Annotated in this window: 48 protein-coding genes and 2 pseudogenes (2 of these 50 only partly in view); 32 read left to right on the top strand and 18 right to left on the bottom strand. The window is 71.6% G+C overall.

Translation table 11 applies throughout. From position 1 onward, the window contains the following. Positions 1-873: the 5' portion of an 8-amino-7-oxononanoate synthase gene (locus RKD20_RS37590; protein ID WP_424881588.1), read on the bottom strand. 255 nt of this gene lie to the left of the window's left edge; only the first 873 of its 1,128 coding nucleotides appear in the window; it begins with the start codon at positions 871-873; the stop codon falls past the left edge of the window. A gap of 148 nt (positions 874-1,021) precedes the next feature. Here RKD20_RS37590 and bioB point away from each other — a divergent pair, with 148 nt between their 5' ends. The 3 genes and pseudogenes from bioB (at position 1,022) to bioD (ending at position 4,219) form a co-directional block, all read left to right on the top strand. Next, complete coding sequence (gene bioB / locus RKD20_RS37585; RefSeq protein ID WP_424881587.1) at positions 1,022-2,221, top strand: biotin synthase BioB; 1,200 nt, start codon at positions 1,022-1,024, stop codon at positions 2,219-2,221. Then, entirely contained in the window at positions 2,214-3,500 is a 1,287-nt protein-coding gene (locus RKD20_RS37580) for an adenosylmethionine--8-amino-7-oxononanoate transaminase (RefSeq protein WP_424881586.1), read from the top strand. Before bioB ends, RKD20_RS37580 begins: the two co-directional genes overlap by 8 nt. Before the next feature lies 1 nt (position 3,501). Continuing rightward, positions 3,502-4,219: pseudogene (gene bioD / locus RKD20_RS37575) on the top strand (dethiobiotin synthase). 52 nt (positions 4,220-4,271) lie between these two features. Here bioD and RKD20_RS37570 read toward each other — a convergent pair. Then, positions 4,272-5,261: a helix-turn-helix transcriptional regulator gene (locus tag RKD20_RS37570; protein WP_424881585.1), complete on the bottom strand. Its 990-nt coding sequence runs from the start codon at positions 5,259-5,261 to the stop codon at positions 4,272-4,274. Between the two features lie 93 nt (positions 5,262-5,354). Here RKD20_RS37570 and RKD20_RS37565 point away from each other — a divergent pair, with 93 nt between their 5' ends. Continuing rightward, positions 5,355-5,753, top strand: a complete 399-nt coding sequence (locus tag RKD20_RS37565) for a VOC family protein (protein ID WP_424881584.1) — start codon at positions 5,355-5,357, stop codon at positions 5,751-5,753. Between the two features lie 16 nt (positions 5,754-5,769). On the opposite strand, the gene RKD20_RS37560 is transcribed toward RKD20_RS37565, so the two are convergent. After that, entirely contained in the window at positions 5,770-8,001 is a 2,232-nt protein-coding gene (locus tag RKD20_RS37560; protein ID WP_424883410.1) for a LuxR C-terminal-related transcriptional regulator, read from the bottom strand. 117 nt (positions 8,002-8,118) lie between these two features. On the opposite strand from RKD20_RS37560, the gene RKD20_RS37555 reads away from it, so the two are divergent. Together RKD20_RS37555 and RKD20_RS37550 are read left to right on the top strand one after the other, a co-directional pair. Then, positions 8,119-8,805 carry an esterase/lipase family protein gene (locus RKD20_RS37555; RefSeq protein WP_424881583.1) on the top strand — a complete coding sequence of 229 codons (687 nt, stop codon included), beginning with the start codon at positions 8,119-8,121 and terminating at the stop codon, positions 8,803-8,805. Positions 8,806-8,882: 77 nt separating this feature from the next. Continuing rightward, positions 8,883-9,572 (top strand): class I SAM-dependent methyltransferase, encoded by a 690-nt coding sequence (locus tag RKD20_RS37550; RefSeq protein WP_424881582.1) that lies wholly within the window; start codon positions 8,883-8,885, stop codon positions 9,570-9,572. Here RKD20_RS37550 and RKD20_RS37545 read toward each other — a convergent pair whose 3' ends face one another. After that, positions 9,573-9,947: a hypothetical protein gene (locus RKD20_RS37545; RefSeq protein ID WP_020122368.1), complete on the bottom strand. Its 375-nt coding sequence runs from the start codon at positions 9,945-9,947 to the stop codon at positions 9,573-9,575. Beyond that, entirely contained in the window at positions 9,944-10,168 is a 225-nt protein-coding gene (locus RKD20_RS37540) for a hypothetical protein (RefSeq protein ID WP_007380443.1), read from the bottom strand. Before RKD20_RS37540 ends, RKD20_RS37545 begins: the two co-directional genes overlap by 4 nt. A gap of 159 nt (positions 10,169-10,327) precedes the next feature. Between RKD20_RS37540 and RKD20_RS37535 the strand changes: the two genes are divergently transcribed. Genes RKD20_RS37535 through mug form a run of 10 tightly spaced genes read left to right on the top strand, consistent with a single transcriptional unit; the run spans position 10,328 to position 20,789 of the window. Continuing rightward, a complete protein-coding gene (locus RKD20_RS37535) occupies positions 10,328-11,131 on the top strand; it encodes an ABC transporter ATP-binding protein (RefSeq protein ID WP_424881581.1) in 804 nt (267 codons plus the stop codon). 4 nt (positions 11,132-11,135) lie between these two features. Further along, the gene (locus tag RKD20_RS37530) at positions 11,136-13,703 is read left to right on the top strand and encodes an FtsX-like permease family protein (RefSeq protein ID WP_424881580.1); all 2,568 of its coding nucleotides are present in this window, start codon (positions 11,136-11,138) and stop codon (positions 13,701-13,703) included. 49 nt (positions 13,704-13,752) lie between these two features. Then, on the top strand, positions 13,753-14,658 hold the full coding sequence (locus tag RKD20_RS37525; RefSeq protein WP_424881579.1) for an LLM class F420-dependent oxidoreductase: 906 nt from the start codon (positions 13,753-13,755) through the stop codon (positions 14,656-14,658). 56 nt (positions 14,659-14,714) lie between these two features. Further along, a complete protein-coding gene (locus RKD20_RS37520) occupies positions 14,715-15,140 on the top strand; it encodes a GNAT family N-acetyltransferase (RefSeq protein ID WP_424881578.1) in 426 nt (141 codons plus the stop codon). Between the two features lie 49 nt (positions 15,141-15,189). Continuing rightward, complete coding sequence (locus tag RKD20_RS37515) at positions 15,190-16,515, top strand: hemolysin family protein (protein WP_424881577.1); 1,326 nt, start codon at positions 15,190-15,192, stop codon at positions 16,513-16,515. 37 nt (positions 16,516-16,552) lie between these two features. Further along, a complete protein-coding gene (locus RKD20_RS37510; protein WP_424881576.1) occupies positions 16,553-17,590 on the top strand; it encodes a hemolysin family protein in 1,038 nt (345 codons plus the stop codon). Positions 17,591-17,620: 30 nt separating this feature from the next. Then, on the top strand, positions 17,621-18,394 hold the full coding sequence (locus RKD20_RS37505; protein ID WP_424881575.1) for an SGNH/GDSL hydrolase family protein: 774 nt from the start codon (positions 17,621-17,623) through the stop codon (positions 18,392-18,394). 6 nt (positions 18,395-18,400) lie between these two features. Beyond that, entirely contained in the window at positions 18,401-18,742 is a 342-nt protein-coding gene (locus RKD20_RS37500; RefSeq protein WP_424881574.1) for a DUF4326 domain-containing protein, read from the top strand. Between the two features lie 59 nt (positions 18,743-18,801). Next, positions 18,802-20,244, top strand: coding sequence for an adenylosuccinate lyase (gene purB, locus RKD20_RS37495; protein WP_424881573.1), 1,443 nt, complete (start codon positions 18,802-18,804; stop codon positions 20,242-20,244). Next, positions 20,241-20,789 carry a G/U mismatch-specific DNA glycosylase gene (gene mug / locus RKD20_RS37490; protein ID WP_424883409.1) on the top strand — a complete coding sequence of 183 codons (549 nt, stop codon included), beginning with the start codon at positions 20,241-20,243 and terminating at the stop codon, positions 20,787-20,789. Before purB ends, mug begins: the two co-directional genes overlap by 4 nt. Positions 20,790-20,793: 4 nt before the next feature. Here mug and RKD20_RS37485 read toward each other — a convergent pair whose 3' ends face one another. Genes RKD20_RS37485 through RKD20_RS37475 form a run of 3 tightly spaced genes read right to left on the bottom strand, consistent with a single transcriptional unit; the run spans position 20,794 to position 22,946 of the window. Then, complete coding sequence (locus RKD20_RS37485) at positions 20,794-21,240, bottom strand: hypothetical protein (RefSeq protein ID WP_020122356.1); 447 nt, start codon at positions 21,238-21,240, stop codon at positions 20,794-20,796. Between the two features lie 58 nt (positions 21,241-21,298). Further along, the gene (locus RKD20_RS37480) at positions 21,299-22,024 is read right to left on the bottom strand and encodes an ABC transporter permease (RefSeq protein ID WP_424881572.1); all 726 of its coding nucleotides are present in this window, start codon (positions 22,022-22,024) and stop codon (positions 21,299-21,301) included. A 1-nt stretch (position 22,025) separates the two neighbouring features. Then, positions 22,026-22,946: an ABC transporter ATP-binding protein gene (locus RKD20_RS37475; RefSeq protein ID WP_424881571.1), complete on the bottom strand. Its 921-nt coding sequence runs from the start codon at positions 22,944-22,946 to the stop codon at positions 22,026-22,028. A 109-nt stretch (positions 22,947-23,055) separates the two neighbouring features. Between RKD20_RS37475 and RKD20_RS37470 the strand changes: the two genes are divergently transcribed. The 3 genes from RKD20_RS37470 (at position 23,056) to RKD20_RS37460 (ending at position 26,170) form a co-directional block, all read left to right on the top strand. After that, positions 23,056-24,225, top strand: coding sequence for a sensor histidine kinase (locus RKD20_RS37470; RefSeq protein ID WP_424881570.1), 1,170 nt, complete (start codon positions 23,056-23,058; stop codon positions 24,223-24,225). A 14-nt stretch (positions 24,226-24,239) separates the two neighbouring features. Further along, positions 24,240-24,902, top strand: a complete 663-nt coding sequence (locus RKD20_RS37465; protein ID WP_424881569.1) for a response regulator — start codon at positions 24,240-24,242, stop codon at positions 24,900-24,902. 110 nt (positions 24,903-25,012) lie between these two features. Further along, the gene (locus RKD20_RS37460) at positions 25,013-26,170 is read left to right on the top strand and encodes an ROK family transcriptional regulator (RefSeq protein WP_424881568.1); all 1,158 of its coding nucleotides are present in this window, start codon (positions 25,013-25,015) and stop codon (positions 26,168-26,170) included. 50 nt (positions 26,171-26,220) lie between these two features. Here RKD20_RS37460 and RKD20_RS37455 read toward each other — a convergent pair whose 3' ends face one another. After that, positions 26,221-26,982 (bottom strand): GntR family transcriptional regulator, encoded by a 762-nt coding sequence (locus tag RKD20_RS37455; RefSeq protein ID WP_424881567.1) that lies wholly within the window; start codon positions 26,980-26,982, stop codon positions 26,221-26,223. A 167-nt stretch (positions 26,983-27,149) separates the two neighbouring features. Next, positions 27,150-28,034: an RNA polymerase sigma-70 factor gene (locus RKD20_RS37450; RefSeq protein ID WP_359428337.1), complete on the bottom strand. Its 885-nt coding sequence runs from the start codon at positions 28,032-28,034 to the stop codon at positions 27,150-27,152. 165 nt (positions 28,035-28,199) lie between these two features. On the opposite strand from RKD20_RS37450, the gene RKD20_RS37445 reads away from it, so the two are divergent. Next, positions 28,200-29,030, top strand: coding sequence for an alpha/beta fold hydrolase (locus tag RKD20_RS37445; protein ID WP_424881566.1), 831 nt, complete (start codon positions 28,200-28,202; stop codon positions 29,028-29,030). A gap of 93 nt (positions 29,031-29,123) precedes the next feature. Here the strand turns inward: RKD20_RS37445 and RKD20_RS37440 are convergent. Then, positions 29,124-29,912: pseudogene (locus tag RKD20_RS37440) on the bottom strand (EamA family transporter); the annotation flags it as partial. A gap of 47 nt (positions 29,913-29,959) precedes the next feature. Between RKD20_RS37440 and RKD20_RS37435 the strand changes: the two are divergent. From RKD20_RS37435 to RKD20_RS37425, 3 genes are all read left to right on the top strand, one after another. Further along, a complete protein-coding gene (locus tag RKD20_RS37435) occupies positions 29,960-31,414 on the top strand; it encodes a PLP-dependent aminotransferase family protein (protein ID WP_424881565.1) in 1,455 nt (484 codons plus the stop codon). Positions 31,415-31,546: 132 nt separating this feature from the next. Further along, a complete protein-coding gene (locus RKD20_RS37430; protein WP_424881564.1) occupies positions 31,547-33,133 on the top strand; it encodes an alkaline phosphatase D family protein in 1,587 nt (528 codons plus the stop codon). A gap of 205 nt (positions 33,134-33,338) precedes the next feature. After that, complete coding sequence (locus tag RKD20_RS37425) at positions 33,339-34,724, top strand: GNAT family N-acetyltransferase (protein ID WP_424883408.1); 1,386 nt, start codon at positions 33,339-33,341, stop codon at positions 34,722-34,724. On the opposite strand, the gene RKD20_RS37420 is transcribed toward RKD20_RS37425, so the two are convergent. Next, entirely contained in the window at positions 34,702-35,886 is a 1,185-nt protein-coding gene (locus RKD20_RS37420) for a trans-sulfuration enzyme family protein (RefSeq protein WP_424881563.1), read from the bottom strand. The genes RKD20_RS37425 and RKD20_RS37420 overlap by 23 nt on opposite strands. A 60-nt stretch (positions 35,887-35,946) precedes the next feature. Between RKD20_RS37420 and RKD20_RS37415 the strand changes: the two genes are divergently transcribed. Then, complete coding sequence (locus RKD20_RS37415; protein ID WP_359428327.1) at positions 35,947-36,441, top strand: Lrp/AsnC family transcriptional regulator; 495 nt, start codon at positions 35,947-35,949, stop codon at positions 36,439-36,441. A gap of 33 nt (positions 36,442-36,474) precedes the next feature. Further along, the gene (locus RKD20_RS37410; protein WP_424881562.1) at positions 36,475-38,166 is read left to right on the top strand and encodes a DUF885 domain-containing protein; all 1,692 of its coding nucleotides are present in this window, start codon (positions 36,475-36,477) and stop codon (positions 38,164-38,166) included. 72 nt (positions 38,167-38,238) lie between these two features. Here RKD20_RS37410 and RKD20_RS37405 read toward each other — a convergent pair whose 3' ends face one another. The 4 genes from RKD20_RS37405 to RKD20_RS37390 all read right to left on the bottom strand — a co-directional run bounded on the left by RKD20_RS37405 (position 38,239) and on the right by RKD20_RS37390 (position 44,949). After that, positions 38,239-38,754 carry an immunity 21 family protein gene (locus RKD20_RS37405; protein WP_424881561.1) on the bottom strand — a complete coding sequence of 172 codons (516 nt, stop codon included), beginning with the start codon at positions 38,752-38,754 and terminating at the stop codon, positions 38,239-38,241. Between the two features lie 325 nt (positions 38,755-39,079). After that, positions 39,080-41,977, bottom strand: a complete 2,898-nt coding sequence (locus RKD20_RS37400; RefSeq protein ID WP_424881560.1) for a glycosyl hydrolase family 95 catalytic domain-containing protein — start codon at positions 41,975-41,977, stop codon at positions 39,080-39,082. A 175-nt stretch (positions 41,978-42,152) separates the two neighbouring features. Beyond that, positions 42,153-42,782 carry a DNRLRE domain-containing protein gene (locus tag RKD20_RS37395; RefSeq protein ID WP_424881559.1) on the bottom strand — a complete coding sequence of 210 codons (630 nt, stop codon included), beginning with the start codon at positions 42,780-42,782 and terminating at the stop codon, positions 42,153-42,155. After that, on the bottom strand, positions 42,739-44,949 hold the full coding sequence (locus RKD20_RS37390; protein WP_424881558.1) for a hypothetical protein: 2,211 nt from the start codon (positions 44,947-44,949) through the stop codon (positions 42,739-42,741). Before RKD20_RS37390 ends, RKD20_RS37395 begins: the two co-directional genes overlap by 44 nt. Positions 44,950-45,392: 443 nt before the next feature. Here RKD20_RS37390 and RKD20_RS37385 point away from each other — a divergent pair, with 443 nt between their 5' ends. From RKD20_RS37385 to RKD20_RS37360, 6 genes are all read left to right on the top strand, one after another. Beyond that, a complete protein-coding gene (locus RKD20_RS37385) occupies positions 45,393-46,391 on the top strand; it encodes a LacI family DNA-binding transcriptional regulator (RefSeq protein ID WP_424883407.1) in 999 nt (332 codons plus the stop codon). Between the two features lie 108 nt (positions 46,392-46,499). Further along, positions 46,500-49,466, top strand: a complete 2,967-nt coding sequence (locus RKD20_RS37380) for a glycoside hydrolase family 2 TIM barrel-domain containing protein (protein WP_424881557.1) — start codon at positions 46,500-46,502, stop codon at positions 49,464-49,466. A gap of 67 nt (positions 49,467-49,533) precedes the next feature. Further along, entirely contained in the window at positions 49,534-50,844 is a 1,311-nt protein-coding gene (locus tag RKD20_RS37375) for an ABC transporter substrate-binding protein (RefSeq protein ID WP_020134918.1), read from the top strand. 99 nt (positions 50,845-50,943) lie between these two features. Then, a complete protein-coding gene (locus RKD20_RS37370) occupies positions 50,944-51,924 on the top strand; it encodes a carbohydrate ABC transporter permease (protein WP_424881556.1) in 981 nt (326 codons plus the stop codon). Next, complete coding sequence (locus RKD20_RS37365; RefSeq protein WP_424881555.1) at positions 51,921-52,799, top strand: carbohydrate ABC transporter permease; 879 nt, start codon at positions 51,921-51,923, stop codon at positions 52,797-52,799. The genes RKD20_RS37370 and RKD20_RS37365 overlap by 4 nt, the downstream gene beginning before the upstream one ends. A 47-nt stretch (positions 52,800-52,846) precedes the next feature. Beyond that, positions 52,847-54,346, top strand: a complete 1,500-nt coding sequence (locus tag RKD20_RS37360) for an alpha-N-arabinofuranosidase (RefSeq protein ID WP_424881554.1) — start codon at positions 52,847-52,849, stop codon at positions 54,344-54,346. 648 nt (positions 54,347-54,994) lie between these two features. On the opposite strand, the gene RKD20_RS37355 is transcribed toward RKD20_RS37360, so the two are convergent. Further along, positions 54,995-55,480, bottom strand: coding sequence for a rhodanese-like domain-containing protein (locus RKD20_RS37355; RefSeq protein WP_424881553.1), 486 nt, complete (start codon positions 55,478-55,480; stop codon positions 54,995-54,997). 94 nt (positions 55,481-55,574) lie between these two features. On the opposite strand from RKD20_RS37355, the gene RKD20_RS37350 reads away from it, so the two are divergent. Beyond that, entirely contained in the window at positions 55,575-56,021 is a 447-nt protein-coding gene (locus RKD20_RS37350; RefSeq protein WP_424881552.1) for an Lrp/AsnC family transcriptional regulator, read from the top strand. Here RKD20_RS37350 and RKD20_RS37345 read toward each other — a convergent pair. Further along, a protein-coding gene (locus tag RKD20_RS37345) for an AAA family ATPase (protein WP_424881551.1) crosses the window boundary here: on the bottom strand, positions 56,015-57,250 show its end. The gene runs 1,755 nt beyond the window's last position; only the last 1,236 of its 2,991 coding nucleotides appear in the window; its start codon lies off the right edge, out of view — the gene reads right to left on this strand; its stop codon occupies positions 56,015-56,017. The two genes, RKD20_RS37350 and RKD20_RS37345, sit on opposite strands and share 7 nt — an antisense overlap.

Genomic DNA, 57,250 nt, shown 5'->3' with positions numbered 1-57,250 from the left:
TCCGGTCGCCACCTCGCGCGCGCGTGCGGCGCGCTCGGGCTCACGGCCGAGCAGCCGCAGGGCCGCGAGGGCGGCTCCCGCCGAGGCGGGGGCCAGACCGGTGTCGAAGATGAACGTCCGTGCCGCGTTGACCAGATGTTCGACGACCCGTGCGGGGCCGAGGACGGCGCCGCCCTGGCTGCCGAGCGACTTGGACAGCGTGACCGTGACGACCACGTCGTCGGCGCCCGCGAGTCCCGCCGCCTGCGGGGCGCCGCGGCCGCCGGCGCCGAGCACGCCCAGGCCGTGGGCGTCGTCGACGACCAGGCCCGCGCCGTGCTCCCGGCATGCCTCGGCGAGGCCGGCCAGGGGTGCCGCGTCGCCGTCGACCGAGAAGACCGTGTCGGACACGGCGACGGCGGGCCCCTCGTGGGTGCCGAGCGCCTTGCGCACCGCGTCCGGGTCGGCGTGCGCGACGACCTGGGTCGTACCGCGGGCCAGCCGGCAGCCGTCGATGAGGGAGGCGTGGTTGCCCGCGTCGGAGACGATCAGGGAGCCGTGCGGCGCGAGCGCGGTGACGGCGGCCAGGTTCGCCGCGTAGCCGGAGGAGAAGACGAGCGCCGCCTCGAAGCCGCAGAACTCGGCCAGTTCGCGTTCGAGCCGGTTGTGCAGCTCGGTGGTGCCGGTGACGAGCCGGGAGCCGGTGGCGCCGGCGCCCCAGGTCCGCGCGGCCGCCGCGGCCCCTTCGACGACCTCGGGATGCCGGGCGAGGCCCAGGTAGTCGTTGCTCGCGAGATCGAGCAGCGGCGAGTCGGCCGGGCGTGGCCGCAGGGTCCGTACGAGTCCGGCCCGCCGGCGCGCCGCCGCCTGCTCGTCGATCCAGCCGAACGCCATGGGTCCTCCGGGGCTTTTGTAGACAACGGACAGACCCTAGCGGCAGCAAACGCTACCTACGGTGTGGCAATACCCACACGTCGAAGCGGGTGTGTTGTGCGATCCCTACCTTGGCCCGGAGCGGGTCCGTAGGACAGGATCGGCTCTCATGGACCTGCTGAACACGCTGGTGGACAAGGGGCTTCGGCGCGAGCTGCCGACCCGCGAGGAGGCGCTGGCCGTGCTGGCCACCTCCGACGACGACCTGCTCGACGTGGTGGCCGCGGCCGGAAAGGTGCGCCGGCACTGGTTCGGACGGCGGGTGAAACTCAACTATCTCGTCAACCTGAAGTCGGGGCTGTGCCCCGAGGACTGCTCCTACTGCTCCCAGCGGCTGGGCTCCTCGACGGGCATCCTGAAGTACACCTGGCTCAAGCCCGAGCAGGCCTCCCAGGCCGCGGCGGCGGGCCTCGCGGGCGGCGCCAAGCGGGTCTGCCTGGTGGCGTCCGGGCGCGGTCCGACCGACCGTGACGTGGACCGGGTCGCGGGCACCATCAAGGCGATCAAGGAAGAGAACGAGGGCGTCGAGGTGTGCGCCTGTCTCGGTCTGCTCTCCGACGGCCAGGCCGAGCGGCTGCGCGAGGCGGGCGCGGACGCCTACAACCACAACCTCAACACGTCCGAGTCGACCTACGGCGACATCACGACCACCCACACCTACGCCGACCGCGTCGACACCGTGACCAAGGCGCACGCAGCCGGTCTGTCCGCCTGCTCGGGTCTGATCGCCGGCATGGGCGAGAGCGACGAGGACCTGGTCGACGTCGTCTACTCGCTGCGCGAGCTGGACCCCGACTCGGTCCCGGTCAACTTCCTGATCCCGGTCGAGGGCACCCCGCTCGCCAAGGAGTGGAACCTCACCCCGCAGCGCTGCCTGCGCATCCTGGCGATGGTCCGCTTCGTCTGCCCGGACGTCGAGGTCCGCATCGCGGGCGGCCGCGAGGTCCATCTGCGCACGATGCAGCCCCTCGCCCTCAACCTCGCCAACTCGATCTTCCTCGGCGACTACCTCACCACCGAGGGCCAGGCCGGCAAGGCCGACCTGGAGATGATCGCGGACGCCGGCTTCGAGGTGGAGGGCGCGGGCGAGGTGACTCTCCCGGAGCACCGGGCGACGGCCGGCGGCGGCTGCGGCTCGCACGAGTCCGCGGGCTGCGGGTCCCACGAGGGCGCGGGCTGCGGCTCCCACGAGGGCGGCGGGGTCTGCGGTACGACGGTCCCGGCCGCCGCCCCCGCCAACGAGGCGCGGACCGATCTCGTCGCCGTACGCCGTCGAGGTGCCGGAACGGATCTCGCGCCCAATGCCTGATCTGCCCGGCCTGCCCGTGCCGGAGCTGCTGGCGCTCGACCGGCGGCATGTGTGGCATCCGTACGGTCCGATGCCCGGCCGGGTCGATCCGCTCGTGGTGGAATCGGCGAGCGGGGTGCGGCTGCGGCTCGCCGGGGGCCGCGAGCTGGTGGACGGGATGTCCTCCTGGTGGTCGGCGATCCACGGCTACAACCACCCGGTGCTGAACGAGGCCGCGCGGGAGCAGCTCGGGCGGATGAGCCATGTGATGTTCGGCGGGCTCACCCACGAGCCCGCCGTCCGGCTCGCGAAGCTCCTTGTCGACATGTCTCCCGAGGGCCTGGAGCATGTCTTCCTGGCCGACTCGGGGTCGGTGTCGGTCGAGGTCGCGGTGAAGATGTGCCTGCAGTACTGGCGTTCGCTGGGCCGCACGGGCAAGCAGCGTCTGCTGACCTGGCGCGGCGGCTACCACGGCGACACCTGGCAGCCGATGTCGGTGTGCGACCCCGAGGGCGGGATGCACGAGCTGTGGTCCGGGGTCCTGCCCCGCCAGGTGTTCGTGGACGCGCCTCCGGCCGCGTACGAGGAGTCGTACGCCGACCTGCTGCGCGCGGCGATCGAGCGGCACGCCGACGAACTGGCCGCGGTGATCGTGGAGCCGGTGGTGCAGGGCGCGGGCGGGATGCGGTTCCACTCCCCCGCGTATCTGCGGGTGCTGCGCGAGGCGTGCGACACGCACGACGTGCTGCTGGTGTTCGACGAGATCGCGACCGGTTTCGGCCGCACGGGCGCCCTGTTCGCGGCGGAACACGCGGCGGTGACTCCGGACGTGATGTGCGTGGGCAAGGCGCTGACCGGCGGCTACCTGACGATGGCGGCGACCCTGTGCACGCCCCGGGTGGCCGACGGCATCTCGCGTGGCGAGGTGCCGGTGCTCGCCCACGGCCCCACCTTCATGGGCAACCCGCTGGCCGCGTCGGTGGCCTGCGCGTCGATCGACCTGCTGCTCGGGCAGGACTGGCTCTCCGAGGTCAAGCGGATCGAGGCGGGGCTGCGCGAGGGGCTGACGCCGGCCCGTGAGCTCCCGGGCGTGAAAAACGTGCGGGTGCTCGGCGCCATCGGGGTCGTCCAGCTGGACCACGACGTCGACATGAGGGCCGCGACGGAGGCCGCCGTCCGCGAGGGCGTGTGGCTGCGGCCGTTCCGCGACCTCGTCTACACGATGCCGCCGTACGTCACGAGTGACGAGGACGTGGCACGGATCGCGCGTGCGGTGTGTGCCGCCGCCCAGGAGGGATGACATGCCGGTACTGGTGATCACGGGGACGGGCACGGAGGTCGGCAAGACCGTCACCACGGCCGCCGTCGCCGCCGCCGCGCTCGCCGCCGGACGGACGGTCGCCGTCCTGAAGGCCGCGCAGACCGGTGTGGGGCCGGACGAGCCCGGGGACGCCGACGAGGCCGTCCGGCTCGCGGGTGCCGTGACTAGGGCCGAACTCGCCCGCTTTCCCGAGCCGTTGGCCCCGGCGACGGCCGCGCGGCGGGCCCGCTCTCCGGCCGGTGCGCCCGCTGGAGGTCGCCGAGGCCGCCGCCAAGCTGGCCGTCGAGCACGATCTGGTCCTGGTGGAGGGGGCGGGCGGCCTGCTCGTCCGCTTCGACGACGAGGGCGGGACGCTGGCCGACGCGGCGGAGCTGCTGCGGGCGCCTGTCCTGGTCGTGGCGTCGGCGGGCCTGGGCACGCTCAACACGACGGAGCTGACGGCCCGTGAACTCCGGCGCCGCGAACTCGACTTGGCGGGTGTGGTGATCGGCAGCTGGCCCGACTCCCCCGACCTCGCCTCGCGTTGCAACCTCGCGGATCTGCCGGACGTGTCCGGGGCTCCGCTGCTCGGCGCCCTGCCGGCCGGTGCGGGCCGGCTCGCTGCGTCCGACTTCCGTGCCGCGGCGCCGAGTTGGCTGGCGCCACGGCTGGACGGGACGTGGGACGCGGCGGCGTTCGGGGTGCGCGAGGCTCCCTGAGCGGGCCTCGGGGAACCTCCGGGTGTCCGTCCGATGACGTCCGTCCTCGTTGTCAGGCTCGGCGGGCGCAGGACGCGAGGCGGTCGGCGAGCGCGATGACGAGGTCGCGCAGTTCGGCGGGGCGCTCGATGACGAACGGCCGGTCGAGTGAGGCAAGGACCCCGGGCAACCAGTCGAGCCGCTCCGCCCGCAGCTCGACGCGCAGCCAGCGCTCGGCCGCCCGGTCCTCGCCGTCCGTGGACTCGTTCTCCTCCAGGCTCGCGACGGCGGCCGGGAGGCGGGCGCGGATCTGCTCGGCGGTCCCGTGGATCCGCAGGATCACCTCATGCCGGTACTCGGCCGTGGCGAATCCCGACAGCACACGCTGTGCCGGAGTGGGACCCACGGGCGCTTCGAACGAGCCGGGCAGGGCCCTGGCGTCCGCGATGCGATCGAGCCGGAAGGTTCGGTCCTCGCCGACCTGGGCGTCCTTGCCCGTGACGTACCACCGGCCCGCATGGGCGACGATCCCGTACGCGTGCAGTGTGCGCTCGCTGTGCCGTCCGTCGCGGTCGGTGTAGCGGATCGAGACCGGCCGGCGGTGGCGCACCGCGTCGGCGACGGTCAGCAGGAGCCCGGCGTCCGGGTGGTCCGACTCGCCGGACCGGTCCGTGAAGTCGAGAGCTTCCAGGAGCGCGTCGAGCCGGCGGGCGATGTGCCGGGGCAGCACCCGCCGGATCTTCGCCGACGCCGTCTCGTTCGCCGTGCGCTCCGTCGGCGTCAGCCCCGCCCGGCGGCCTGCGACCAGGCCGAGCAGTACGGCCAGCGCCTCGTCGTCGCTGAGCATGAGCGGAGGCAGGCGGTACCCGGGACCCAGCCGGTACCCGCCGTAGCGGCCGCGCACCGACTCCACGGGCACGTCCAGGTCGATCAGCTGGTTCACATACCGCCGCACGGTGCGTCCTTCGACGCCGAGACGGTCGGCCAGCTCGGCCACGGTCCGGGTGCCGCCCGACTGCAGCAGCTCCAGGAGTGTCAGCACGCGGCCGGTGGGTCGGGGCATGTTCGCAGCCTAACGCGAATACAGGACCGATTCTGTCCTCTATTACTCCTAGTCTGCGACGAGCACGCCTTCAGCACAGCCAAGGAGATTCCCATGGACTTCGTCTCGATCCGCATCATCACCAGCGACGTCACGCGCCTCGTCGAGTTCTACGAGCGAGCCACGGGGATGCGGGCGGTACGGGCCACCGAGGACTTCGCCGAGCTCAGGACCGCGGGCGCCGCCCTCGCGATCGCGAGCACCCGCACCGTCCCGCTGTTCGCCCCGGGCTCCGCCCGCCCGGCGGACAACCACAGTGTGATCACCGAGTTCCTCGTCGACGACGTGGACCGTGTTCACCAGAACCTGACCGGCTTCGTCACCGACTTCGTCAACGAGCCCACCACGATGCCCTGGGGCAACCGGTCGCTGCTGTTCCGCGACCCCGACGGCAACCTCGTCAACTTCTTCACGCCTGTCACCCCGGCGGCCATCGAAAAGTTCGCACGCTGACGCCACGCACAGCCGCTCACCGCGTCCAGGAGCCCTCGCTCTCCGCGATGAGCCGCACCAGTTCGATGCGGGAGCGGATGCCCAACCGGGTGAAGACGCCCCGCAGATGGTGGTCGATCGTGCGCGGGCTGAGGGCCAGCCGGGCGGCGATCTCCCGGTTGGTGGCTCCTTCGGCGACCATCCGGGCGACCAGCAACTGCTGGGCGGTGAGGCGTGCGGTGGGTTCCACCGAGTGGGTCGGTGCCGCCGGGGCGCCGAGGGCGCGGAGTTCGGCTCGGGCCTGGGCCGCGCAGTGCGGGGCGCCGAAGTGTTCGAAGGCCGCCAGGGCACTGTGCAGGCGGTCGCGGGCCTCGGCGCGGTGGCGCAGCCGGCGCAGAGCACTGCCGAACAGGAGCTCCGTGCGGGCGCGTTCGAAGTCGCGGGTCCCGCGGGCGTGCAGGTCGAGCGCCGCACGGTAGTGCTCGACCGCCTCCTCGCCGGGAGCCAGCAGCGCACGGCATCGGGCGCTCAGGGCGAGGTCGTCGGGGCTGCGTACGGCCGTGGCCCAGCGGTGGTAGTCGGCGTGGGCGCCACGGGCGATCCTCGTGTCGTCGGTGCGGACGGCGGCCTCGACGTAGTGCGGGGTGGCCAGGTGCCGGATGGCCCGGTGGCCGTGGCCGGGGCCGAACCCGGCGAGGGCGCGCAGCCGGGCCGCCGCGCCGGCGAAACGGCCGTCGGTGAGGTCGAGGAAGGCGAGCGCCCACTGGGCGAGCGCGGCGGGCAGGCCGAGGCCCCGGGCGAGGGCGTACGACCGTGCGGCGGCGGCGCGTTCGCGGCAGACGTCCGCGTCACCCGTGATCGCCGCGAACATGGCGAGGGCGGCCTGGAGGTGGCAGGCCCCGTTGTCCTGCCCGGTGGCGTACGCCTGATGCAGGGCCTCCGTCGCCGCGGTCTGTCCGGCCTGGGGGCGGCCGGTCCAGAAGTCGGCGTAGGCGCGGAACTCCATGGCCTGGGCCACGACGGCCGTCGCGCCCCGGGCGCGGGCGGAGGTGACGGCCCGGAGAGTCGCGGTGGCCGCGCGGGTGTGGTCGCCGAGCATCAGCGCGGCGATGCCCGCGTGGATCAGGACGGTGGGGTCGCCGCCGGGACCGCAACGCCCGGCGGCCGCCTGGAGGAGGTCTCGGGCGTCCTCGTACCGCCCCTCGAAGGCGGCAGTCAGTCCGCCGAGCGTGCCGGGCTGCGCGATCCCGAGTCGCCCGGCGACCCGGGCGGCCTCCCGGCAGCGGCGCAGGTCGCCGGTGTAGATCGCGGCCTCGGTGGCGCGGGCGAGGAGATGAGAGGCGGGGTCGATGAACACCTCACCGTCACCAGGTGTCCCGTCCGCCTCTGGAGAATCGTTCCCTCTTCGGGCTCTCGCGCGGTGCGCCGCCGCGCCCAGGAGCGCGTCGAACGCCTCCGTCGCATTGCCTTCGCGCAGCGCGAGCAGACCCGAGAGGGCGTCGTCGGCCGTGCCGTCGGCCGCCAGTCGGCGGGCCCGGTCGCCGTCGCCGGCCTGCCAGGCGTCGGCGGCGGCACGTGTCACCAGACGGGAGCGTTCCGCCGGGTCCGGACAGAGCGCGGCGGCCCGCTCCAGCAGGACCCGGGCCAGGGCGATTTGTCCGGTGCGCCGGGCCTTGTCCGCGGAGCCGCGGAGCTCCGCGGCAAGCCGTCCGCTCGGACCCAGAGCGCCCGCGCCCCGGTGCCAGGACCGACGGGGAGCCTCGCCGTCGCCGTGCAGCACGCGGGCCAGCAGGCGGTGGACGTCCCGGCGGTCGGCCGGGGTGCCGGACTCGTACGCGGCGATCCTCGTCCAGGCGTCCCGGAAGACGACCCCGCCCGCCCCCGAGTGCGCCACGCCGACCGCCTCCGCGGCTTCCAGCGGGCGGGTGTCGAGGCGGGCGGCGGTGACGGCGCGCAGGAAGGCGTGGGTGGCGACCGGGTACTGGTCGGCCGCAGCGAGGAGCAGGAGAAGGCGGGTGTCGTCGGGCAGGACCCGGATCTCCGCGCGTAGCGCACGCAGCAGTGCGGGGGCGATGTCGGCGGGGTCGGTGGGGAGCGGGTCCAGGCCCGCCGACTGACGGTCGGTCAGCAGCGTCACGAGTTCGGCGGCGGCGCGCGGATCACCGTAAACGGAATGCGAGAGCCGCACCCTGATGCCCTCGGGGAGGGCCGAGATCACGGGCTGCGGTGGCGAAGTGGGGGTCTGATGCGGAGGGTTCACCGGAGTCACCACGCAACTCACGTTACTGGCGAGTTAATTGACCCGTAAAGACCGGCGACTTCGCCGATGCGGAGCGCGTAGACCCCGCCGACACTCCTGACAACCCCACCCGTTTCAGGAGGCATCATGCAGCGCTTCGGGCGTCGCATCGCCGCGGCCGCCACGGCCGTGGTCACTTCTCTCCTTCTGGCACTCTCCTTCGCCGCGGTCCCCGCTCACGCGGCGACCCACAACCCCGTCGTCTTCGTGCACGGCCTCAGCAGCGACGCGAGCAGCTGGGACGACTGGATCGCCGACTTCAAGGCGGACGGCTACACCACGTCGGAGCTCGACGCCTGGTCGTACAGCTGGTCGCAGTCGAACGTGACCACCGCCCAGCAACTGGCCACCGAGGTCCAGCGGGTGCTCAAGGCGACCGGCGCCTCGAAGGTCGACCTGGTCACCCACTCGATGGGCGCGCTGAGCGCCCGCTACTACCTGAAGAACCTCGGCGGCACCGCGTACGTGGACGACTTCGTCTCGGCCGCCGGCGTCAACCACGGCACGACCACGGCCTCCTGGTGCTCGTGGCTGTACACCTCGTGCGCGGAGATGTACACCGGCAGCTCCTTCCTCACGGCCCTCAACTCCGGCGACGAGACGCCGGGCAGCGTCAGCTATGCCAGCTACTGGTCCAACTGCGACGACGCCCTCACCCCCGACACCACGGCGATCCTCAGCGGGGCCACCAACGTCGAGGTCGGCTGCATCTCGCACACCGACATGAACAACGACCACGGCGTCTACGAGCAGGTGCGCGACTTCGTCCGGTGAGTCCCAGCAGGGGTGCGACGGGGTCCCGCGGGGGACAATTGCGGTGAGGTCGGTCCTGTCCGGTGAGGGAGGCTGCCATGGCACCGCGGTCCGCCGGTTCCGGGAAGGTGTCCCGGGACCCCGTCCAGCATCCGCTGTTCGCCCGGTACTACGCCCGGGTCAGTGTCGCCGCCGAGACCCGGATAGGCATGGCCGGCGTGCGAAAGCGGCTGCTCGCCGGGCTGTCCGGGCGGGTGCTCGAGATCGGCGCGGGCAACGGCCTGAACTTCTCGCACTATCCCCGCGCGGTCTCCGAGGTCGTGGCGATCGAACCGGAGCGCCGGCTGCGGCAGTTGGCGGTGGAGGCCGCCCTGCACTCGGAGGTACCGGTCGACGTGGCGCCCGGGGCCGCGGAGGCGCTGCCCGTCAAGAGCGAGGCGTTCGACGCCGTGGTGTTCTCGCTGGTGCTGTGCAGTGTGCGCGACGTGCCGCGGGCGCTCGGCGAGGTGCGCAGGGTGCTGCGGCCCGGCGGGGTCGTGCGGTTCTTCGAGCACGGCAAGGGCGGCGGTCCGGCGATGCGCTTCACCCAGCGTGCCCTGGACCGCACGCTGTGGCCGCCGCTGACCGGCGGCTGCCATCTGGGCCGTGACCCGGTCGCGGCCCTGCGGGCGGCCGGCTTCGAACTCGGCCCCTACCGGCGGGTGTTGATGCCGGAAAAGGGGCCGACGCTGCCCACGTCCTTCTGCGTGCTGGGCACCGCCTGGCGGCCGATGCCGGCGGAGCGCTGATCAGAGCGTCCATCTCCGCAGCTCGCGGGCAATGTCGTGCACCGAGGCGTCGCCCTTCTTGGCCACCTTGGCGAGGTCCCGGACGAGTTCGGGCGAGGTGACGACCCTGAGCCCGCTCGCGACGAGATAGGCGTACCCGACCGCGCAGGCGAAGAGCGCGTTGGTGCGCTCCAACGCCGGGACATGGATGAGGAGTTGCAGCAGCGCGGCGGCACGCAGGTGCGGGCCGTCGTAGACCGGGATGTCGAAGATCTCCGCCTGGTGGCGTGCCACGGCGGCGACCAGCGCGCCCCAGTCGGTGACCTGGGGATCGCCCGGGGTCTTCTGCTCCGCGAGCATCAGGAGCCAGGCGAGGTCGATGTGCAGATCGCTCAACGAGTCTCGTGGTCCTTGCCGAACTCCTCCGCGAACACGGATTCGTACTGCTTCATGAAGTCGGCCGCGGCCTCCACGAAGGCCTGGCCCGCCTCGCCGGTGTCTTTCATGACCAGTTCCTCGATGTAGCGGTTGACGCTCACGCCGCGGGCGAGGGCACGTTCACGGGCGGCGCGGGCGGTGCCCTCGTCCACCCGCACGTTCAACTGAGTCTTCGCCATACTTCGAAGCTAGCGCCGAAGTGCTAGCGCTGGCAAGAGGGGCCTTCAGGCCTAGCAGGTGCCCCTTACACGGGTATCAGGGACCAGACCTGGGGTGGAGGCCGCCTCGACCCCAAGAGGGATATCAAGTGTGGGGCGAATCACACTACCCTCGGCCTCATGGCAACTGCTGCGGAGGACGCTCCGGACACCGCCCCGGCCGACAGGATCGCTGCCCGCGCCCGCGGTCTGACCAAGGCGTACGGCTCGGGCGAGACGGCCGTGATCGCCCTGGACTCGGTGGACGTGGACATCGCGCGGGGCCGCTTCACCGCGGTCATGGGGCCCTCGGGCTCCGGGAAGTCCACGCTGATGCACTGCCTGGCGGGGCTCGACTCCGTGTCGGCCGGCCAGGTGTGGCTCGGCGACACCGAGATCACGGGGCTCAAGGATCGCGAGCTGACCCGGCTGCGCCGGGACCGGATCGGGTTCATGTTCCAGTCGTTCAACCTGATCCCGACACTGAACGCGGCCGAGAACATCACCCTGCCCATGGACATCGCGGGCAAGAAGCCCGACGAGAAGTGGCTGGACCAGGTCATCGACACCCTGGGCCTGCGGGACCGTCTGAAGCACCGGCCCGCGCAGCTCTCGGGCGGCCAGCAGCAGCGCGTCGCGTGCGCCCGGGCGCTCGTCTCCCGGCCCGAGCTGATCTTCGCGGACGAGCCGACCGGCAACCTCGACTCACGGGCGGGCCTGGAGGTCCTCGGATTCCTGCGCGAAGCAGTCGACCAGCTCGGGCAGACCGTCGTCATGGTCACCCACGACCCGGGCGCCGCCACCCACTCCGACCTGGTGCTCTTCCTCGGGGACGGACGGATCGTGGACAGCATGGAGCGGCCCACCGCGGAGGCCGTGCTGGAACGCATGAAGCGCTTCGACGTGATCCGCGGCCAGTTCGACGCCGACACCGACGAGGGCTGACCCCGTGCTGAAGGCGACCCTGCGCAGTTTCCTCGCCCACAAGGGACGGCTGCTGCTCTCCGCGCTGGCCGTGGTCCTGTCCGTGGCGTTCGTCTCGGGCAGCCTGATCTTCTCCGACACCCTGAGCAGCACCTTCGACCGGCTCTTCGCCTCGACCGCGCCCGACCTCACGGTCAGCCCCAAGGAAGACCTGAGCGAGGCCATCCCGTCCGGCACGACGGCCACGCTGCCGGCCGCGCTCGCGGACCGGGTCGCCCGGGTCGACGGGGTCGGTGCCGCGCGCTTCGACGCGGAGGACGACGGCATCACCGTCGCCGACGCCGAGAACGAGTCGGTGGGCTCGACCACCGGCGCCCCCACCATCGGCACCGACTGGAACCCGACCTCGCGCAGCCCGCTGAAGCTCACCTCCGGCCACGCCCCGCACGGCCCGGCCGAGGCGCTGCTCGACTCGGAGACCGCCGACCGCAAGGACCTGCACATCGGCGACCCGCTCACCGTGATCGCGGCGCCCGGCTCGTTCAAGGTGCGGATCGTCGGCATCGCCACGTTCACCACCACCAACCCCGGTGCCACGCTGCTGTTCCTCGACCCGCCGACCGCGCAGGCGAAGCTGCTCGGCTCCTCGAAGGCCGCCACCAGCATCTCGGTCGACGCCGCCGAGGGCGTCAGCAACGACCAGCTCAAACAGCGTGTGGCCGCCGCGCTCGGCACGGGCACCTACGAGTACCGGACCGCCGACGAACAGGCGAAGTCGGACGTCGACCAGCTGGGCGGATTCCTCGACGTCATCAAGTACGTCATGCTCGGCTTCGCGGGCATCGCCGTCCTGGTCGGCATCTTCCTGATCGTCAACACGTTCTCCATGCTGATCGCCCAGCGCACCCGTGAGCTGGGCCTCCTGCGCGCACTCGGCGCCGACCGGCGTCAGGTCCGCCGCTCGGTGCTGACCGAGGCCACCCTGCTCGGCCTGGTCGGCTCCACGGTCGGGCTCGGCACGGGCATCGGGCTCGCCGTCGGGCTCATCGCGCTCATGAACGCGTTCGGCATGAACATCCGGACCGGCGAGATGGTCATCGGCTGGGGAACCCCCGTGGCGGCCTACGTCGTCGGCGTGGGCGTCACCTTCGTCGCGGCCTATCTCCCGGCCCGGCGCGCGGCCGGCGTCTCCCCCATGGCGGCCCTGGCGGACGCCGAGATCGCCGGGATCGGCAAGCCGCTGCGTGTGCGGGCGATCGTGGGCGGGGTCGTCGGCGCGGGGGGCGCGGCCGCGTTGGTGGGATGTGTCACCGCGTCCAGGACGGCGTCCGCGGCCTCCCTCCTCGGCCTCGGCGTCGTCCTGACGCTCCTGGCCACCGTCATCGCGGGCCCGCTGCTGGTGCGTCCGGTGATCCGGGTGCTTGGCGGCGCCTTCCCGGCCCTCTTCGGCCCGGTGGGGCGGATGAGCCAGCGCAACGCCCTGCGCAACCCCCGCCGCACCGGCGCCACCGCGGCCGCCCTGATGGTCGGCCTCGCCCTGGTCGGCGGGATGTCCGTGGCCAGCGCCTCGATGTCCAAGTCCTTCGACGACCAGATCGACAAGACGCTGGGCGCCGACTTCGTCGTGCAGAACGGCAACTTCCTGCCGTTCCCGCAGGAGGTCACGGACGCGGTGCGCAGGACCGAGGGCGCCGGGCTCGTCGTACGGTCGAGATTCGCCCCGATCGCCGTACGGCTGCCGGACGGCAAGCGCGTGGAGACCACGGCCGCCGGGTACGATCCGCGGCTCGACGAGGTCGCCCACATCACCTACGCGCAGGGCGACACCGCGGCCGCGCTCGCCGCGGGGCACCTGGCCATGGACCTGGACTTCGCGCGCGACCACCATGTGAAGGTCGGCAGCAGGGTCCCCGTCGAGTTCCAGGGCGGGCGCCGGACCGAACTGACCGTGGGCGCCCTCACCGACCAGGACTCGGCGGACGGGTTCGGGACGCGGGGCGGCATCTACTTCGGCCTCGGCACCCTGGAGCGGTTCGCGCAGGGCGGCCAGGACTCCGCGCTGTATGTGAACGCAGCCTCCGGCGCCGGCGCCGACCGGCTGCGCGCGGCCCTGGAGAAGACGCTCGACCCGTATCCGCAGGTCCAGGTGCGCGACCTCGCCGACTACAAGGACCTGGTCCACGACCAGATCGCCGTCCTGCTCTACCTCGTGTACGCGCTGCTCGGGCTCGCTATCGTCATCGCGGTGCTGGGCGTGGTCAACACCCTCGCCCTGTCGGTCGTGGAGCGCACCCGGGAGGTCGGGCTGCTGCGCGCCATCGGGCTCGCCCGGCGTCAGCTGCGGCGGATGATCCGGCTGGAGTCGGTGGTCATCGCCGTGTTCGGCGCGGTGCTCGGGCTCGCCCTCGGGCTGGTGTGGGGCGTGTGCACCCAGCAGGTGCTGGCGCTCCAGGGCCTGAACGCGCTGGCGATCCCCTGGGGCACGATCGTCGCGGTCGTCGTCGGCTCGGCGGTGGTGGGGATCGTGGCGGCGCTGCTGCCGGCGTTGCGTGCATCGCGCATGAACGTACTGGCGGCGATCGCGCACGAATGATGGAATCGCGGGGCAGACAACTCAAGTCGCTTGCCGCTGAGGAGAGTTCGTGCCCCGTTCCGTGCAGCCCCGTCCCTTCCGCTTCGCCGCCAACCTGACCGCCGCCGCCACCGACGAGGACTGGCGCACCAAGTGCCGGCGGGCCGAGGAACTCGGTTACGACGTGATCCTGGTCCCCGACCATCTCGGCAAGGTCGCTCCGTTCCCGGCACTGGTCGCGGCGGCGGAGGTCACCGAGCGGCCACGGCTCGGCACGTTCGTCCTCAACGCGGGGTTCTGGAACCCGGCGCTGCTCGCCCGCGAGGTGGCCACGGTGGACGCCCTGACCGGCGGCCGCCTCGAAATCGGCCTGGGCACCGGCTATGTGCAGTCCGAGCACGACCAGGCGGGGCTGCCCTTCGGCTCGCCGGGCGAGCGGGTGGACCATCTGCGGCGCACGGTCGAGGAGGTGGAGCGGCTGCTGTCCTCGGCGGACCATGTGCCGCAGCCCGTCCAGCGGCCCCGGGTACCCCTGTTGATCGGCGGCATAGGAAACCGGGTGCTGAAGCTGTCCGCCGAGCACGCAGACATCGCGGCCTTCACCGGGGCGACCCTGGTGCCGGGCAACACGACCGGCAAGCTGACCCCGACCACCGCCGAGCGGCTCGACGAGCGTGTCGCGCGCTATCTGCACCTCGCCGAGGGACGCAAGGAGCCGGCCGAACTGAACCTGCTCGTCCAGACCGTGGTCGTCACCGACGACCGCGAGGCCGTCGCCACCCCGTTCCTCCACCGGTTTCCGGACCTGACCCTCCAGCAGGCGCTGGACCTGCCCATCATGCTGATCGGCACGGTCGAGGAGATCGTCGCGCAGGTGCTGGCCCAGCGCGAGCGGTACGGCTTCACGTATCTGACGGTGCTGGAGGCGTCCATGGAGGCGTTCGCGCCGGTGATGGCGCGGCTGCGCGGCCGGTAGCCGTCCGGATGCCGGAACTCCGGGTGCCGGGCCGTCGGGCGTGATGGGATCGCCGTATGACCGACCTGCGCATACGGGCCGCGACGCCCGACGACCTCGACACCGTGCTGGCCTTCTGGAAGCAGGCCGCCGAGGGGACGAGCATCAGCGACGACCGGGAGGGCGTGGAGCGGCTGGTCGCTCGGGACCCCGAGGCGCTGATCCTGGCCGAGCTCGACGGCGAACTCGTCGGCACGGTGATCGCGGGCTTCGACGGCTGGCGGTGTCATCTGTACCGGCTCGCGGTGCACCCGGGTCGCCGTCGGCGGGGCATCGGTTCGGCGCTGCTCACGGCCGCGGAGGAGCGCTTTGTACGGCTCGGCGGGCGGCGCGGGGACGCGATGGTGCTGGTGCGCAACGAGACGGCACAGCACGCTTGGCGCGCGGCGGGGTATGCGCCCGAGGAAAAGTGGCGGCGCTGGGTGAAGCCCCTCGCCGACTAGGACGGGCGATCCCGGGGACCCTGTCCGATCATGGGACGGAGGTGACCCGATGACCGAAGTGCTCCTCCTGCTGGTGGCGATCCTTCTCTCGCTGGCCTGCGGTGCCTTCGTGGCGGCGGAGTTCTCGCTGACCACGGTGGACCGCGGCCAGTTGGAGCGGGCGGCGGAGCGCGGTGAACGGGGCGCGTCCGGCGCCCTGAAAGCCGTACGGAATCTGACGTTCCAGCTGTCCGGGGCGCAGCTCGGGATCACCGTGACCAACCTGGTCGTCGGCATGCTCGCCGAACCGTCGATCGCGGCGCTGATCGCGGGGCCCCTGGAGTCGCTCGGGATCTCGCGGTCCACGTCCCGGTCGCTGGCGCTGGTGCTCGGCACCGCGCTGTCGACCGTCTTCCTGATGGTGGTCGGCGAGCTGGTGCCCAAGAACTGGGCGATCTCCTCGCCGTTGGCCATGGCCAAGCGGGTGGGCACCGCGCAGAGCTGGTTCAGCGCGGCCTTCCGCCCCTTCATCACCCACCTCAACAACACGGCCAACCGGGTGGTGCGCCGCTTCGGCCTGGAACCCGCCGAGGAGCTGGCCTCCGCGCGCGGGCCGCAGGAGCTGGCCGCGCTTGCCCGGCACTCCGCCCGGGCGGGCGCGCTGGAGGCGGACACCGCCGAGCTGTTCGTGCGGACACTCAACCTCGCCGACCTGACCGCGGAGAACGTGATGACCCCGCGGGTGCAGGTGATCGCCCTGGACATCCAGGCGACCTGCGAGGACGTGGCGAACGCGACGCGCGCGACCGGGCTGTCCCGGTTCCCCGTCTACCGCGGCAGCCTCGACTCGGTCGTCGGCATCGCGCACATCAAGGACATCCTGGCGGTACCGGCCGACCGCCGGCCCCGCGCCTCGGTCGCCGAGCGGCTGCGCGAGCCGCTGCTGGTGCCCGAGTCGCTCACCGTGGACCGGCTCCTGGACCGGCTCTCCGGCAAGCGCACGATGGCGGTCGTCATCGACGAGTACGGCGGTACGGCGGGCGTGGCCACGCTGGAGGACATCGTCGAGGAGGTCGTCGGCGAGGTACGCGACGAGCACGACCCGCACGAGACCCCCGACCTCGCCCCCGCGGGCACCGACGAGGACGGCAGGCAACTCTTCGAGGCCGACGGCTCGACCCGCATCGACCAGCTCGCCCGCGTGGGCCTGCGAGCGCCCGAGGGCCCGTACGAGACGCTCGCCGGCCTGCTGGCGACGGAACTCGGCCGGATCCCGGCGGTCGGCGACTCGGTGGAGGTCAACGGCTGGCAGCTCGACGTGACGGACGCCCGGGGCCGCAGAGCCGCCCGAGTGCTGCTCCACGCGCCCCTGATCGGGGAGGGGGCCGCGTCATGATCCAGGCCAAGCATCTGCTCCCGGGGAGGACCGCGCGATGACCGTCGTCCAGTTGCTGATCGGTCTGGCGACGCTTGTCGTGAACGCCTTCTTCGTGGGGGCCGAGTTCGCGCTGATCTCGGTGCGGCGGAGTCAGGTCGAGCCCCATGCCGAGCAGGGCGACCGGCGTGCGAAGAGCGTGCTGTGGGGGCTGGAGCACGTCTCCGCGCTGTTGGCGGCGGCGCAGCTCGGGATCACGTTGTGCACCCTGGTTCTGGGTGTGGTCGCGGAGCCGGCGATCGCGCATCTGCTGGAGCCGGTGTTCCATGCGGTGGGTGTGCCGAAGAGCGCGGGGCACGCGGTGTCCTTCGTCATCGCGCTGACCATGGCGACCTATCTGCACATGCTGTTCGGCGAGATGGTCCCGAAGAACGTCACGCTCGCGGAACCGGTGCGCAGCGCGCTGCTGCTCGGGCCGCCGCTGGTGGCGCTGGCCCGCGGGCTGCGGCCGGTGATCTTCGCGGTCAACGCCTTCGCGAACCTCCTGCTGAAGCTGCTGCGCGTGGAGACCAGGGACGAGGTCGCGGCCACCTTCTCGGACGCCGAGCTGGCCCGGATCGTGCGGGACTCGGGTGAGGCGGGTCTGATCGACGAGCGTGCGCGGGAGCGGCTGCACGACGCGCTGGAGCTGGGACGAAGGCCCGTGCGGGACGTGGTGCTGCCCCTGGAACGTGTGGTCTACGCGCGGGTGGGGGTGACGCCGGAGCAGTTGGAGGCGCTGTCGAGCGAGTCCGGGTTCTCCCGGTTCCCGGTGGTGGACGAGGGGCGCCGGATCGTCGGCTACCTGCACGTCAAGGACGCGCTGGACGCCTCACCGCGGGATCTGCCGTTCTCGGTGCGGGACATGCGGCCGATCGCACGGATCCGGGAGAGCACCCCGCTCGACGACGTGCTGACGGCGATGCGGCGCAGCCGGACGCACCTGGCGGCGGTGCTCGGCGAGGACGGGCGGCTGGCCGGGCTGGTGACGATGGAGGACGTGTTGCGTGAGTTGTTCGGTCTGCAGGTGGGGCCTCCCGGACCCACCGACCGGTAAGTATGTGAGCGCGTTACCATTTCTTCCGCCATGCAGACGAATCCCACTTACTCCAGCCTGGTCGCGGTCGGCGACTCCTTCACCGAGGGCATGTCGGACCTGCTGCCGGACGGCTCCTACCGGGGCTGGGCCGACCTCCTCGCCGGCCGGATGGCCGCCGTGACGCCCGGCTTCCGGTACGCCAACCTCGCCGTGCGCGGCAAACTGATCCAGCAGATCGTCGACGAGCAGGTCGACGTGGCGGCGGCGATGCAGCCGGACGTGATCACGCTGGTGGGCGGCCTCAACGACACCCTGCGGCCCAAGTGCGACATGGTCCGCGTGCGCGACCTGCTGACGGAGGCCGTGGAGCGGCTGGCCCCGTCCTGCAAGCAGCTGGTGCTGATGCACAGCCCCGGCCGCCAGGGCCCGGTCCAGGCCCGCTTCCGGCCGCGCATGGAGGAGCTGTTCGGGGTCGTCGACGAACTCGCCGCACGGCACGGTGCGGTGGTCGTCGACCTGTACGGCGCGGACTCGCTGTCCGACCAGCGGATGTGGGACGTGGACCGGCTGCACCTGACGACCGAGGGCCACCGCAGGGTCTGCGAGGCCGTGTGGCAGTCCCTCGGCTACGACCCCGAGGACACGGAGTGGCGAACGCCGCTGCCGGCCACCGTGCCGCCGCCGTGGCTGGCCCGCCGCATAGCCGACGTACGGTTCACCCGGCAGTACCTGCTGCCCTGGATCGGCCGGCGTCTGACGGGCCGCTCCTCGGGCGACGGCCTGCCCCCGAAGCGACCCGACCTCCTGCCGTACGAGCACTAGGACGTCGTGCACACGCGCGTGGTCAACGTCAGGGGCCGTATCCACGAGTACGGCCCCCGCCTCGAACACGCGCCCGCCGACCTCGTCTACGTCGGGCGTCGCTGGACCATGGGCGGCTGGGACCTGCCGAAGCACCCGCTGTACAACCCCTTCGCCTACGACACCCCCGCGCGCCGCCGGGACGGCACGCGGGCCGAGGTGATGGCGAAGTACCGGGCGTATCTGCTGACGCGGCCGGATCTGCTCGCTCTGCTGCCCGGCCTTCGCGGCAAGGCCCTGGCCTGCTGGTGCGCGCCCGAAAGGTGCCACGCCGAGGTCCTGGCGGAGCTCGCGGAAGAGCTCTCGTAGGTTCCGACGAACGGGACCCTGACGCTGGCCTGCAGGAATCGCCAGTAGAATCCGTCCACGTGACTTCCGCTCCCGCCAAGCCCCGCATCCCGAACGTCCTCGCCGGACGCTACGCCTCCGCCGAGCTCGCCACGCTCTGGTCGCCCGAGCAGAAGGTGAAACTCGAGCGTCAGCTCTGGCTCGCCGTGCTGCGGGCCCAGAAGGACCTCGGGATCGAGGTGCCGGAGCAGGCCCTCGCCGACTACGAGCGGGTCCTGGACACCGTCGACCTGGCCTCCATCGCCGAGCGCGAGAAGGTCACGCGGCACGACGTGAAGGCGCGGATCGAGGAGTTCAACGACCTCGCCGGGCACGAGCAGGTCCACAAGGGCATGACCTCCCGGGACCTCACGGAGAACGTCGAGCAGCTCCAGATCCGGCTCTCCCTGGAACTGGTCCGCGACCGCAGCGTGGCCGTCCTGGCCCGCCTCGGCAAGCTGGCCGGCGAGTACGGCGAGCTGGTCATGGCCGGCCGCTCGCACAACGTGGCCGCGCAGGCCACCACCCTCGGCAAGCGTTTCGCCACCGCGGCGGACGAACTGCTCGTGGCGTACGGCCGGGTCGAGGAACTCCTCGCCCGCTACCCGCTGCGCGGTATCAAGGGCCCGGTCGGCACCGCACAGGACATGCTGGACCTGCTGGGCGGGGACGCCTCGAAGCTGGCGGAGCTGGAGCAGCGGATCGCCGGTCACCTGGGCTTCTCGCAGGCGTTCACCTCGGTCGGCCAGGTGTACCCGCGCTCCCTGGACTACGAGGTCGTCACCGCGCTGGTCCAGCTGGCGGCGGCCCCGTCGTCGCTGGCGAAGACGATCCGCCTGATGGCCGGGCACGAGCTGGTGACCGAGGGCTTCAAGCCGGGTCAGGTCGGCTCCTCCGCGATGCCGCACAAGATGAACACGCGGTCCTGCGAGCGCGTCAACGGCCTCATGGTCATCCTGCGCGGCTACGCCTCGATGACCGGCGAGCTGGCGGGCGACCAGTGGAACGAGGGCGACGTGTCCTGCTCGGTGGTGCGCCGGGTCGCGCTGCCGGACGCGTTCTTCGCGCTCGACGGCCTCCTGGAGACCTTCCTCACCGTGCTCGACGAGTTCGGCGCCTTCCCGGCCGTCGTCGCGCGCGAGCTGGACCGCTACCTGCCGTTCCTCGCCACCACCAAGGTGCTGATGGGCGCGGTCCGCGCGGGTGTCGGCCGTGAGGTCGCGCACGAGGCGATCAAGGAGAACGCCGTCGCCTCCGCCCTCGCGATGCGTGAGCAGGGCGCCGAGCGCAACGAACTCCTCGACAAGCTGGCCGCCGACGAGCGCATCCCGCTCGACCGCGCCCAGCTGGACGCGCTGATGGCCGACAAGCTGTCCTTCACGGGCGCCGCGGCCGACCAGGTCGGCGTCGTCGTCGGCCGGATCGAGGAGATCGTCAAGCAGCACCCGGCGGCCGCGGGTTACGCGCCGGGGGCGATCCTCTGACCCGGTTCACCCCCGCGGACCTGGAGGCCGCCCGCGACCGGCTCGTGCCGGATGTCGTCGCGGACGGCCTCCGCGTTCTGTTCTGCGGCATCAATCCCGGGCTGATGACGGCGGCCACGGGCCATCACTTCGCCCGTCCCGGAAACCGGTTCTGGCCGGTGCTGCACCTGTCCGGGTTCACCCCGAGGCTCCTGAAGCCGTCCGAGCAGCGGGAGTTGCTGTCGTACGGACTCGGGATCACCAATGTCGTGGCCCGGGCGACCGCGCGGGCGGACGAGCTGAGCGCCGAGGAGTACCGCGAGGGCGGGCGGCTGCTGGCGGAGAAGGTGGCGCGGCTCAAGCCGCGTTGGCTGGCCGTGGTCGGGGTCACCGCCTACCGTGCGGCTTTCGACGACAAGAAGGCGGGGGTCGGGCCGCAGGAGCGGACGATCGGGGCCTCGCGCGTGTGGGTGCTGCCCAATCCGAGCGGCCTCAACGCGCATTGGACCGCGGCGACGATGGCGGAGGAGTTCGCCCGGCTGCGGGTGACGGCGGAGCGGGGCTAGCGGGTCACACCGGGTCGATGTCCGAGGCCACGGCGAGGACATGGACCTCGTCCGCCTCGTCCCGGTAGCCCACGCCGAGGGCGATCCAGCGGTCCGAGCCGGGAGGCTGCCAGAGGTCCAGGTCGTCCGTCACGATGCTCGTCGTGAACCAGGGCTCGGGTATCTCCTCGCCCCGGTCGAGGCGCACCTTGAGCGTGTCCATGCCCCAGGGCCGCTGCTGTCTGCCCCAGCGGTCGTCCAACTCCTGGCCTATGCGGCTCTTGAGGGCGTAGAAGTCCCCCACGATCGCCATGCGTGGCGCCGCGTCGCCGTCCCGCGTCCCGTGGCTCACCTCTAACGACTCGATGCGGTAACCGGGCCCCGACCGGTAGGCGCCCGGCCCGCCGTCCGCCGCGGTCAGGTCGCGGGCGCACAGCGAGTCGATGGCGGCGAGGTACTTCGCACTGTCCATGTGATCCAGTAAACCGGCCGCCACTGACATTTGGCGGGGTGTCAGGCGATGTGCGGGGTCAGGCGTCCCGGTGTCGCACGCTCCAGGCCCCGGCGGCCAGTGCGGCGGCCGCCCAGCCCGCGGTCACGGCGAGTCCCGTCCACGGTCCCAGAGGTCCGTCGTGCGTCTCGTACAGGACGATCTGGCCCGCCCGGTCCGGCATGAAGTCGGTGGCCCCGCCGGCCACGTCGCCGATCACGAACGAGACGACGAGGACGAACGGGATCAGGAGCGAGAGCGCCGCCACCCCGCTGCGCAGCACCGCCGCGAGGCCGGCCGCCAGCAGCGCCATCAGGGTGAGGTAGATCCCGCAGCCGACCACACCGCGTACTTGTTCACCGGTGCTGAGACCGCTCGCCGCCTCGCCGAGACCGGCACGTGCCACGACGAGTGCGGCGAGGGCGGTGACCAGGCCGACCACGAGCGTGGGGACGGCGATGGCCGTCGCCTTTGCCGCGAACCACCGCCCGCGCCGCGGCACCGCGGCCAGCGACAGCCGGAGCCCACCCCCGTGGAACTCCGACGACACCGCCATGGCGCCGAAGGAGATGGCCGCGATCTGGCCGGGCGCGACCCCGGACAGCGCCATGAACAGGGGGTCGAACTCGGGGTCGGAGGTCTCGGAGACCCCGGCGATCGCGGAGAACGCGGTGGTCGCCGCGAACAGGGCGAGCAGTGCGCCGAGGAGCGGGCGCAGCGTACGGATCTTCAGCCACTCGGAGCGGAGGACGGGGGCGAAGGGCATGTCAGGCCTCCTGGGCGTGTGCGGTGAACTCGGTCTCGGCGGAGGTCAGGTCGAGATAGGCCTGCTCCAGGGTGGCTTCCTCGGCGGCCAGTTCGAGGAGGGGGACGCCCGCGGCGGAGACGATGGCGCCGATCTCGTCCACGCGTGCGTGCTGCACGGTCCAGTGCCCGTCCTCGTGCTCCACGGCGTCGTGGCCGTGCCGGGCGAGGGCGTTCTTGAGTGCGGTGGGGTCGGTCGTGCGGATGCGGACGCCGGGCTGCACGCGTGCGTGGATGAACTCCCGCATGGGTGTGTCGGCGAGCAGGCGCCCCCGGCCCAGGACGACGAGGTGGTCGGCGAAGGACGCGGTCTCGTTCATGAGGTGGCTGGAGACCAGCACCGTGCGGCCCTGTGCGGCCAGTCGGCGCAGCAACTCGCGGATCCAGATGATGCCTTCGGGATCGAGCCCGTTGGAGGGCTCGTCGAGCATGACCACGCGGGGGTCGCCGAGCAGGGCGGCCGCGATGCCGAGCCGCTGCCGCATGCCCAGGGAGTACGTCTTGACGCGGCGCCGGGCGACCGAGGCCAGCCCCGTCTCCGCCAACACCGCGTCGACCCGGCGGTCGGGGATGCGGTTGCTCGCCGCCAGGGTGCGCAGGTGGGCGCGGCCGGTGCGGGAGCCGTGTGCGGCCTGGGCGTCGAGCAGGGCGCCCACGTGGCGCAGGGGTTCGTCGAGGGTGACGTAGGCGCGGCCGCCGATCGTGGCCGTCCCGGAGGTCGGGCGGTCGAGGCCGAGGACGAGCCGCATGGTGGTGGACTTTCCGGCGCCGTTCGGGCCGAGGAAGCCGGTGACACGGCCGGGGAGGACACGGAAGGTGACGTCGTCCACGGCTCGTCGGGTGCCGAACTCCTTGGTGAGGGCCTGGACTTCGATGCTGGTCATGGCAAGCAGCCTGGCCGGTACCACGGGGGCGGGGCCTCCCCCGCGCGTGGACATCGTCTCCCCCGTGCGGGGGAGGCTCGTTGTCGGTGGCGGCTGGCACGATGACGCAATGGTCCGTTTGCTGCGCCCGTTCGGCCGGGCGGTGACGTACACACGATGGCTGCATCTGTTCATCGCCGTCGTGTGGCCGGCCATGTGGATGTTCGTCGAGGAGGCGTGGTGGATTTGGCTGGTCGCGGCCGTGACGCTCGCGCCCGCCGGACTGGTGCCCGCGATGCGCACCGTGGAGGGGCTCCAGGCGCGGCTGCTGCTGACCGGTCACCGGCACAACAGCGAGAGCAACGACATCGTCGTCGCGCCGTCGGTGTCCTGGCGCGACCGGGGACGGCTCGTGGTGTGGCTTCAGGCGCGGCTGCTGCTCGGCTACGCGACGGCGATGCTCAGCGTGCAACTGCTCCTCACGTCGGTGGACCTGGTGGCGTCGGCCCTCGGTCAGGACGTCGACGAGGGGCTGCTGGTCCTCCTCGACGGCCACCGGTGGTGGCACGTCCTGCTCGCACCCGTGTCGGTGGCCGCGCTGGCGGCGACCGTGGTCGGCTCGGGCCGGCTGATCACCGCGCTCGCGCTGCGGCTGCTCGGCCCCTCCCCCGCCGAGCGCCTGGCCGCCCTGGAGGAGCGCACCGAGCAGCTCCTGGAGCGCACCCGTATCGCGCGTGAGCTGCACGACTCGATCGGGCACGCCCTGACGGTCGCCGTCGTCCAGGCGGGCGCCGCCCGCGCGGCCGGCGATCCGGCGTTCACGGACCGTGCGCTGGACGCCATCGAGGAGACCGGCCGGGCCGCGCTGGAGGACCTGGAGCGTGTCCTCGGCATCCTGCGCGAGTCGGAGCGGCCGGTGAGCAGCCGCCCGACGCTGACGGACGCCGACCGGCTGCTGGAGTCCGCGCGCGCGTCCGGCGCGAAGGTGGACGCCGAGCTGACCGGGCCGGTGGACACCGTGCCCGCACCGGTCTCCCGTGAGGGCTACCGGATCCTCCAGGAGGCGCTGACCAATGTGCTGCGGCACGCGGGGGCCGTCCCGGTCCGGGTCCGTATCGAGGTCACGGGCGAGTCGCTGGCCCTGGAGGTCCGCAATCCGCTGACGGCCGACATACCGGGCCCCGGGCGGGGCAGCGGGCTGCGCGGCATACGCGAACGCGCGGCTCTGCTCGGCGGCCACGCGCACACCGGGCCCGACCGGGGTGACTGGCAGGTGCAGGCCGAGCTGCCGCTGCGCTGATCTACGCTGACGGGATGCCGGTCACCGTTCTCCTCGTCGACGACGAACCCCTCGTACGCGCCGGTCTGCGGGCGGTGCTGGAGGCGCAGCCCGACATCGAGGTCGTCGGCGAGGCGGCCGACGGAGCGGCGGTGATCCCCCTGGTGCGGCAGCTGCGGCCCGACGTGGTCGCCATGGACGTGCGGATGCCTCTGATGGACGGCATCGAGGCCACGCGCGCGGTGCTGCGGACGGTCGAGCGGCCGCCGAAGATCGTCGTGGTGACGACGTTCGAGAACGACGAGTACGTGTACGAGGCGCTGCGGGCCGGTGCCGACGGGTTTCTGCTGAAGCGGGCCCGGCCTGCCGAGATCGTGCACGCGGTGCGGCTGGTCGCCGAGGGCGAGTCGCTGCTGTTCCCCGCCTCGGTACGGCAGCTGGCCGCCCAGTACGGCGACGAGGGCGGCAACCGGGCCGCCCGGGCGGCGATGGAGCGGGCCCAGCTCACCGAGCGGGAGGCCGAGGTGCTGCGGCTGATGACGCGCGGTCTGTCCAACGCGGAGATCGCCGCGCGCCTGGTCGTCGGCATCGAGACCGTGAAGTCCCACGTCAGCGGCGTGCTGGCGAAGCTGGGGGCGCGCGACCGCACCCAGGCGGTGATCGCGGCGTACGAGTCGGGGTTCGTGGCGCCGGGCTGAGCCGGGCGCCCGGCCGGGGCGTGGGACGTATCTCCCGGCCCGGCACTGCCGACGGGGCGTTTCGCCGAGTACGATCCGCCCAACACGCGCACGAGCTGGGAGGACGGACGTTGGGGCGACTGACCGGCGGGGACCCCTCGCTCCTGCGAAGGATCAATTCCGCGGTGGTGCTGCACGCGCTGCGTGCCACGGACTGCGCGACGCTGACCGAGATCACCCGGGTGACGGGCCTGTCCCGGCCGACGGTCGAGGGGGTCGTCGAAGGGCTCATCGAGGGCGGCCTGGTCGTCGAGAAGGCCGCGGACGAGAGCGTCGCCCGGCGCCAGGGGCGGCCCGCGCGGCGCTTCCGGTTCCGGGCCGAGGCCGGGCATCTGCTGGGCCTCGACATCGGGCCGCACCGGGTCGCCGCGCTGCTGTCCGACCTCGACGGCCGGGTGCTCGGCGCGGTGGCCAAGGACGTCGACGAGACGGCCTCGGCCGACGAGCGCCTGGAGCGACTGCGCACCGCTGTCGCCGAACTGCTGCGCCGGGCCGGGGTGGCGCGCGACTCCCTGTGGGCGGTGGGGGCCGCCTCCCCGGGCATCGTGGAGGCGGACGGCACCATACGGCTGTGCGCGGCGCTGCCCGAGTGGACGGGGCTGCGGCTGGGCGAGCGGCTCAGCCGTTCCTTCAAGTGCCCGGTGCTGGTCGAGAACGACGCCAACGCGGCCGCGGTCGCCGAGCACTGGAAGGGCTCCGCGACCGAGTCCGACGACGTGGTGTTCGTGCTGGCCGGGCTGAGCCCGGGGGCGGGTTCGCTGATCGGCGGCAGGCTGCACCGGGGGTACGGCGGGGCGGCCGGGGAGATCGGCGCGCTGCATCTGCTGGGCCGCGAGGTCACTCCGGAGACGCTGCTGTCCACCACGGACGAGCCCTTGCACCCGCTCGACGAGCAGGCCGTCGCCGAGGTCTTCGCGCAGGCCCGGGAGGGCGACCAGCGGGCCCGGGCAGCCGTGGACCGCTTCCTCCAGCGGCTCGTGCACGACGTGGCGGCCCTGGTCCTGGCCGTCGACCCGGAACTCGTCGTGGTGGGCGGCTGGGCGGCCGGTCTGGACGGTGTACTGGAGCCGCTGCGGCGCGAGTTGGCCCGCTACTGTCTGCGCCCGCCGAAGGTCGCCCTGTCGCTCCTGGGCGAGGCGGCCGTGGCGACGGGTGCGCTGCGACTGGCCCTCGACCATGTGGAGGAGCAACTGTTCGCCGTAGAGGGCACGGTGACGGCCCGGCGGTGACGCGGCGGCGCCCCGGATCTCGGGAGAGGTCCGGGGCGCGGCCGAATCGCTCAGGAGGCCCGGCGTTCGGGCCCCTCGTGGATCTCCACAGCGCCGGAGTCCCCGAAGGTCAGCCGGCAGGTGTCCGCGCGGTAGGTCGCCACCGAGACCGCGGCGGTGCGGCCCCCGGCCAGGTAGCGGGTGGTGACGACGAGCACCGGGGCGCCGGGCAGGCGGTCCAGTTCCTTCGCGTCGTCCGCGCGGGCCGAGCCGAGTTCGACGGCGTTCTCCCGGCTCTCCAGCTCCAGGCGCTGCAGTTCGCGCAGCACGGCACGCGCGCGTGCGGCCCCGGACGGCGCGTCTATGGCGGAGAGCTCCGGCACCGACGCCTCGGGGATGTACAGCAGTTCGGCGGCGACGGGCTGGCCGTGGGTCATCCGGGAGCGGCGCACGGTGTGCACCGGCTGCTCGCGGTCGGTCCCGAGCGCGTCCGCGACGGACGCGGGCGGCACCGCGGCGGCGCAGTCGACGGTCTGCCAGTCGTCGCCGGCCGCACCGGGCCAGGCGTGCTGCTCGCTGCCGACGGCCACGCCCACCCGCGGCGGGGCGACGGTCGTCCCGACACCGCGGCGGCGCTGCAGCCTGCCTTCCAGCTCCAGTTGCTCCAGAGCCTGGCGGAGCGTGGCGCGGGCGACGCCGAAACGGGCGGCGAGGTCGCGCTCGTTGGGCAGGATCTCGCCCACGGCGAATTCGGAGTCCAGTGCCTCACTGAGCACGGTCCTGAGATGCCAGTACTTCGGTTCCGGTACCGATTCGAGCTGCGTGGTCCCCACCCTGTCCTCCGCAATCGCCGTGCTCCGGCGGCGTTTTCGCGCCCTTGTTTATTAAAGGTTGTTGCACTTCTCTGCGACCATAGGGCGACCCCCACCCTTGGTCAAGACCAATCGTCGATCCCCTGCGGGGCGTGCGGGCCTGATGCCACACAGCGTTGACGAGGTGTTCAGACGGCGGCCAGGGAGCGCAGCTTGTCGGGGTTGCGGATGACGTAGACGGACTGGATGCGGCCGTCCAGGACGTCCAGTTGGAAGACGGAGTCGGGCTTGCCGCCCGACAGGATGAGCACCGCGGGCCCGCCGTTGAGCTCCAGGAACCGCCAGGTGATGTCCGGGACGCCCTTCTCGGCGACGCCGACGAGGAAGCGGCCCACGTGGTCGGCGGACTCCAGGACCCGCAGCGGCGCCTTGCTCTTGCCGCCGCTGTCCCCGACGAGCCGGACGTCCGGGGCGAGCAGCGACAGCAGTTCCTGCAGGTCGCCGCCGCCCGCGGCGGCGAGAAAACGCTCCGTCAGATCGCGGCGCCGCACCGGGTCGACGTCGTAGCGGGGCCGTCGTTCCTCCACGTGCCTGCGGGCCCGTCCCGCGAGCTGGCGTACGGCGGGTTCGCCTCGGTCGAGCATGGCGGCGATGTCGGCGTAGGGGTAGCCGAAGGCCTCCCTGAGGACGAACACCGCCCGCTCCAGGGGCGACAGCGACTCCATGACGACCAGGACCGCGAGGGAGACCGAGTCGGCGAGGACCGCCTGCTCGGCGGTGTCGGGCACGGTGTCCCCGAAGTCGGTCACGTACGGCTCGGGCAGCCAGGGGCCGACGTACGTCTCACCGCGCGCCTTGACCTGGCGCAGCCGGTCGATGGCCAGGCGCGTGGTGACGCGGACCAGGTAGGCGCGCGGTTCGCGCACCTCGCTCCGGTCGGCCGCCGACCAGCGCAGCCAGGCTTCCTGCACCACGTCCTCGGCGTCGGCGACGCGCCCGAGCATGCGGTAGGCGACGCCCAGGAGGACGGGACGGTGTTCTTCGAAGACGTCGGTCTCGGTGTCAGTGGCCACGGGTTCATCCCAACGCAGACGCCGGTTCGTGTCCAGGCGATATGGGCGTGCGGCGCGCCCCGGGACCGGAGGGGTCTACCCGCCGGTAGCAATTGCTGACAAGCTGTCTACGGCGCGTCCGCCGTGTACCCCCCTCAGCCCGTGAGTCGCCGTCAAGGAGCCCTCATGTCCGCCACCGTCTCCTTCAAGGTCCCCTCCGCCACGGGGCCGCAGCCCGTGACCGTCTCCTACGCGCGCGTGGGGCGCGGGGAGCCGTTGCTCCTGCTGCACGGCATAGGCCACCACCGTCAGGCCTGGGACCCGGTGGTGGACATCCTGGCGACCGAGCGCGACGTGATCGCCGTCGATCTGCCGGGGTTCGGCGCGTCGCCGGGGCTGCCCGAGGGGCTGTCGTACGACCTGGCCACCACGACGTCCGTGTTCGGGGCGTTCTGCGAGGCTCTGGAGCTGGACCGCCCGCACGTGGCGGGCAACTCCCTCGGCGGGCTGCTGGCCCTGGAGCTCGGCCGCGAACAGCTCGTACGGTCCGTCACCGCGCTGTCTCCCGCCGGGTTCTGGTCGGGGGCCGAGCGGCGCTACGCGTTCGGGGTGCTGCTCGCGATGCGGCACATCGCCCGGCGGCTCCCGCTGCCGCTGGTCGAGCAGCTGGCCCGCAGCGCGGCCGGCCGCACGATGCTCACCAGCACCATCTACGCCCGCCCGGGCCGGCGTTCACCCGAGGCCGTGGTCGCCGAGACGCTCGCCCTCGTGCAGGCCACGGGGTTCGACGAGACACTCCGGGCCGGTACCGCCGTCCAGTTCACCGACGACGTCCCGGGGCTGCCGGTCACGGTCGCCTGGGGCACCAGGGACATGATCCTCGTGCGCCGGCAGGGCGTGCGGGCCAAGCAGCTCATTCCCCGGGCCCGGCTCGTACGGCTGCCCGGCTGCGGCCACTGCCCGATGAACGACGACCCCGCTCTGGTCGCGCGGGTCATCCTCGACGGCAGCCGCTGACACCGTCCGTCCGCGGCTCAGCGCCCCCGATCCGAGGGCGACTCCGGCGCCGACCAAGGCACTGCCCACGGCCTGGGCGGCGCCGTAGGAGCCCGTGCCGACCAGGGGCGCGGTGCAGGCGGCCGCGACCGGGATGAGGCCGGAGAAGAGCGTGGCGCGCTCCGCGCCGATCCGCTGCATGCCCATGTACCAGCACACGAAGCCGACGACGGTGACGACCGCCGCCTGCCACAGCAGTGCGGCGGCCTCGGCGGTGTCGGGGCGGCGCAGCCACGCGGTGCCGTCCAGGAGGAGTCCGGCCACCGCGGCCTCGGCGGCGGCGACCGCGCAGACGGTGGCGGACAGCAGCCGTGGGCCCAGGGGCCGCAGCACCGGTACGGCGAGCACCGCGAAACCGACCTCACCGGCGAGCGCGCACACCGAGAAGGCGAGACCCGCGCCGTCCGTACGGCCCCAGCCCTGGACGGCGAAGGCACCGAGGGCCACCAGCGACGCGCCCCGCAGGACGCGGCGTCGGGGCCGGCGTCCCTCCAGCAGCGGGACGAGGACGGCCACCAGCACCGGTGCGCAGCCCACGAAGACGCCGGGGACGGCCGGTTCCGCGGTGCGTTCGGCGGCGATGACGGCGATGTTGAAGCCGACCATGCCCACGGCGGCCAGCAGCGCGAGACGGATCCACTGCCGGGGCTCCAGCGCGCGCAACCGGGCCGCGGCGCCCTTCGCCGCCAGGGGGACCAGCAACAGCGCGGCGAGGCCGTAGCGCAGGAACTGGCCGCCCGCGTACGGGTAGTCGCCGAGGAGGCTGTTGGCGGTGAAGGACGCTCCGACGAGGACGCACGCGAACGTGGCGAGGAGGGAGCCGCGCAGGGTGGTGGCGTTCATGGAGACGACGCTAGGAAGGGCCGCGGCCCGGTTTAAGGTCCAGTGCCATGACGTCATCGGGGACCAATCCGGAGCGACGGCCGCCCGACGACCCCGTCGGGTCCGCCGCCTGGGAGTTGCTGCTGCCCGCCGTCTCCGCGCCGGCACGCACGCGTGGCCGCTCCCTTCAGGCGGCCCTGCGGGAGGCGGTCAGGTCCGGACGGCTCGTATCGGGGACGCGGCTGCCGTCGAGCCGGGACCTGGCCGCCGACCTCGGTGTGTCGCGCGGGCTGGTCACCGAGGCGTACGAGCAGCTGACGGCGGAGGGCTATCTGCGCAGCGGCCGGGGGGCCGGCACCTGGGTCGGCGGTGCCGTGCGGGCTTCCCGGCCACGCGCGCGTGACCTGGCCCCGCGCACGCCGGGCGCCCGCGCGGACTTCGTCGCGGGCACGCCCGACCTGTCGTTGTTCCCCCGCGCCGCCTGGGCCACCGCGCACCGGGGCGTGCTGGCGGAGCTGCCGCACCAGGACCTCGGCTATCCCGACCCGCGCGGGCTGCCCCGGCTGCGTGCCGCCCTGGCCGAACTGCTGACGCGCCGCAGGGGCGTGGTCGCCGATCCGGAGCGGATCGTGGTCGTCTCCGGTGTGGCACAGGCGACCACGCTGCTCGGATTCGCGCTCCATGCGCGCGGGTTGCCGACGGTCGGCGTGGAGAATCCGGGGAGCCCGCAGCACGACGCCCTGTACGCGGCGGCGGGTGTCACCACCGTTCCCGTGCCGCTGGACGAGGACGGCATCCGCGTCGGGTCCCTGCGCGAGGCGGGCGTGCGGGCCGTGGTCGCGACGCCCTCCCACCAGTTCCCCACCGGTATCGCCTACTCCGCGCGGCGGCGCGCCGAACTGCTCGACTGGGCGCGTGCCGTCGACGGCTTCGTCCTGGAGGACGACTACGACGGCGACTTCCGCTACGACCGGGCTCCCGTGGGGGCGCTCCAGGGGCTCGACCCGGACCGGGTGGCCTACGCGGGATCGGTCAGCAAGTCCCTCGCCCCCGGACTGCGGCTAGGCTGGCTGCTCGTGCCGCAGACGCTGGCCGACGAGGTCGTCGAGCGCAAGCGGACCATGGACCTCGGCCATCCCACGATCGACCAGGCGCTGTTCGCCCGGTTCGTGGAGCGCGGCGACTACGACCGCCAACTGCGCCGCTGCCAGCGCGCCTACCGGGAACGGCGCGACGCGCTGGTCTCCGCGCTGGACGAGCACCTGCCGGGCACGGAGGTGTCCGGGATCGCCGCCGGGCTGCATGTCATCGCCGCACTGCCACACCGGTACGGCCCCCAGGAGAAGGTCCTCCCGCGCCTTGCCGCGGCCGGTGTGACCATCCGTCCGCTGACGGACTACGCACACGCGCGTGCCGAGCCCGACGAGGAGCCGGGGGTGCGGCTGGTCCTCGGATACGCGCACCTGTCCCCGACGCGGATCCGGGAGGGCGTACGGCTGATGGCCGAGGCCGCCCGCGACTGAGCCGCGCTGTTCGGCACACGGGCTCCCTTGTTCCCGCGGCCGGTTGTTCACCCGCGGTTTCCGTGTGCGCTGCGGCGCCCCAGTAGGTGTGGCATCACACACCGGCCGGATCCCGTCCTTGGAGGCGCATTCATGTCCCACCGTCCGTTCCCCGGCCGCCGCAGCGTTCTGCGCGGCTCCCTGGCCGCGTCGGCGGCCCTCACCCTTCCCGCGGTCTCCGCGGGCGCGCCGGCCTTCGCCCTCTCCGGACGCCCCGGGGCGGGCTGGGGGGTGCAGACGGGAGACGTGACCTGCGACTCCGGTCTGGTGTGGGTGCGTTCCGACCGTCCGGCCCGGATGATCGTGGAGACGTCCGCGACCGAGTCGTTCCGCAACCCGCGCAGATGGCACGGCCCGCTGCTCGGCGCGGACACCGACTTCACGGGGACGACCCGGCTGCGCGGACTGCCCTCGGGCGAGCAGATCCACTACCGCGTCCTGCTGGCCGACCCGGACGATCCGCGCCGCACCGGCGAGGCGGTCGAAGGCACCTTCCGCACGGTGTCCCCCAAGCGCCGTGACGGGGTGCGGTTCCTGTGGTCCGGCGACCTCGCCGGGCAGGGCTGGGGCATCAACCCCGACTTCGGCGGCTACACCATCTACCAGGCGATGGCCAAGCTGGACCCGGACTTCTTCCTGTGCAGCGGCGACAACATCTACGCCGACGGCCCGATCGCGGCGACCGCCGCCCTGCCCGACGGCAGCACCTGGCGGAACATCACCACCGAGGAGAAGTCCAAGGTCGCCGAGACCCTGGCCGAGTTCCGCGGCAACTTCCGCTACAACCTGCTCGACCACAACCTGAGGGCCTTCAACGCCCAGGTCCCGTCGATCATCCAGTGGGACGACCACGAGGTGCGCAACAACTGGTACCCGGGCGAGAAGATCCTGGACTCCGACACCCGCTACACCGAGAAGAGCGTCGACGTGCTCGCGGGCCGGGCGCGGCGCGCGTTCAGCGAGTACTTCCCGGTCTCCACCCTGCGGCCGGGGGCGCGGGACGGCCGGGTCTACCGCGTCCTGCGGCAGGGTCCGCTGCTCGACGTGTTCGTGCTGGACATGCGGACGTACCGCAACGCCAACTCGCCCGACGACCAGAGCGTGGACCCGCAGGGCATCCTCGGCCGGGAGCAGTTGGAGTGGCTCAAGCGGGAGCTGTCGCGCTCGCGGGCGGTGTGGAAGGTGATCGCCTCCGACATGCCGCTCGGCCTGGTCGTGCCCGACGCCACGGAGGGCAAGGCGAACATCGAGGCGGTGGCGCAGGGCGACCCGGGCGCCCCGCTCGGACGTGAGCTGCAGATCGCCGAACTGCTGCGGTACGTCAAGCACCGGCGGATCACCGGCACGGTGTGGCTGACGGCCGACGTCCACCACACCTCGGCCCAGCACTACCAGCCGTCGCGGGCCGCCTTCACCGACTTCGAGCCGTTCTGGGAGTTCGTGTCGGGCCCGCTGAACGCGGGTGCCTTCCCGGCCAGCGCGCTCGACGGCACCTTCGGCCCGGAGCGGGTGTTCGTGAAGGCGCCGACCGCCGCGAACGTCTCCCCCGCGGGCGGCTACCAGTTCTTCGGCGAGGTCGACATCGACGGCCACAGCGGCGAGCTGACGGTGCGTCTGCGTGAGCAGGACGGCACGGTGCTGTTCACCCAGGTGCTCCAGCCGGGCCGGGTGGGCCAGTAACTCCCGTTACCCTCGACGGCGGGTCGCGCACCGGCGTCATCCCCCGGTGCGCGACCCATGAACGGTTGAAAAGGGTACAAAGCGTACGGACCCACACTTTACCGCCCAGTCACAATGCGTTCGTGATCACGCAACACCGTTCCTCCACAGTGGTTGCATGACTCGAGACATGTCTGATGTGACCCGTGCGAAAGACGGTCGCCCCGTGCACCACTGGCGGCGCGACGTGATCGAACTCGCCGCCCTGTTCACGGCCGTCGCGGTGGCCGACACCGTGGCGAACCTGATCGGGCACGGCCCCGACGGCAGTGCGCTGCTGGTGATCTCGGCGGTGGCGCTGGCCGCCACGGCGGGATTCCACACGTGGTGGGCACGGCGCCACGGGCACGCGCCGCCGACGGGCGATACCGGCGCCCGGCCGAGGCCCGAGGGCGAGCGGGCCGGGCCCCGCGACCAGGCGTCGGGGACCACGGACCCCGAGGCCGAGGCCGAGGAGAGCACGCTGTGGCGGATGCGCACCACGGTGAAGGACGCACCGGGCTCGCTGGCCGCCCTGTGCACGGTCCTCGCCGAGCAGCGCATCGACATCCTCAGCCTGCAGACCCACCCGCTGGCCGCGGGCACCGTCGACGAGTTCCTGCTGCGTGCCCCCGGCGCGCTGGAGGGCTCCGAGATCACCCGGGCCGTCGCGCGGGCCGGCGGCACCGACACCTGGATCGAGCGGGCCGACACCCACGATCTGGTGGACGCCCCGACCCGGGTGCTGGGCCTCGCGACCCGCACCGCGCTGGACGCGGCGGAACTGCCGCTCGCACTGCGGCAGTTGCTGGGCCGGTGCACGATCCGGTCACTGCCGGCCGTTCCGGTGGGAGGCGGTCGAGGACCGGAGGGAGTGCCCGTGGAAGGCGCGCTGGAGGACACCGTGATGCGGTTGCGGGCGCCCGAGGGCGGTGTGATCACCGTGGAGCGGCCGTATCTGCCGTTCACGCCGACCGAGTTCGCCCGCGCCCGGGCACTGGTCGAACTGGACGCCCGGCTCGGTCCGCGGGTGCCGCGCAGCCAGGACGTCCTGACGCTGCCGGAGGGCCACGACATCACCGTGCGCCGGGCCGACACCGGGGACCTTCAGGCCGCGGTGGCGATGCACGAGCGGTGCTCGCCGCGGACGTTGAGCCTGCGGTACCACGGCCCGGTCGGTGACGCCGACCGCTATCTGAACCATCTGCTCAGTCCGCGGTTCGGGCAGACCCTGGCCGTGCGCTCCGCGTCGGGGCGGATCGTCGGGCTCGGGCATCTGCTGTGGGACGGGGACGAGACCGAGGTGGCGCTCCTCGTGGAGGACGCGTGGCAGCGGCGCGGCATCGGGGGCGAGCTGTTGGAGCGGCTGGTCGCCCTGGCCGCCGAGGCCGGGTGCGCGAGCGTGTACGCCGTGACGCAGGCGTCCAACACCGGGATGGTCGCCGCGATGCGGGGGCTGGGGCTCCCCCTCGACTACCAGATCGAGGAGGGAACCCTGGTGATCACCGCCCGCATCGCTCCGCAGCCGGAGGCGGAGCGCGCGGTGGGAGTCACGAGGACCGAGGCGCCGTAACGACCGAGGCCTCCTGGAGGGCGGCGTCCAGATCCGCCCACAGGTCCTCCACGTCCTCCAGGCCCACCGACAGGCGCAGCAGCCGGTCGCTCACTCCGGCGCCCCGGCGGTCGTCCGCGGGCACGATGCGGTGGCTGATCGACGCCGGGTGCTGGATGAGGGTGTCCACGCTGCCCAGGCTCACCGCCGGGGTGATCAGGCGGACCCGGCCGATCACCTCGTGCGGGTCGCCTTCGACCTCGAAGGCGACCATCGCGCCGCCGATGCGCGGGTAGTGGACCCGGGCGACCCGGGGATCGGCGGCCAGGCGGCCGGCGAGTTCCGCGGCGGTCGTGGAGGCGGCGCGGACCCGGACCGGCAGGGTCGAAAAGCCGCGCAGCAGGAGATAGCCGGCGAGGGGATGCAGGACGCCGCCGGTGGCGAAGCGGACCTGCCGCAGCTGCCCGGCGAACTCCTCGTCGCAGGCCACCACGCCCGCCATCACGTCCCCGTGCCCGCCGAGGTACTTGGTGGCGCTGTGCAGCACCAGGCGGGCACCCTGTTCCGCGGGGCGCTGGAGCACCGGGGTGGCGAAGGTGTTGTCCGCGAGGAGGGGCACGGAGCCGCAGGAGTGGGCCAGGGCCCGCAGGTCGATCTCGGCGAGGGTGGGGTTGGCCGGGGACTCGACCAGGACCAGTCCGGTGTCCGGGCGCAGGGCGTCGGCGACTCCCGCCGGGTCGGTCCAGGTGACCTCCGTGCCGAGGAGTCCGGCGGTCAGGAGGTGGTCGCTGCAGCCGTACAGGGGGCGTACGGCGACGACGTGGCGCAGGCCCAGGGAGGCCCGTACGAGCAGGACGGCCGTGAGCGCGGCCATGCCGCTGGCGAAGGCGACCGCGGCCTCGGTGTTCTCCAGACGGGCCAGGGCCGTCTCGAAGCGGGCGACGGTCGGGTTGCCAAGGCGCCCGTACACCGGCGGGCCCTGCGGCTCGGCGCCGGTCGCGGCGAAGGCGTCGATGCGGGCGGCCTCACCGCGGCTGTCGTGGGACGGGTAGGTCGTCGACAGGTCGATGGGCGGGGCGTGCAGTCCCTGGCGGGCGAGGTCGTCGCGGCCGGCGTGGACGGCCTCGGTGGCCAGAGCTCTGAGCGGCGTACGGGAGGCGGTGGCGGTGCGCACTGAGTCCATGACCGCCAGGGTGAACACCGAACGGCGGTTCCGGGGCATAGCCCGTGCTACGTTCGGCCGATGGCCGAATCTGTCGTACTGGACCCGGTGGACCTGCATCTGCTGCGGCTGTTGCAGAACGACGCCCGGACCACCTACCGCGATCTCGCCGCCCAGGTGGGAGTCGCCCCGTCGACCTGCCTGGACCGGGTGACCCGGCTGCGCCGCTCGGGCGTCATCCTCGGGCACCAGCTGCGGCTGGATCCGGCCAAGCTGGGCCGGGGCCTGGAGGCACTGCTGTCGGTGCAGGTCAGGCCGCATCGGCGGGAGCTGGTGGGACCGTTCGTGGAGCGGATCCGGGCGCTGCCCGAGTCGCGCACCGTCTTCCATCTGACCGGGCCCGACGACTACCTCGTGCATGTGGCCGTGGCGGACATGGCGGATCTGCAGCGGCTCGTGCTCGACGGGTTCACGTCACGGCGCGAGGTGGCCCGGGTGGAGACGCGGCTGATCTTCCAGCAGTGGGAGTGCGGACCACTCCTTCCGCCGGCCACGCCCACAGCGGAATCGGCGTGACGGACGCGAGGTCCCCGTACGAGGATGGACCGCATGTCTGAGACTCAGAGCCCGCTGCCCCGCCAGGTCGCCGACACCTACGTCGACGAGCTCATCGCCCTCGATCCGATCACCGGTACCTACCTGGGTGTGAAGGAGAGTTCGAGCAGGCTTCCCGACACCTCGCCGGCGGGCCAGGAGACGCTCGCGGAGCTTCAACGGGCCACGCTCGCGAAGCTCGACGAGGCCGAGCGCCGGCCCGGCGCGGACAGCGACATCGAGCGCCGGTGCGGACGGCTGCTGCGCGAACGCCTGACGGCCGAACTCGCCGTGCACGAGGCCGACGAGGGCCTGCGCGCGGTCGGCAACATGGCCACCCCCGCGCACTCGATCCGCGAGATCTTCACCGTCACCCCGAACCAGACCGACGAGGACTGGGCGGCGATCGCCGAGCGGCTGCGTGCCGTGCCCACCGCGTACGCGGGTTATCGCCAGTCCCTCGAACTCGGTCTGGAGCGCAAGCTGTACGCGGCACCGCGCCCGACCGCCACCTTCGTCGAGCAGCTCACCGAGTGGGCGGACACCGACGGCAAGGGCCGTGGCTGGTTCGAGGACTTCGTCTCTGCGGGCCCCGAGGCACTGCGCGCCGAGCTGGACGAGGCCGCCCGCACCGCGACCGCCTCCGTGGTGGAGCTGCGCGACTGGATGCGGGACGTGTACACGCCGGCGATCGAGGGCGCCTCGAACACCGTGGGCCGGGAGCGGTACGCCCGCTGGGCCCGCTACTTCAACGGCACGGACCTCGACCTGGACGAGGCGTACGCGTACGGCTGGTCCGAGTACCACCGCCTGCTCGGCGAGATGAAGCAGGAGGCCGAGAAGATCCTGCCCGGCGCCGAGACGCCGTGGGTGGCGCTCGCCCACCTCGACGAGCACGGCAAGCACATCGAGGGTGTCGACGAGGTCCGCGACTGGCTCCAGGGCCTGATGGACCAGGCGATCGACGCGCTGGACGGCACCCACTTCGAACTCGCCGAGCGGGTACGGAAGGTGGAGTCCTGCATCGCCCCGCCCGGCGGCGCCGCGGCCCCGTACTACACGGCCCCCTCGGAGGACTTCTCACGTCCCGGCCGTACCTGGCTGCCGACGATGGGCCAGACCCGTTTCCCGGTCTACGACCTCGTCTCGACCTGGTACCACGAGGGCGTACCCGGCCATCACCTCCAGCTCGCGCAGTGGACGCATGTGGCCGGGAACCTCTCCCGCTACCAGGCCTCGGTGGGCGGGGTGAGCGCCAACGCCGAGGGCTGGGCGCTGTACGCGGAGCGGCTGATGGACGAGCTCGGCTTCCTCACGGACGCGGAGCAGCGGATCGGCTATCTCGACGCGCAGATGATGCGGGCCGCCCGGGTCATCGTCGACATCGGCATGCACCTGGAGCTGGAGATCCCGGCGGACTCGCCCTTCCACCCGGGTGAGCGCTGGACGCCCGAGCTGGCGCAGGAGTTCTTCGGCGCGCACAGCAGCCGTCCGGCGGACTTCGTGGAGAGCGAGCTGACCCGCTACCTCACGATCCCCGGCCAGGCGATCGGCTACAAGCTCGGTGAGCGAGCCTGGCTGCTGGGCCGGGAGAAGGCCCGCGAGCGGCACGGCGACGCCTTCGACCTCAAGGCCTGGCACATGGCGGCACTGTCGCAGGGTTCGCTGGGGCTGGACGACCTGGTGGACGAGCTGGCGCGGCTCTGACAGATCCCGCGAGGCGTACTCCGGGCCGGTGGTCCGGAGTACGCCTCCCTCGGCAGTGCGTGCGCTCGGTCCTCAGTCCGGGAGCCTGCGCAGCTGGACGAGCCCCAGCCAGGTCTCCGGTCCGGGCCGCACGTTGGCGGCGCGCACCGCGTACCGGCCGGGGGTGAGCGAGACCTTCAAGTGGTCGGTGGCGACCGATTCGTTGCCGGGCCAGGCCGCGTCGAAGAGGACGACCGGGCCGGGTACCGTCCAGCTCACCTCGTCCTCCCAGACGGCCGCGGCGAGGGCGGTGGGGACTTCGGCGAGGAGTTCGTCCTCGGAGTCGGCGGCACACCATCGTACGAAGGTGTCGTGGTCGGGCAGGTAGGAGGTCGAGGCGGGCTCGTCCCCGAGGACCAGGGCCGCGGCGTCACCGACCGGCAACAGGCCCACGCAGCCGTCGACTTCACAGGCCCGGTCGTAGTCGGAGGCCGTCTCGTCGCCGTCGGCGCCCGCCCAGAACGGCAGCACCGTCTCCGGCACCGCTATGAGCGGACCGCCGCCCGACTCCACCCACTCCACCGCGCCCGGCTCCGCGTATCGCACCATGGGCCAGAACCTACACGCACAGGAACCTCAAGGTTGCACCTGCACAGGAACGCGACCGGAATCCCCGGGGCTCGGCAGCCGCAGTCCTCCGAGTCGGCCGGCGCGGTCAACGCGTCGGACGCATCTCCGGGGGGCGGGATTGGTCGGTCCGGACCGCTGTTCCACTCAGGGGCAGCAACTGGTGCGCGCCGCCCTTGAGCACCGCGGTCATGACTACCGGCAAGTCGGCCCGTGCCGTTGACCGGTCGCCACCCGGCCATCCTGTGATGCCGGAGCCAGGCCGCGCCAGCGAGCCGGATCGCCGCCGCTCACGTGCCCAGGGCCGTCACAGCCCCACTGGCTGCCATTCCTGGTTGGAGCCGCCGTTGGCGGGCCACTGGATGATCTTGGCGCCGTCGGCGGTGGATCCACTCTGCACATCGGCGCACAGCCCGCTCTTGATGTTGACGAGGCGGTAGTAGCCGCTGGTGGCCGCCGGAACGAGCTTCCACCACTGGTGGGTGCCGTTGGCGTCCGATGACTGGTCCAGGGCTGTGCCGTTGCTGGTGGAGCTGCCCGGGACGTCGAGTACCTTGCCGCTGTTGACGTTGGACAGGCGGAACGACCCGTCGTGGTCGGGGAGCAGCTTCCACTGCTGGTTCGCGCCGCCGGACCACGTGTACTGGATGACGGGCCCGCCGTCGGAGGCGGAGGAGCCGGAGACGTCCATGACCTTCCCGCTCTTGCGGTTGACCAGCTTGAAGGGGCCGGTCAGCAGGCCGATCGTGATCGTGGTGCTCGTTCCTGCGGTCAGCGACACGATGCGTGCGTGGTTGCCCAGCGACGACATGGTGACCTTCGCGCCGGTGCTGATGGATGTGATGCCGCGCCGGCAGATGAAGGTGATGTTCTGGTCGATGTCGGAGGTGAGCGTGACGGTGGCCGTGCGGGCCGCCGTGTCCCAGGACAGCGACTGGACGGTGATGCGGTTGCGGCCGCGGACGCCCTTGATGGTGCCCTTGTCCAGCTGGTCGGGGAGGGCGGGGAGGATCTCAAGGACACCGGGGCGGGTGTGGACGAGTGCTTCGCCGAGGACGGCGGGGATGGTGTTGGCGGCGTCGCAGTTGTAGATGTCCAGGTTGGGGTTGTGAGAGGTCATCAGACTCCGCCACACCATGTTCTTGCCGTAGATCTTCAGCAGGTTGCCGTAGACGCCGGGGCCGTCCTTCAGCCGGGCGCGGGCCAGCGCCCGGTGGAGGCTGCCGTGCGCGGAGTAGTTCTGGTCGACTCGCTTGTCCAGAGCCTTGGCCGCGTACTTGACCAGGTCGGGCTTGTCCTCCGGGTTGATCTCGTGCAGCGGCCAGGCCCCGTACAGGTGCTGGACGTGCCGGTGGTTGTAGCGGTCGGTCAGGCCCGGCCAGGACCACTCGGCGAGCGCCCCGTCGCTGTTGACGGTGTAGTCGGGCAGCTTGGCGAGCAGGGCGGTCCAGCGTTGCACGCCCTGGCCGCTGCCCTGCTCCAGGCCGAGGGTGTTGGCCGCGTCGATCGCGGCCTGGAGCGCGTGCCGGCCGGCCATGATGTCGCCGGTGGCGTTGATGGAGAACGCCTGACCGGTGCTGAGCGGGGTGTTCTCCATCGAGTAGGAGGGGACGAAGACGGCCTTGCCGCTGGAGTCGGTGCGAGTGAGGAAGTCCTCGTAGAACAGGGCGAGTTCCATCAGGGCCGGACCGAGCTTGTTCTTCAGGAAGGCGCTGTCCCCGGTCACCTGGTAGTACTCCAGAAGCGGGTGGAGCAGCCAGTCGGCGCCACCGGTCCAGGCCTCGCCGGGGAAGCTGCCGCTGTTGAAGTGCAGCATGTGCCCGTACTCGCCGTCGGTGCGGGACGGGGCGAGGAAGCCGCGGGCGCCGTAGAGGTTGGTGGCGTTGTCGCGCCAGTGGGCGAGCTGACCGAGGATCAGGTCGAAGTAGCCCTGCATGGCGTCGGTGAGGTCGAGGATGTTGCCGCCGGCGACCTGCAGGTTGATGTTGGCGTCGGTGGTGAAGTCGTCGGCCCAGGAGCCGTTCCAGGTACCGGTCCAGATGCCGGTCAGGCGTGGCGGCAGGACGCCGCTGGAACTGATGAAGAGATAGCGGCCGGAGTCGTACATCCTCTCCAGCAGGGCGACGTCGATGGCGGACGCGTTGCTGTTCTGGCGGGCTATGAGCTCGCTGGTGGCCAGCCGGCGATCGGCGGCGGAGACGTTGAGGTCGATGCTGGAGCGGTCGTACATGACCTGGTGCTTCGGGGCGTGGCGGCCCAGGAGGGTGGCGTAGTCGGCCGTCAGCGCGGCGAGGGCGGTCTGCAGGGGCCGGCCGTTCCAGCCGGTGGAGGTCTCGTAGCGGCCGAGCTTGGTCAGCAGCAGCACCTTGGCGGCCTTGGCGACCACCAGGGTCTGCCCGTCGGCGGTGACGGAGGAGCCGCTGCCGGAGACCACGACGCGGGTGACGCCCTCGTAGCCGTAGGCACCGCCGGAAGGGTAGGTGCCGCGCAGGTTCAGGTAACCGTCGCCGCTGGTGACGTTGGCGGTGGCGGAGAAGGACACGCTGGTCGGCACGCCCGCAAGAGCGGTGTTGACGCTGACGGTGGTGTCCACGGTCCGGCCGGTGGCGGGCAGCAGCTCGTGGACGATGACCTGGTCGGCGCGGGAGACGAAGACGTGGCGCTTCCAGGTGCCGTACCGGTCGGTCCAGGTGTGGGTGATCTCGCCGGTGCGGAAGTCGGTGATGCGGGCGAAGTCGTTGACGGTGGTCATGCCCGGGGTGCTGAGCTGGAGTTCGTAGCCGGGGTGGAAGGTCTGGGTCCAGCGCAGGCTCCAGCCGTTGGCGAAGGTCGTGGAGGCTCCGGCGTAGTCGCCTGCCAGCGCCTTGTCCCGGGCGGCTTCGAGCTTGCCGGAGATCACCGGGGGCATGACGCTCCGGGTGCCGTTGGGCAGCACGAACCGGTGATGATTGAGGATCATCTTCTCGAGCGTCGGCGCCCCGTGGTAGACGGCCCCGTACTCGCCGTTTCCGCTCAGGAACCCGTCGGTCCATGCGGAGGCGGTGGCGTTGTCCCAGATGCCGCGGTCGGGCAGGGTGACCTGGGGCGGTACGGCCGCTGCGGCTCGGTCGGCGAAGAGGAAGCCGGGCAGGGCCGCGGCGCCGGCGGCGAGGGCGGCCCTGGTGAGGAAATGCCGACGGTTGAGGGGAAGGTCGGGCAGTGACATGGGTCGACTCCGTTGTCGGACGGTGAGGACGACTGGGCACAGGGGTGCCACCGGTGCGGGCACGGTGGTGGACAACAGCGCTTTGTCAGACATGCGGTGGCTGGATCAGCGGTCGACGGCAGGCCCGGACGGCTGAGGCCGGCCCGCCCCGTGGGGACGGACCGGCCTCGGGTGTCTACGGGGTCACGGTCACCCCGGGCGCCATCTCGGCGGTCCCGTTGGTGAGCTTTCCGGAGCCGGTAGCCCCTTCGGAGCTGACGAAGCGCAGCTCGTGGTTGGTGCCCCCCGCGTTGCCGACGGCGAGCAGGAGCGTGGACTGACCTGCCGTGTAGGCGTTCTGGACGAAGGAGGTGATGTCGACGGTGATGTCGCGGCCGTCGACGGCGTTGCCCTGGTGGGTCCCGCCGCCCTCGGCGATGACGGTGGAACCGAGGTTGAAGGTGGCCGACTTCGCGACGGAGGAGGTCGTGGCGGTGAAGCTCGGCCGGTTCTGCCAGGTCATCGTGTTGACCGGGCAGGACGTGCCGCCGCCGGTGCAGGTGGTGTCGGTGACGGGTTGCACGAGGAGTTGGTCGGTGTCAGTCGACGGGACCGACGAATAGCGGTGGCCGACGTAGGTGAGATGGAGTGTCGCCTGGCTCGGCGCCCTGGTGAGGCTGTTGAGGGGGAACTGGATGTAGGAGATCTTTCCGTCGCCGGACCCTGTGGTGTACTGCTCGCCCATCAGGCCGACCCCGGTGTTGCGGGTGATGAGGGTCAGGTCAGAGGAGTTGTTCTTGGTCTGGTCGCCGGTCCACGCACCCACCCAGGTGTCGCCGTTGGTGAGGGCGCCGGCCTTGACGTTCCGGGGCTGGCCGTTGGCGCCTGTGAAGGTGGATGTCAGCGTGCCTATCCCGCTCGGCGCCAGCGGGAACTGGCTGGAGTACTGGACGAGCTGGCCCCCGACGCGAAGGTTGTTCAGCGTCACGTTCGTGGTGCCGTTCAACGGGCTGCTGTTCGTCTTCTGCTCCGTGAACCACACGTTGTCGAGATTGAAGGTGCCGATCGGGGTCTTGGTGTACGTGTACGTGGCGCCCGACCCGTCGGGGTTGGGGGCGAACCCGTAGGTCGCCTGGTCGTCGGCGGTGATGGTCTGGGTGGATCCGTCGCCGCCGTTGAGCCTGATCGGTCCCGACCCGTACCGGGAGGTGTCGAACGAGCTGTTCTTGATCACGATGCTCGAGATGCGCGGGTACGGCTTGGGGCTGTTCTGTGTGAAGATGCCGCCGGCCCCCCTGCGAGATGGAGTTGAAGTTGTCGAACGTGTAGTTGTTCAGCTTGTATCCCCACGAACTCCATCCGATGCGGATCGAGTTGCCGGCACCGGAGGACCAGCTCAGCGTGTCGCTGACCGAGATGTTCTTCGAGTCCGCGTTGTCCCAGTGGTAGCTGTCGAACCCGAGCTCGTCGGCGACGGCGTCGTGGGCGCCTGCCGCGTTGGCATAGCCCTGGATGTCGGGGGTGGCGGTGCCGAGCTGGAAGTTGCCCCACACGCCGGCGGCCATCGGGGTGAATCCGTCGCTGGGGTTGTAGTGGCCGGAGGCGAACGCGTCGTCGTTGCCGAGGGTGAAGACGCCGTTGGCGGTGATGTCCTGGCCGCTCGCGAAGTCCGTCCCGTCGATCCACGGCTGGGGGTACGGGGTGAGGCCCTTGATGTTGTTGAACGTCACCCTCTTGGCGGTGTGGGTCTCCCAGTTCCACTGCTTCGAGTCGCGCAGGTAGGTTTCGTTGAACGTGATGTCCGACGAGTGCATGACCATGACGCCGCCCTGGTGCTGGCTGCGGTAGGCGTCGTGCGAGTCACTGCGGTAGTTCGCCACGCCGTTGCCGTCGTAGACGCCGCGGCCGTCGATTTCGATGTTGCTCGAGTTGATGATCCCGACCGCCGGCTCGAACGCCTCCATGTACCCCTGGATGCGGTTCTTCAGCAGGGCCCCGTCGTCGGTGTAGATCTTCAGCTTGCCGCCCTTGAGCTTGCTGCCGTCCACACCGTTGACCATGAGACCGGACCACACGTACGTGCCGTTCGGGAAGTAGAGCGTGTTGAGCGCCGTGGGGTTGGCCTTGATGGTGTCGATGGCGGCCTTCAGGGCGTACGTGACGTCGTCGGCGGCCATCGTCCGCACATTCGGGTACCGCACATTGGTGCTGCTCGCGCTCACCAGGGTCCCGGCCGAGGTTTTCTGACCGGCAGGGATGGCGGTGCCGTCGACGGTCTTGCCGGCCATGGAGCTCGTCGTCGCGGCGGGAGCCTGCTGAGCCGTGCTGTTCGGGTGCGCCACGAGGTACTTCGCGGCGAACTCCTGGAAGTTGAGGACACCGGTCTGCAGGTTGACGCCGGAACCGTCCGATGCGCTCGCGGTGTTCGGACGCTGCGCCGGGTCTTCCAGAGGATCGTTGATGACCGCCAGGTAGGGCTGTCCCGTCACGCTGGTCGAGTCGCCGTTGACCATCACGATCGCTTGGTTCAACCCGGCGTCGGCTGACATCTGGAACGTCAGGGTGTGCTTGTCCGCGCTCACCGAGACACTGCCGGGCGGGTAGTAGCGCGCCGGGTAGACGTTCACCGTATCGATCGTGGTGCTGGGCAGCGTGACCGTGATCGTCGGTGTCCGGGAGTCCGACGCGAAGCGCGCGATGTCGAAGTTGTTGCGGTTCGCGGTGTACCGCACAGCCTGGACGGGCGTGCCGGCGACTTGCACCTGGTACTTGGTGGACGCCTGGTCCGGGGACGTCGTCGTACCGCCTCCCACTCCCGTCGGCGCGTACGTGTGGACGGTGGTGGCGGCTTGTGCGGGGACGGTGCCGGCGAGCATGAGGCTCGCCGCCGCGATGGTGGCGCTCGCGGCGGCCGCCACGATGCGCTTCACGCGCGATCTGCGCCGTGCCGGGGCAGGGGTCGGGTCGGCGTCGTCGCCGGCCTGTCGGATCATGCCTGTCTCTCCTCAGGACGAGACCTTGCCAGGTCTGTTCAGGTGCTCCCGCCTGCTGGGGACGGCGTGGAGCGAGCGCGATGCCGCGGCCTGATGCGGCCGTCGGCGCTGTGGCGACCGAGAGGGACCACTACGGCGTCTCAAGAGCGGTGGCGCCGAGTGTCATGAGGCGTCGTTTCTGGCGGGGGCCGCGACTGTTCACCTCGTTGACCGATCCAAGTGATCGGCGTGACCGGGATGTTAATGTCGCATTTCTGGAACCGTCAATGGTTCCGTCGTCCTTCCTGCGGTGCACCAGGTTCGACGTGCTCCGTTCCCAGAGCCCTCACGTAACTGCTGGATCACGACATTCCGACGAAGTCTTGCTCTGTCGCGACAGCCGACCTACGCTGTCGCCACTTTCGTGGATCGATACATGTTCTGGGGGTGCACTCGTGGTGACGATGGCGGAGGTGGCTGCGCGGGCGGGAGTTGCCAAGCAGACCGTCTCCAACGTGGTGTCCGGCAAGAAGGTACGGCCGGAGACCCTGGCGAAGGTGAACACGGCCATAGCGGAACTCGGTTACAAGCCGAACCTGGTGGCGCGCTCGCTGAGGACCGGAAGCACGGCGACCGTGGGGCTGTTCGTGCCTCGGGTGGCCAACGCGTTCTATTCGGAAGTGGTCGAGGAGGTGGAGAACGTGCTGGTCGGCCATGGGTACAACCTGCTGCTGGCCACGACCCGCGACGACCCCGACTACACCCGCGCACACCTCGAGAACCTCGCCGGGCGCTCGGTGGACGCACTGCTGGTCGCCGGGGACAACGCCGTCGAACAGCAGTTGCCGATGCTCCTCGAGGCCGCCTTCCCGGTCGCGCTGTGCGCCTGGGAGGGAGACGCGCCCACCACTTTGCCCGTGGTGTCCATCGACTACGAGCACGCCGGGTTCCTGGCCGGACGCTACCTGCGAGATCTCGGCCACCGGAACGTCGCGGTGATCGCCGATCTCCCGGCACACTCACCTCGCGTACGCGGGTTGCGCCGGGCGTTCGCCGACGACGGGCTGACCATCGACGACCGCCAGGTCTTCGCCTGCACCAGGGACGATGCCGCCGGCGGGTTCGCCGCGAGCTCTGCGGCGCTGGAGGCGGACCCGGACGTCACAGCGATCTTCGCCACCCATGACGTCCTGGCCGTCGGCGCGATCGAGGCGGTCGTCCGCTCCGGGCGACGAGTCCCCGACGACGTCAGCATCGTCGGCTTCGATGACATCGCCCAGGTCGGACAGATCAAACCAGCGCTGACCACGGTCACCTTTCCCAAGCGGGAGATGGCCCAGCAGGCCGTCGAGCTGCTGCTGCGCGCTGTCGACTCCGGCAGGCCGCCGACCAACGTACTGACGCTGCTGCGCCCGACCCTGACCGTCCGGGACAGCAGCGCCGCGCCCCGGGCGAACGGATAGCACCTGGCTCCGCCGGACCTGCACCGCCTCCCACTGTGAGTCGACGGCCGGTCCTGCCTGGCCGCCACACGTCACCGCTACGAGTTCCGACAGAAAGCACCTCACCTGATGACAGACCTCGACCCCTACGCCTACGTCGAAGACCGGTCGCCGGGCACCGGACGGCTGCGGCCGCGCGCCGCGTTCGCTTCCGACCTGCCCACGATCGCGCTCGACGGCGACTGGAGATTCCGACTGGCGTCGGGGCTGGACGACCTCACCGGGGACTTCGCCGCGCCGGACTTCGACGACACGGCTTGGGACCTGCTCGCCGTGCCGTCCTGCTGGCAGATGACCGGCCTGCCCGGCGAGCTGCGCTACGGTGCCCCGGCCTACACCAACATCCTGTACCCGTTCCCGGTCGACCCGCCGCGGGTGCCCCGGCAGAACCCGACCGGCGAGTACCGCCGCGAGTTCGACGTTCCGGACGGGTTCCCGGCATCGGCTGCGGTGCTCCGGTTCGAGGGCGTCGACTCCGCGTTCGCGGTGTGGCTCAACGGGATCAGACTCGGTGACGGCAAGGGCAGCCGCCTGACCACCGAGTTCGACGTCTCCGCCGGTCTGCGGCCCGGCCGGAACGTACTCGCGGTCCGCGTGCACCAGTGGTCGTCCGGCAGCTACCTGGAAGACCAGGACATGTGGTGGCTGTCCGGGATCTTCCGGTCGGTTTCCGTGGCCGCGCGCGGTGTCGAGGACTTCTTCGTCCACACCGCCTACGACCGCACGACGGGACAGGGGACGCTGGCCGTCGACGTCACCGCCCCCACCCCGGTGACACTTTCGGTGCCGGAACTCGGCATATCCGCCGCCGATCCGGCCGGCCCGCACCTGATCGACGGCATCGAGCCCTGGTCGGACGAGCAGCCCCGCCTGTACGCGGGGGAACTGCTGTCCGAGGCTGGAGAGCGCATACCGCTGCGCATCGGCTTTCGCACCGTGGCCGTCGTGGACGGTGTCCTGACCGTGAACGGCAGCCCGATCTCCCTGCGGGGCGTCAACCGCCACGAATGGCATCCCCTGACGGGGCGGACGCTGACCGAGGACACCATGCTGACCGACGTGCTGCTCATGAAGCGGCACAACATCAACGCGGTGCGCACCAGCCACTACCCGCCCGACCATCGTTTCCTCGACCTGTGCGACGAGCACGGCCTGTGGGTCTTCTGCGAGGGCGACCTCGAGACGCACGGCTTCGAACCCGGCGGCTGGCGGCGCAATCCCAGCGACGATCCCGGGTGGCGCGAGGCCTACCTGGACCGGGCCGAGCGGCTGGTGGAACGCGACAAGAACCATCCCTCGGTCATCGTCTGGTCGCTGGGAAACGAGTCCGGCACCGGCGCCAACCTGGCCGCCTCGGCCGCTTGGATCCGGCAGCGCGACGACAGCCGCCTGATCCACTACGAGGGCGACTTCGCGAGCTGCGCGTACGTCGACCTGTACTCCCGCATGTACATCGGCGTGGACGAGCTGTCCGCCGTGGGCCGCGGCCAGGAGGCACCGACGGCTGATCCGGCCGACGACGCACACCGCCGCGCCCTGCCGGCCGTGCTGTGCGAGTACGGGCACGCCATGGGCACCGGCCCCGGTGGGCTGTCCGAGTACCAGCAGGTCATCGAGGCACATCCGCGCCTGGCCGGTGGATTCATCTGGGAGTGGATCGACCACGGGATCGCCCGACTCACCGGGCGGGAGGATCCCCACTCGTTCTACGCCTACGGCGGCGACTTCGGCGAGGAGGTCCACGACGGCAATTTCGTCGCCGACGGGCTGCTCTTTCCCGACCGCACGCCGTCGCCGGGCCTGGTCGAGTACAAGAAGGTCATCGAACCGGTCCGGATCCACATCGGCCCGTCGACGCGGCAGATCGGCGTGCACAACCTGCACCATGTCCGGGACAGCGGCTACCTGGACTTCCGGTGGACCGTCGAGGACGGCGGCGAGCCGGTGGGCTCCGGCGCTCTGAGCGTGCCCGCGACCGCCGCGGGCGCGACGACCACCGTCGCATGGCCGACCGAGGTCACCGCCGCGCTCGACGCGGCGCGCAAGAACGACTCCGGCGACGAGGTGTGGCTGACCGTGACCGCGGTGCTCGCCGCCGACGAGAGCTGGGCCGGGGCCGGTCACGAGATCGCCTGGGCCCAGCGATTGGTCGTGGCTCCTACCGCCGCGTCCGTCCCGTTCACACCGGCGCCGGCGATCGCCCACGACGGGTACATCAAACTGGGGCCCGCGCGGTTCGATGCTCGCAGCGGGGTGCTGGTCCGGCTCGGCGACCTGGAGCTCGACGGTCCGAGGCTGGACATCTGGCGGGCCCCGCTCGACAACGACCTGCTCAGCGCCTTCGGGGTGCCGCAGGCCGACGCCTGGTTCGCCGCCGGACTGCACCGGATGCGCCACGACGTCCTGAGCGTCGAGCCCGACGTGTCGGGACTCACGGTCATCGCCCGCCTCGCCGCCGCGGGGTCCTCGTCCGGCCTCGGCGTCGTCTACCACTGGTCGGCCCGCGACACACCGCATGCCGACCAGGCCCGGCTCCGGCTGGAGACCGTCGTCACCCCCGACGGCCCCTGGCCGATGCCGCTGCCCCGACTGGGCGTCGCGATGTCGCTGCCCGGCACCGACGCCGACGTCGAGTGGTTCGGTCCCGGTCCCGGTGAGGCCTACCGCGACTCCCGCGCCGCGGCTCGCGTCGGCCGCCACCGGTCGACCGTCTCGGCGATGCAGACCCCTCAGGTCCGCCCGCAGGAGAACGGCAACCGCCACCAAGTCCGCCGCGCCAGGATCACCACCCCGGACGGCACCCTGCTCCTCACCGGCGCCCCGGTCACCGACCTGACCGTTCGCCCCTGGAGTACCGAAGCCCTGGCCGCCGCGGCCCACCAGCACGACCTGGTCCCCGACGGCCGACTCCATCTGCACCTCGACCACGCGCACCACGGTCTGGGCAGCGCGGCCTGCGGTCCGGGCCCGTCGGCACCGGACGTCCTGGCCGCGGTCACCACCGCGTTCGGCGTGGAGTTCGGCACCTGCCGGTAGGCGGGCCTTGCCCGCCCGCCCACCGGCACATCCAGCAAGTCCGCCCCTGTCACAGAAGGCTCCTCACATGAACAGCTCCACCATACGCACCCGCAGACTCCTGACACTCACCACCGCGGCGCTCCTCGTAGCCGGCCTCGGCGCGTGCAGCAGCAGCAAGGACACCTCCGCCGGCCCCGAGAAGAGCCAGGCCGGGCCGGTGACGATGCAGTTCTGGGGCTGGGCCGGCTACGAGAAGATCGTCGACCAGTGGAACACCTCCCACCCGGACACCAAGGTCGTCTTCAAGAAGATCCCGTCGGGCGGCACAGGCGGCTACACCCAGATCAGCAACGCGATCACCGCAGGCGAGGGCCCGTGCCTGGCCCAGATCGAGTACCAGGCCGTCCCGTCCATGCTCGTGAAGGACACGGTCATGGACATCACGAAGTACGCGAGCGCCGACATGGCCAAGTACGCCCCGTCGGCGGTCTCCGCCTCCAGCGTCGGCGGCAAGATCTACGGCATCCCGGTGGACGTCGGCCCGATGGTCCTCTTCTACCGCCAGGACCTGTTCGCCAAGTACGGCATCACCAAGCCGCCAGCCACCTGGGCCGAGTACAAGGCCGACGCCGAGAAGGTCGCCGCCGCCGATCCGAGCGTGAAGTTCGGCAACGCGCCCAGCGAGGGCAACGACCTGGCGGCCTACACCCTGCAGACCGGCCAGTCCTGGTACTCGGTCAAGGGAGACAGCTGGACCGTCAGCATCGACAACCCCGGCACCCGCAAGGTCGCCGAATTCTGGGAGGGCCTGAAGGACAAGGGTCTGGTGCAGAAGTCCGGCAACGCCTGGGACCCGAAGTTCGACAAGGCCGCCACCGCCGGCAAGGTGCTGACGTTCGTCAACGCGTCCTGGGCCGCCGGCGGCCTGAAGTCGGACCTGAAGGGCCTGTCCGGCAAGTGGCGGGTCGCCCCGATGCCGACCTGGGAGGCGGGCGACGGCAAGAGCTCCAGCAACGGCGGCTCGGCCACCTCGGTGATGTCCGGGTGCAAGACGCCCCGCGAGGCCGTGCAGTTCGCCGACTTCCTGTCCAGTGACCCGCAGGCCGTGAAGACGGGCATCGAAAGCGGGCTGTACCCGGCGTCGAAGGCCGGACAGGAAGACCCCGCGCTCACGGGAGGCGACCCGTACTTCGGCGGCCAGAAGGTCGGTGACGTGTTCAAGGCGTCCGCCGCGCAGGTGCCCAGCACCTGGACCAACGGCCCGACCTATCAGCAGGTCCAGACGGACCTCACCGGCGCCATGGGCAAGGACACCCTGCCGGACGCGGTCAGCAAGGTCCAGGCCTCGACCGTCGCCGCGATCAAGAAGCTCGGCCTGTCGGTGACCAACGGCTGAGGCAGCGGACCCCAGCCGCCCCGAAGAGTTCCCGCGGCCGCCGGTACCCGGCGCCGCGGGGACCCGCTCCCTGACGACGAACCGCCCAGCGAGGTCTCCATGAGCAGTCCCAGCAGCACCCGGACCGAGCCACCGCCGCGGCCGGCGCCCGCGGCCACCCGCCGCGCCTCCGCCGCCCGTCGGCCCCGCCGCAGTAGCCGCCGCAGCGCGTTGACCGCGTCCGGTTTCCTGGCACCGTTCGCGGTGCTCTTCCTGACCATGATGGTCGCGCCGATCGGGTACGCGATCTACCAGAGCTTCTTCAAGGTCCACCGCGCCGGGCTGTTCGGCGGTACGCAGTCCACGGAGTTCGCGGGACTGTCCAACTACGTCGCCGCCTTCAGCGACCACGACTTCACCGCGTCGATCGTCCGGGTCGTGCTGCTGGGCTGCGTCCAGGTCCCGGTCATGCTCGGCCTGGCCCTCCTGCTCGCGCTCCTGCTGGACTCCCGCTCGGCCCGGCTGCGGAAGACCTACCGGCTCACGTTCTTCCTGCCCTATGCGCTGCCGGGTGCGATCGCCGCGTTGATGTGGTCCTTCCTCCTGGCGAAAGACCTCTCGCCGTTCACCGGACCGCTGTCCCACCTCGGGATCGGCATCGACTTCCTGTCGCCGTCGTGGGTCCCGTTCTCGATCGGGAACATGATCACGTGGGGCTGGACCGGCTACAACATGCTGATCATCTACTCCGCGCTGCAGACGATCCCGGCGGAGGTGATGGAGGCCGCCGCGCTCGACGGCTGCTCCGGATGGCGCCTGGCGTGGGCGGTGAAGATCCCGCTGGTACGTCCCGCGCTGGTGCTGACCACGATCTTCTCCATCATCGGGACGGCTCAGCTGTACACCGAGCCGGCGGTGCTGGTCAGCGCGCGCATCCCGGGCGTCGACCCGAAGTTCTCCCCGATCATGAACGCGACCCTGGGCATGGACGTGGGCGGCCAGAACCTGGCCGCCGCCCAGTCCGTCGTGCTCGCGGTGATCACCCTCGTGCTCTCGTTCGGCTTTCTCAAGTACAACCAGCGCAAGGGAGCGATGGCATGAGCGTGATCTCGGCCGACCGCCCGACCCGACCGGCCCGCCGCGGCACGGACATGGCGAGCAAGGTCGTCGTCAACGGCATGCTGGGCCTGATGGCCCTGTACACGCTGATCCCGCTGTGGTGGCTGTTCGTCTCCTCGACCAAGGCCTCGGGCTACCTCTATACCGGTACGCCGCTGTGGTTCTCCCACTTCGACCTGGTCACCAACATCAGAGACGTGTTCAGCTTCGAGGGCGGCATCTTCTCCACCTGGCTCGCCAACAGCGCGCTGTACAGTTTCGTCGGCGCCACCGTCGGCACCCTGCTGTCCGCGATGGGCGGCTACGCGCTGTCCAAGTTCGACTTCCGCGGCCGGGAAAGCGTGTTCAACGTCATCCTCGCCTCGGTTCTCATCCCGGCGCCGATGTTCGCCCTGCCGTTGTTCCTGCTCATGGCCAAGCTCGACATCACCAACTCCTACTGGTCGGTGCTGCTGCCCAGCTGTGTCAGCCCGTTCGGCGTCTACCTGTGCCGGATCTTCGCCGCGGCGTCCGTCCCGGACGAACTCCTTGAGGCCGCACGGCTCGACGGAGCAGGCGAACAGCGCACCTTCTTCCGGATCGCCCTGCCGCTGATGTCCCCGGCACTGGTGACCGTCTTCCTGTTCCAGTTCGTCGGCATCTGGAACAACTACCTGCTGCCCTCGCTCATGCTCAACACCCCCTCACTGCAGCCCGTCACGGTGGGCCTGGTGCAGTGGCGCGCGGAGTTCGCCAGCGGAGTGCCGCCGCTGCTGCCGATCACCGGTGCGTTCCTGTCACTGATCCCCCTGCTCGTCGCCTTCATCAGCATGCAGCGGTTCTGGCGCAAGGGCCTGACCGCAGGCGCCGTCAAGTAGCGCGTTCGCTGCCCCACCCACGTCCTGAACCGCAAAGGAACACTGAATTGCCCCGCGCCCACGTCATTCTCGACAAGCAGGCCGTCATCGCTCCCGTCCGACGCCGCACCTTCGGCTCGTTCGTCGAACACCTGGGCCGCTGCGTGTACACCGGGCTCTACGAGCCGGAACACCCGAGCGCGAACGACGACGGGTTCCGTATGGACGTCGTCGAACTGGTCAGGGAGCTGGGCACCAGGACCGTCCGCTACCCGGGCGGCAACTTCGTCTCCGGCTTCCGCTGGGAGGACTCGGTCGGCCCGCGCGACCGGCGCCCGGTACGCCGCGACCTCGCCTGGCACTCGCTGGAGTCGAACCAGGTCGGCCTGGACGAGTTCGCCCACTGGCTCAAACTCATCGACTCCGAGCTGATGCTCGCGGTGAATCTCGGCACGCGGGGCATTCAGCCCGCCCTGGACCTGCTCGAGTATGCCAACCACCCCTCCGGTACGGCGCTGTCGGACCTGCGTGTCGCCAACGGCACGCCGGAGCCGCACGACGTGCGCATGTGGTGCCTCGGCAACGAGATGGACGGCCCCTGGCAGACCGGCTTCCTGACGGCCGACGACTACGGCAAGCTCGCCGCCCGTACCGCCGGCGCGATGAAGATGGCCGACAAGGACCTCGAACTCGTGGTCTGCGGCTCCTCCAACTCCGGGATGCCGACCTTCGGCGACTGGGAGCGCACGGTGCTCGAGCACACCTACGACCACGTCGACTACGTCTCCTGCCACGCCTACTACCAGGAGCACGACGGCGACCTCGGCTCCTTCCTCGCCTCGGCGACCGACATGGACTACTTCATCGACACCGTCGTCGCGACCGCCGACCACGTGGGCTACAAGAAGCGCTCCAGCAAGAAGATCAACATCTCGTTCGACGAGTGGAACGTCTGGTACCAGAAGGAGCACGCCGAGTCCGACGAGGTCAACGACGAGTGGCGGCACGCCCCCCGCCAGCTGGAGGACGTCTACTCGGTGGCAGACGCCGTCGTCGTCGGGAACCTGCTGATGACGCTGCTCAAGCACAGCGACCGCGTCACCTCGGCCTCGCTCGCGCAACTGGTCAACGTGATCGCGCCGATCATGACCGAGCCCGGCGGCCCTGCCTGGCGGCAGACCACCTTCCACCCGTTCTCCATCACGAGCCGACTCGCCTCGGGCGAGGTGATCCGACCCCTGATCCAGGCACCGGTGTACGACACCGCACGCCACGGTGAGGCATCCCTCATCGACGCCGTCGCCACCGCCGACGAGGACCGGGCCGCGGTCTTCCTCGTCAACCGTGACCTGCAAGAGCCCGCGCAGGTCACGATCGACGTCCGGAGCCTCGGCTCGACGCACGTCACCGAGGCGGTCACGCTCGCCGACGCCGACGTGTACGCCAAGAACACGCTCGCGGAACAGAACCGCGTGACCCCGCACGCGAACCCGAGCGCGATCCTGTCCGACGGGCTGCTCAGCATCGAGCTGCCGCCGGTGTCGTGGACCGCAATCGCGCTGGGCTGAGCAACGCGACCACGGGCCCGGCTCAGGCGCATGCGTCGGGCGGGAGGGCGGGCGAAGGGAGCGGAGCCGAGTGGCGCGCCTTCGGATGTACCGGGAGGACCAGGACCGGGGCTGGCGCTGCGTCTGGTCTTCCGCGGTCTCGGACACCGTATCCGCAGCCACGTGTTGGGCCACGGCTGTGCAAAGAACCCGGCTCGGTACGGGTCCGGGCAGTGGCTGGGCGGGACCGAGGTTGGACCGGGGACGCCGCAGATGAACAGGTCGACCTGGGGCAGGCCCATCAGTGCGGACTTTCTCACTGACGTGGTCGGAGCCGACCCGGATGCAGTCCCGGTCGCCGAAAGGCGTAGGTGCCGTCGCCCCGGTCGCGGCGGCTGTTGTCCCGAGGACGGGCACAGATCCGGCCTGAGACAGGCCCGGAGCAGAAGACACCCCGCCCGGCAGCTCACTGGGGCTGCCGGGCGGGGTGCGCGGTACGTGGTGGCGTACCGGATCAGTCCACGTTCACCACCCTCGCACCTCTGCGGGAGAAGTTCCTGCGCGCTGCGCAAACGCGTCGAGTTGGACGCCGGGATCCGCGTACCGCACCATGGCGCAAGTACCTGCACGCCCGGCGGCACCACCCGTGGCGACCGCTCAACTCGCGCCTCAGCAACCGCAGTTCTCAGCATCCACCGGCGCCGCGAGCGGATCGGCCGCGCGGCGCTCCCGGCCTTCCCAGGTCTCGTACGCGAAGCCCTCGCGCACCCAGTACTCGAACCCGCCGAGCATCTCCTTGACCTGGTAGCCGAGTTCGGCGAGGGCGAGGGCGGCGCGGGTCGCGCCGTTGCAGCCGGGGCCCCAGCAGTACGTCACCACGGGCACGGACCGGTCGAGGAGCTGTTCGGCCTGCGCGGGAATGAGAGCGGTGGGCAGATGGACCGCGCCCGGGATATGCCCCTGGTCCCAGGCGGCGGTGGAGCGGGAGTCGAGGACCACGAAGCCGGGGTCGCCGCCCGAGGCGAGCGCGGCGGCGACGTCGGACACGTCGGCGTGGAAGACCAGGCTTGCGCGGAAGTGGGCGGCGGCCTCGGCCGGGGCGGCGGGGGCGACGCGCAGGACGGGGTTCGAGGTGAGCGAGTCGGTAGTCGTCATGGCCAGAAATCTACGGGCGCCGATCACCGGCCTGAAGGGGGATTCCACGGCGCCGGTCTTGCTCGACCGGGGATTCCCCTGCTATTTCTCGGGCATGACCGCGTATTCCCCGGACGCCACGGACTGGCGCATCCTCGATGTCCTCCAGCGGGAGGGCCGGGCCAGTTTCGCCGAGCTCGCCCGTGCCGTCTCGATGTCCGCGAGCGCGGTCACCGAGCGGGTGCGGCGACTGGAGGAGGCGGGCGTGATCCAGGGGTACGCGGCGGTCGTCGACCCGGAGCGGCTGGGCCTGCCGATCCTCGCGTTCGTCCGCCTGCGCTACCCGAACGGCAACTACAAGCCCTTCCACGACCTGGTCGCCGTGACGCCCGAGATCCTGGAGGCGCACCACGTGACCGGCGACGACTGCTTCGTCATCAAGGTCGCCGCCCGCTCGATGCGGCACCTGGAGGAGGTGTCCGGAAAGATCGGTACGCTGGGCTCGGTCACGACCAGCGTCGTCTACTCCTCACCGCTCCCCCGGCGCCCCCTCGGTCAGTGACCGCGCTGCCGCAGCGCCGATCCCGATCTGCCCTTGACGACCTCCAGTTGCGCGTGGACTCGGCGGCGCAGATCGGCGACATGGCTCACGATGCCCACGCTGCGGTCGCGTTCGCGCAGTGAGTCCAGGACGTCGAGGACCTCGTCCAGGGTCTGGTCGTCGAGGCTGCCGAAGCCCTCGTCGATGAAGAGCGTGTCGAGCCGGACCCCGCCCGCCTCGTCGGTGACGACGTCCGCGAGGCCGAGCGCCAGGGCGAGCGAGGCGAAGAAGGTCTCGCCGCCCGAGAGGGTGGCCGTGTCCCGCTCCCGTCCGGTCCAGGCGTCGACGACGTGCAGTCCGAGTCCGCTGCGCCCCCGGCCGGTGCGGTCGTCGGAGTGGACGAGGGTGTAACGGCCGGACGACATGCGTTGCAGGCGCACGGTGGCGGCGGCCGCCACCTGCTCCAGGCGGGCCGCGAGGACATAGGACTCCAGCCGCATCTTGCGTTCGTTGTCCGCGGAGGTGCCCGCGGCCAGGGCGGACAGCCGGGCCACCCGGTCGTACTCCTCGCGCAGCGGCGCCAGCCGTCCCAGTGCGGTGGCCGAGCGGGCCGAGAGCCGGTCCAGTTCGGCGCAGCGCCGGGCGGCCGCGTCGCGTGCGGAGGCGGCCTCGCGGACCCGGCGGCTCGCGTCGGCGGCGGCCCGCTCGGCCGCGAGGACGTCGGCGGCCGGACGCCGGGCCGCCTCGGCGGTGTCGGCCTCGGCGAGCACGGCCCGCACGGCGGACTCCTCGGCCTGCCAGGCGTCGAGCCGGTGCTGGAGGTCCCGGTGGGCCGCGTCGTCGAGAAGGGCGGCGGCCGCGGCCCGCGGGGTCTCGAAACCGGCCCGGAAGGCGGCGTCGGCGAGGCGGGCGTCGGCGTCCTTGAGCCGCTGGGCGGTGTCCTCGGCGGCGCGCGCGGTGTCGGCGGCGTCGGTGAGCAGCGCGGTCTGCCGCTCCAGCTGGGCGGCGCGGGCGGCCACACTGTCGGCGGCACCGCGCGCCTCGGCCAACTCCGCTTCCAGGGTCGTTCGTTCCCGGTCCAGGGATTCCCGGCGGGCGCCGCGGGTGGCGGTGCGCACGGCGGCCTCCTGCTGGGCAGTCAGCCGTCGTTCGCGCTCCCGCTCGGCCTGCCGCAGCCGTTCCGTCGCGGTGTGCAGTTCCGAGGCGAGGGTGCGGACCTCTGCGTACTCGCGCTCCAAGTCGTCCACCTG

The sequence above is a fragment of the Streptomyces sp. SLBN-8D4 genome, assembly GCF_049739545.1.
Taxonomy (GTDB): Bacteria; Actinomycetota; Actinomycetes; order Streptomycetales; family Streptomycetaceae; genus Streptomyces; species Streptomyces canus_C.
This window is presented reverse-complemented; position numbering and strand designations above follow the sequence as displayed.

Excerpts from the sequence above, each read along its gene's own strand:
- bioB (WP_424881587.1), top strand. The coding sequence starts at position 1,022 with ATGGACCTGCTGAACACGCTGGTGGACAAGGGGCTTCGGCGCGAGCTG.
- RKD20_RS37580 (WP_424881586.1), top strand. The coding sequence starts at position 2,214 with ATGCCTGATCTGCCCGGCCTGCCCGTGCCGGAGCTGCTGGCGCTCGAC.
- RKD20_RS37570 (WP_424881585.1), bottom strand. The coding sequence starts at position 5,261 with ATGCCCCGACCCACCGGCCGCGTGCTGACACTCCTGGAGCTGCTGCAG.
- RKD20_RS37565 (WP_424881584.1), top strand. The coding sequence starts at position 5,355 with ATGGACTTCGTCTCGATCCGCATCATCACCAGCGACGTCACGCGCCTC.
- RKD20_RS37555 (WP_424881583.1), top strand. The coding sequence starts at position 8,119 with ATGCAGCGCTTCGGGCGTCGCATCGCCGCGGCCGCCACGGCCGTGGTC.
- RKD20_RS37550 (WP_424881582.1), top strand. The coding sequence starts at position 8,883 with ATGGCACCGCGGTCCGCCGGTTCCGGGAAGGTGTCCCGGGACCCCGTC.
- RKD20_RS37540 (WP_007380443.1), bottom strand. The coding sequence starts at position 10,168 with ATGGCGAAGACTCAGTTGAACGTGCGGGTGGACGAGGGCACCGCCCGC.
- RKD20_RS37535 (WP_424881581.1), top strand. The coding sequence starts at position 10,328 with ATGGCAACTGCTGCGGAGGACGCTCCGGACACCGCCCCGGCCGACAGG.
- RKD20_RS37520 (WP_424881578.1), top strand. The coding sequence starts at position 14,715 with ATGACCGACCTGCGCATACGGGCCGCGACGCCCGACGACCTCGACACC.
- RKD20_RS37515 (WP_424881577.1), top strand. The coding sequence starts at position 15,190 with ATGACCGAAGTGCTCCTCCTGCTGGTGGCGATCCTTCTCTCGCTGGCC.
- RKD20_RS37510 (WP_424881576.1), top strand. The coding sequence starts at position 16,553 with ATGACCGTCGTCCAGTTGCTGATCGGTCTGGCGACGCTTGTCGTGAAC.
- RKD20_RS37505 (WP_424881575.1), top strand. The coding sequence starts at position 17,621 with ATGCAGACGAATCCCACTTACTCCAGCCTGGTCGCGGTCGGCGACTCC.
- RKD20_RS37485 (WP_020122356.1), bottom strand. The coding sequence starts at position 21,240 with ATGGACAGTGCGAAGTACCTCGCCGCCATCGACTCGCTGTGCGCCCGC.
- RKD20_RS37480 (WP_424881572.1), bottom strand. The coding sequence starts at position 22,024 with ATGCCCTTCGCCCCCGTCCTCCGCTCCGAGTGGCTGAAGATCCGTACG.
- RKD20_RS37475 (WP_424881571.1), bottom strand. The coding sequence starts at position 22,946 with ATGACCAGCATCGAAGTCCAGGCCCTCACCAAGGAGTTCGGCACCCGA.
- RKD20_RS37470 (WP_424881570.1), top strand. The coding sequence starts at position 23,056 with ATGGTCCGTTTGCTGCGCCCGTTCGGCCGGGCGGTGACGTACACACGA.
- RKD20_RS37465 (WP_424881569.1), top strand. The coding sequence starts at position 24,240 with ATGCCGGTCACCGTTCTCCTCGTCGACGACGAACCCCTCGTACGCGCC.
- RKD20_RS37445 (WP_424881566.1), top strand. The coding sequence starts at position 28,200 with ATGTCCGCCACCGTCTCCTTCAAGGTCCCCTCCGCCACGGGGCCGCAG.
- RKD20_RS37435 (WP_424881565.1), top strand. The coding sequence starts at position 29,960 with ATGACGTCATCGGGGACCAATCCGGAGCGACGGCCGCCCGACGACCCC.
- RKD20_RS37430 (WP_424881564.1), top strand. The coding sequence starts at position 31,547 with ATGTCCCACCGTCCGTTCCCCGGCCGCCGCAGCGTTCTGCGCGGCTCC.
- RKD20_RS37420 (WP_424881563.1), bottom strand. The coding sequence starts at position 35,886 with ATGGACTCAGTGCGCACCGCCACCGCCTCCCGTACGCCGCTCAGAGCT.
- RKD20_RS37415 (WP_359428327.1), top strand. The coding sequence starts at position 35,947 with ATGGCCGAATCTGTCGTACTGGACCCGGTGGACCTGCATCTGCTGCGG.
- RKD20_RS37410 (WP_424881562.1), top strand. The coding sequence starts at position 36,475 with ATGTCTGAGACTCAGAGCCCGCTGCCCCGCCAGGTCGCCGACACCTAC.
- RKD20_RS37405 (WP_424881561.1), bottom strand. The coding sequence starts at position 38,754 with ATGGTGCGATACGCGGAGCCGGGCGCGGTGGAGTGGGTGGAGTCGGGC.
- RKD20_RS37400 (WP_424881560.1), bottom strand. The coding sequence starts at position 41,977 with ATGTCACTGCCCGACCTTCCCCTCAACCGTCGGCATTTCCTCACCAGG.
- RKD20_RS37390 (WP_424881558.1), bottom strand. The coding sequence starts at position 44,949 with ATGATCCGACAGGCCGGCGACGACGCCGACCCGACCCCTGCCCCGGCA.
- RKD20_RS37385 (WP_424883407.1), top strand. The coding sequence starts at position 45,393 with ATGGCGGAGGTGGCTGCGCGGGCGGGAGTTGCCAAGCAGACCGTCTCC.
- RKD20_RS37380 (WP_424881557.1), top strand. The coding sequence starts at position 46,500 with ATGACAGACCTCGACCCCTACGCCTACGTCGAAGACCGGTCGCCGGGC.
- RKD20_RS37375 (WP_020134918.1), top strand. The coding sequence starts at position 49,534 with ATGAACAGCTCCACCATACGCACCCGCAGACTCCTGACACTCACCACC.
- RKD20_RS37370 (WP_424881556.1), top strand. The coding sequence starts at position 50,944 with ATGAGCAGTCCCAGCAGCACCCGGACCGAGCCACCGCCGCGGCCGGCG.
- RKD20_RS37365 (WP_424881555.1), top strand. The coding sequence starts at position 51,921 with ATGAGCGTGATCTCGGCCGACCGCCCGACCCGACCGGCCCGCCGCGGC.
- RKD20_RS37355 (WP_424881553.1), bottom strand. The coding sequence starts at position 55,480 with ATGACGACTACCGACTCGCTCACCTCGAACCCCGTCCTGCGCGTCGCC.
- RKD20_RS37350 (WP_424881552.1), top strand. The coding sequence starts at position 55,575 with ATGACCGCGTATTCCCCGGACGCCACGGACTGGCGCATCCTCGATGTC.